Below are 57671 nucleotides of genomic sequence, written 5' to 3'. Positions count from 1 at the left end.
CGTCATCGCCGGTCAGTTGGGCGATTCGCTTGCCCATCCGGACGAGAATCCTCGCGATGGCATTCTCAGCATTCCGTCGGGTTAGTTCGTGCCCGCGTTGGTACTCGGGCAAAGCACGTAGGCGCGCCGTTTCCAAGGGTTCGGCTACCTCGAGGAAGGATAAGGAGCCACGGCTTTGATTCCAGTTTTTGGACGAGAACATCCATTCATAGGAGGGACGCACGAGCCGAGCCCGGACCAGGGCACTTACCCCAGAGCTGAGATACGCATGGCCTAAAGATAGCCGACCGCTGAGGTCTTTGAGTCCTTCCCGTGGGGCTTCGTCCATGCCGGAGGCCAGCCAGCGTTCCTCCCAGGTAGTGCGGGGAAATGTGTGCAGCCAACGGAGAACGTGTCTGACCGCAGCGATCCTCCGTCGGGAGCTCTTGGGCGACAGGCCGTACTTCAGAGTCGATTCCCGCGCCCATTCGATGGCCTCGTCTACTCCGAGGCTTTGAAGGCGCAGAATCTGTTTGTCCTGGCCTTCCGGGGCGGGCGTGCCGCCGTCGAACGCCTGCCTGGGCCAGGCCCTGTTAAGAGTCGTCAGGGCACTGTCCGGCGGAAGACGAAGTTCCCTACCTCTGCGGTAGGTTGCGGCGGCTGCGATACCTGACGGTGACTTGGGGGCAGTTGCCGTCTCCGTCATTCGGCCAGCCCCAGCAGCTCGCGGACTGCGTCGCCGTCATATTCCGGCTCAATGGTCGGGGCCGGCTGCCGCGGCTTGGCGTAATGTTCCAGAACTTTCTGGAGCACGTCTTCCATCCGCGGCTGTGTGTAGACAGTTGTGGTGGTGACGCTGGCATGACGCAGCACTGTTTGGACATCAACCAGCGTGAACGCCGGGTCAGCGATCATCCGTTCTGCCGCGGTGTGCCGGAGATCGTGCAGGGTCCAATTCGAGCCCAGAGCTTCCTGCGCCCGGGAGAACACACGTCGAGCCGCCCCGTAGGTCAAGGGCCGCCGATTCTTCGGGGCGAAGGCCCACCAGACGAGGTCGCCAGGAGCAGCCGGCTGACCTTCCCTCATGTACAGGGCCAGCCAGACGAAAGCATCCGCGCTGGCGGGGACCATGTCGCGGTTCCGGGTTCCTTTACTGGTCACCACAAAGGTGTGCTCACCGAAGTCATAGTCCCCGTGCCGGAGGCCGAGGAGTTCTTCAGCCCGAACCCCGCTGCTGAGCCAGAAGGATAACAACGCACGATCCCGATGATGCTTCAATCCGGCAAAAATGGTCCCGACGGCATCGTCCGGGATTCCCCTCCACGCCGGACGGGTGACCCGCTGCCGGTACGTTCCCCGTCGAGAGAGCCGGAAGGGCTCCATGGGATTATGGTGCGCACTTGGGCGAGGGCCAACACCCCTTTGCCGGGGCACCGGATTCATCAAAGGCCCCAAGTTCACCTCCATGGCGAAGTCGTAAAAACTTGAAAGCACGGTGAGCTGATGGTTGATCGAGTTTGCTGAAAACGCTGTTCCGGGGCTTCGCTGCTGTGTGACCGAATTAGGCGCTGGGTGGCTGTCCAGTCCCCGGCGAAGAGAGTTCGCCGTTGGCGCTGCTTGCATGTGCTCCACCAAGGCTCTGATATCGAGCCGTTCGGCTTTCTCCCAAGGCGTGAATCTTCCGTGAAGGAATCTGAACCAGCGCAGTAGGTCATAGGCGTAGCTGCGCAGCGTCGCTGGTGAACAATCAGAGGCAGCCAGGTCTCTCAGGAACGACGATGCCGCCGAATGCTCGGAATTCGGGAACATCACGCGATACGGAAGACCTTGCTCCGATGCCACGACCCGACCAATCTGCTCCATGCCGTAATCCTCCACCTTGATAATGACCAGCAAACCAACTCAAAGTGCAGTTAACATGCCGGACGATTTGCCTCGTGAATTTGGACGGGGCAACCCTTTGGTCCCGGCAGGGCAAAGAGTTAACGAGAGTGCTCCCCGATCTATCCGCCGCCCTGGAGCTCCAGGTACCGCCCGTTATCTAGCCCTGGAGACGTTATCGACTGCAGGGTCGAATCGTCGAGCCCTGTTCATGTGTCAGTAACTGTCAGTCTGTACCTGCGCCAACCCGATCAGATGCCCCTGGCCTGCTTGAGACTGAACAAGAGATTCGATGTTCTTGATATAGGTCAGGGACCCTTCTCACCGGAGAAGGGTCCCTGATCGCGTATGCATTTTTCAGTGTGTCGATTCGATCAAATCAGCTGTTTGAAGATGTTCCAGCCTGTGCCGATCGGGCCTTTTTCTGTAAGCCCCGAGTCGGGGTCGCCCCAGACCCCAGCGCCGTAACGCTGGAGATCGCCTTTCTGATCAACTGCGATGACATCATTCCTTGCTCCGCGCGTGGCGTCGTAGTTGCCCCGGCCCGGGCTAAATAAGCCAGCTCCGCTGATCTCGCTCATGACATCCCATCCAGGGCCAACCATTGAAGGGGATTTCCAGTGGCCGAGTCCGTCGGCCGGGTACTGGTATAGGACACCGTTGTGGTCACGGGCGAAGATGTCCACACCACCGTCGGCATTCGTGTCTCCGGGGGCGATGATCTTGTCGAAGATCTGCCAGCCTGAGCCGACTTGTGAGGGGGTGAGCCAGCCTCCTTGGCCGTCGCCGGGGTAGAGGTGAAGGTTTCCGCGGGGGTCTCGGGCCAGGACGTCGTTGTTCCCGTCACCATCGAAATCTCCAGCTCCGACGATGGAATCAAAGATGTTCCAGCCCGCGCCGACTTGGGAGGGTGTAAGCCAGCCCCCTTGGCCGTCGCCGGGGTAGAGGTGAAGGTTTCCGCGGGTGTCCCGGGCCAGGACGTCGTTGTTCCCGTCTCCGTCAAAATCACCGGGGGAAAAGACTATGTCGAAGATGTTCCAACCCGTTCCAACCACCCTGGGCTCATCCCATGAGCTGCTGTAATGGCGTGCGTTGCGGTCCATGTCATAGAAATCCCAGCGGGACTCATACGTCCTTGGGTAGAGGACCAGGTCGCCGTCGTCAGTTCGGGCCAGCAACTCGAAGTTTCCGCGGCCGGTCCAGCCCGACGCGCGGGTGGACGCAGCAATGGGGGCGGTCTCGGCGCTGTGGTAGACCTTTGCCCCTTCGCACATGCCGTGAACGTTGAACGAGATGCGGTTACCGCGGTCTTCTGGAAGGAGTTTCAGGAATTCTCCTTGGCGCTCTGCCGGGAGGGGAACTCCGTTGCTCAGCCACTCCATAATGAACTGAGGACTCGTACCTTCCGGAGCGCAGTAGCCTATGCTCGCGCTGGCCTGCCCGATGGTCAGTTCCGAACCTACGTAAGGCATACCATCCATCGTGGGCTCGGAATCCCCCGACTCTGCGGAGGCCGGGGCACCGCCGGCCACTGCCGTACCTAATAACACCGCAGCAAGAATCGCCGATTTCAACCCAATCACACGAAAAGCGTTCATGATCCCCAAGTCCTTCAATACTGGCCATTTTCCCCTGAGCGTAACACCTGGCAAAAGACGTTCACAGGGACCTCGATCCTGCTTGAGGCTTTTCGGGCGTCAATCGATCTGGTCCGGTGCCGTCAGTGTCAGTGTCGCCCCAGTAGGTTCCGCAAGCTCTTGAGCTAATGCTTCGCGGGCAGCCAAGAGGTCATGTTCAAGGGCTGTGATGCTCCTTCGAAGCTCATTGATGGAGGTGATGAGTCCGGCTTTTTCGGTGGTGAGCCGTTCGTTGGCCGAACGCAGCTCTGTGTGGGCTGCGGGGTCAACATGGCCGGAGTCGGGGAACTGCGCGCCGAGCCAGTGGCGTCGTTGGGTGCGTAGTTCATCGATGGTTTTCTGTTGTTCTTTTGCCCGTCCCCGCAGGCGTTGAATTTCCGCGACGAAGGTCAAGCGGTTTGCTGCTGCGCCCGGGTGGCGGCGGCTGCATCCGTGGCCTGGTCGTGGTTCCATGCCTTCCTGGCTTTGTGGGCCGCCTCTTTGACGGCGGCGTGCAGCTCGGGGTGGTGATGGATGAATTCCCGGGATACTGCTGCTTCCCTGGCCACTGAGGAGATGGTGATCGTTGCTCCTCGTCCGGCCAGAGCCAGGAGCGCCTGGCCAACGGCCTCCTTCTTTTGCCCAGACACCGCCTGCCGCTGCTCCCTGAGCGCCTGCCCGCTACTGCCTGGCACCGGAGAGACCTTCCGTGAGGATCCCGCGCAGGTCGATCCTCCGTGGCAGGGATGCACTCGCGCGGATATCGGCCATAGCTGCCAGGGCCCTCTCCGATTCTCCGGCGTTCGCCGGGTTGTAGAGATGCGATGTAGGAGTCGATTGCCCCTATGAGGGATGAGCAATCGTCGATCCGTTTGAGCAGATAGTCCAGTACGTGCTGGCGGGCCTGGATGGCGCGGGCGCGTTCGTATTTGACCTTCAGGTGCTGCCGTTTGGCTTCCATGGCATCACGCTCCAAGGGGTCAACAAGGAAAAACGGGCACGCCTCGCAGGCGTAATCAACGCTGCAGAAGTGGCCGTTGGCTGCCACGTTCTGGGGCTCGGTGCATGTTCCTACGGTGAGGGCGATCTTCCCGAAGCCCTCACGTTCCCGGTCGAAGGGGACGACCGCGCCGTTGATATCTAACCTCCGCGGCGGCAACGAGGCCATCGCTTTCTTGCGGCGCTTTGCTGTGACCTCGTAGTAGGCCATCGTCGTGCCGTGGCTCTTGTGCCCCATAAGTTCCCGCAGGACATCCGGTGGCGTCGTTGAGATCCCGTTCTCGTCAACGGCGTCCGCGAGTCGTTGGGCGAAGGAGTGCCTGAAGGAATACGGGTCAATGGTTGTGAGGTCGAAGTAAACAAGGTTTCCTTCAGCGCCCTCGACCGGGGAAGTGAAAGGTGCTTGGTTGGAGAGGAGCTTCAGGAATTCACGGAGGCGCTGGTTGAGGAAGGTATCAGCCCGGTGGTGGTCCCGCCTGCCGGTGAAGGTCGGGAACAGCCATTGGGAAACCACACCGTGGTCGGCTTTGATCTGCTGCCATTCCCGGATCATGTCGTGGGTTTCCTGGTGAATGGGCAGTCGTGGTCCCTGCTCCCGAGGCGGTTTGGCCTGTGTCCAGTTCAGGTACGGGGATCCGCTGTGATCATAGGAGATGCAGTCCTCTTTCAGGCGCACGGTTTCGCTGGTGCGGCGCCCGCACCGTTCCTGAAGATAGATCAGGACCCGGGCTTCGGCGGTGCTATAGGCATTGCCGCGGTCGATCAGCTGGATATGGTCCATGACCCAGTCGATGACTGGGGCCGGCGTGTAGCGGAAGGGTTCGTTCACGTTTGCCGCGGATCGAGAGGGTTTCCCCACGGCGGCGTGACGGGCCTGCTCGATCGCGAACTGGGCGGGGACGTCCCTCCAGTGCAGGGATAACGAGGCCTCACGACGGGCGAAGGAGATGACCTGGCTGATCATTCGGATGACCTTGGCTTGCGGGTGCTGCTGCGGCCATTTCTCCCTCACCCCTTTAATCACCGCATCCATGTCCATCGCTCCGAGGGCAGCACGCGGGGTGCCGCGGAGACTAAGAATCTGATCAATCAGAGTCCAGGCGTGCTGCGCCGAGTAGAGAGTGGAAACGTTGTGAGGGCCGCCGTGCCTCATCCAGGCGGCCACGGACTGGGCCAGCCAGTCTTGGCTGATACCCCGCAAATCGATCTTCGCTTTATGCCCGAAGCTCCGCTGGGATTCCCTCATAGGCAGGTCAGCCAAATACAGCACTCCGTCATCGCGCGGGTCCAGCCCGGACCAGTCGCGATGTGCTTGGTCAATCCGTCGCTGAAGGTCCTCACGGAAGACCCTCATCTGCGAATGACCTTTCGGTTGCCCCAACAACGTCAGCCCGACAGCGCTCGTGACTCCGCGGCGTCGCAAATCCAAATACACCATCCGCAGCAGCAGCGGATCGAACCGGACGGTCCCGGCGAGGTCCCTACCCTGGACCGCAAATAAGAGCTCCGAGCGAACCGGCTCCGGCAGCAAGGCAAACGGCACCGCGACGCGACTCCCGTAGCTTGTCAGGACGCCATCAATGATGACCTCCGGCTCGTGTTCCCTCGCCACCCAGTCCTCAATAAATGACCCAGCACCCTCCGGCTGCCTACGGGCCCAGTTCAGATAAAGCCGTGTGTGTCTTGAGCACAATCCCTGTACCGACGTAGCGTCGTGCCCGCATCCGGCCAAACAGCGTTTCTCCCTGTTCAGAAGGACGGGCTCAGCGACCAGGAGCCACTCCGCCGGCGTCGATACCTTCAACCCCGACGTCTGTGCACGCCGGAAGGCCAGACGGTGGAAGTCGCACAGCCCGATCGCAAAATGCACCCGGCTGCACCCCTCGACCATGCATCCCGAAGCCAACGGAACCCTAGCCGGCTTGGGCTGGGCCAACCAATCCTCGAAGGCCAATCCCGCACTTGCTTTCCGGGCACTCCTGCACCCAGGACACAGTCCGGGCTCCGCCAACAGGATGGTGCAACCAGCCTTCCGGCAAGCGGTGAGCCTTGTCTCTTTCGTGTTGATGGCCGGCAGGAAAACGAGCGATTCGTCGTCGAACTCAGTTGGTCTCCAGCCCTTGACGGTACGCCCGCGCAGGAAAGAGCTCCAGGTGACCTCTGGGCCGTCCGAGTGTGTCTTGGCCGGGAGTGCTGCGACGCTCATTCCGTAGGCCTCAAGTCGATGGCACGCGGGGCCAGTGAGGCCAAGGCGGCCTTGGCCGCAGGTTCCAGCCCGTGGGTGTAGACCCGAGTGGATTCAATCCTTCGGTGTCCGAGCACATACTGGACGACATCCAGGTCCTGACGGTCACAGTCAATGCCGCGCACGAGCCGGGTGGCGAAAGTGTGCCGGAGCATATGGGGACGCGTGAGGGGGACTCCGATTTTGTCCCCCACCCGTTTTACGAGGTCGTAGGCATTGGAGTACGTCATGGCCCGCCCGAGGTAGTCGTTTTCCTTGTCATACAAATTCACGAAGACATGCTTCGAATGATCGTCCAGCCCCAGAATGGCTGAGCGTTCCAGCACGTAATCGATGTACCGCTCCACCGCCAAAGTGGACACATGGAGCGTGCGCTCAGCGCCCTTAGAGCGCGCCCCGTTCTCGGTGTCATTCCCCATGACGACGTGGAAGTGAGGATCCACAGTCCTGCACCCCAACTCAGGGGATCCACCTCCGAAGTGCATATCGCCGCAGAAGAGCGAGAGCGCTTCTCCAACACGGATGCCTGTGTAATAGAGCAGATCGATCAGAAACCGATCGCGGGCGTGCAGTTCCAGGGTCTCCAGACTCCGCCGGGCACCTGGGTCATCGATCCATTCCAATTCCCGAGTCGCCTGCCCCCGCGCTTGGTGTGGCCTGAGCGCATCCGTCAGGACAAGGCGGTGGGCCCCGTGTTCGCCTCCCCCTGCGGTCCCCGGCGGGAAGTACTTCACTTCAGTCATGTGGGCTACGACATCAGTCCGAAGCAGGTCCATCGAATCGGCCCACCAATAGAACGAACGCAGTGGAATCATCCACAGCTCCACTGTCCGGCCGGCGCGACGACGCCCGACACCGTGCGCACCCCAGATGACTTCCGAGGCAACAACGTTTCGCCACATAGCTAGGTGGGAGCCGCCAATGGAGCGCCAGTCTGAGGTCTTTGCCGTCCAGGTCAGGTATTTCGCGACCCGGCTTCCATAGTTCCTCACGGTGTGAGGCGACCTACCCGTATCCGTGAGGAACCGAAGCCACGATGAGGCGACATGGAGCGCATCTGACTCATCGACGATCACTTACGTGTCGTCGCCATTCACAGACGCCATAGCCAGCGAATACGCCGCTGCAGAAGCCACGCTCACAATCTACTGACAGCACCAGAGATAAATTGTCAGCCACGCCGTTACCGGTTCGGCCGCTGACAGTGACTGACCAAATCCAGAGCACTCGGCAGTATCTCCGCGGGAGTCAGCGCCCACCTCACCAAGCCATTCCGCGCAGCCCAGGGAAGTGGTCCAGCAGCTCTGCCCACCACACCGCGGCGGCGCCCTGGGCACCAGCCCAGGCATAGAAGCAGGCAGAAAGCCCATCGTTTCCTGAGAGCGCCACGAGGGCCAAGTAGCGGGCTAGTTGGATGGGTTGAAATATGAGTATCAGCTACTCGTGCGCCTGATCTACGCAAAGGCTTGAATGGGGTCAGCGGGTTCGCGGCAGACGGACTGATCTCCCCCATTCCGCCGATCAATGCCCAAGTAATCTGCTGGCAAGTCCGGAGGGCGGTACCCAGAAGCCCATCCGGCCTTTCGCCTGTCCTGGCTCAACCTCGCGACATGCCTTAGGGAATGATTCCGATTGCTGGCGGCCGTGAAGTGGAGGCCCATTGTCAGCTGAGTCTGAGGTGAGCAAGAGCCTCCCTACGAACCCATTCCCGGTGCGTGTGTCCAACCTGGCGCCAAGTCACCTCCACAACTTTCGCCGTCCTTGCGCGTAATTCACCTTCAACACATTCGATGGTGTCCCCAGAACGGACCCAAGCCGCCACCGGCAGGCCGGGGAACGCCCGGTGCACCTCCTGGAGCCGGGTTCGAGTTTCTCGTCACTCAACGGGGTCAGAGCCTCCTGTGGAGGCCTGTGCGTGTACTGCTCGCCCATGGAAGTTCCTGCGTTCTCAGAACCTTGTGAATAGCTAATCCACATGTGGGTAACCGCCAAAATACTCTTAGGTTTCTACATCTGACCATTTGAGGACCCCCCGACTTAAGACATATATACAATCCACGCGGGGGAATTTTGAGGTAGGCAGCTACTCCGATAGCCTTCGCTAACACTTGCGTAGTTAGCAGCACGATGGGGGAGGCCCGCTTGGCGGAGAAGTTGACTTTGGATTGGGATGATCTTCGAGATCTGGATTTGGACCCCGAAAACCCAAGGCATGACCGTGGACTCACGCGCCCCGTAGTCATCGAGCAGTTCGTAAAGCGCGAAAATATCAAACGCCTGGCGCGCGATATAACGGACCATGGGTTGAGTCCCTTAGAACGATTCGGCGCCGTCAGGGATGCTCAGAACGAACTGGTGATTGTCGAAGGCAACCGCCGCCTGTGCGCCATGATGCTCTTGCATGACCCAGCTCTCGCTCCCACACCGGAAGATCGAAAATACTTCGAGCGTCTTTCCAAGCGCTTCGATCCGACGATCGTTGAACTCGACATTCAGGTGTTCGAATCCCGTGAGGAAGCTGATATTTGGCTTGAGCGGAAGCACATGGGGGAGAACGCCGGTCTTGGCACTCGCGGTTGGAATCCTGTACAGCAAGCCAGACACTTTGGCGATACTGGCAATACCTTGGCCCTGGCTTTGATCGATTATGCCGTTGACAACAAACTTATCAGTTCCCGTCCTGAAGGCATCTTGACCACCGTCACGCGGTTCATGTCGAACCCCTATGTCAGAAAGCATGGCCTCTTTATCACCACAGGTGCTAGCGAGGCAGAGTTTGCTTTCACAGGTACACGCTCACTTTTTGATCGTCGTCTTCGGACTCTTCTCGTTGACATCATCAACGGCACTCACGGCGCCCACTCGCGCACTACAGCCGACGACCGCGAGGCATATGCCAAGAAGTACCTGGTGCCGATGACGGACGTTGAGGACGACGAGGATGAGGACATTGAGGACGACGCCGGCACGTCAGGAGGGCAGAGCCAGGACGGCGCCGGAGATGAATCGGACAATAGTGACCAGAGCGGGGGCACCGGTCAGTCCGAAGACGAATCAGCAGATCCAACAGATGGAGGTTCGACTAACCGTGCCGCACCTAACCGGAGAACAAAGCTAGTAGATCCGGCGGAGTTCCACCCTAGCCTGCGCGACAACGGGCTCCGCCGAATCCTTGGCGAACTTCATGTAGTAACTAAGAGAACCCCTGCATTGGCTGCCGTTGGAGTCCGTATCTTCATTGAGTCGATCGCGATCGCATATTTGGAAAACCGGCTTTCACGCAAGGTGGTCCCGCGCGACAAACTCCATGTCCAGGTTCAAGAGGTACTAGCTGACATCAGTGCTAAGGCCAAGCTGGACCAGATTGACCTCACGACTAAAGAGAAGAGTTCTCTAAGCATCCTTCACAACCGCGTAACGGATTCGGCGTACCTCTTCAGCGCAGCCTACTTGGGCGCAGTTGCCCATGGCAGCGCTTTTCCCCAATGGGAGCAGCTCACGGCCGCCTGGGACGAAATCGCCCCAATTATGTTCGTGCTTGCCACCAACTGCGAAGTTCCCCTTGAAGGCAACGACGTCTAATCCTGGCCAAAATTTTCTCTGGCTGTTAACCTCGCTAGAGAAAGTAGGAGTCCCACTATGCCTGTTACGCCATCACCGCTTCGATATCCGGGCGGTAAAGCCGCTTTGTATGAGCTGACCGCTCAGCTCCTTCGGGAGAACGGCCTCAATAAGCGCACCTATGCTGAGCCGTTTGCGGGGGGAGCAGGCCTAGCACTCCGGTTACTCTTCGAGGGCTTAGCACGAAGAATCGCGCTAAATGATCTCGACCCAGGAATCTACTCGTTCTGGAACTCGGTACTCAAGGAACCAGACCGTTTCATCGACAAGATGAAATCCACTCCCATCACCATGGACGAGTGGTTATGGCAACGTGAGGTTCACCGCACCCAGAAAACTCCATCCTTCGAACTGGGCTTCGCAACCTTTTTCATGAACCGAACGAATCGCTCAGGAGTGGTAAAGGGTGGTGTTATTGGTGGCCTCAACCAGGCCGGGGCTTACAAGCTTGACTGCAGATTCAACGTTGAAGACTTGGCAAGCAAAATCGTTCGAATCGGTCGCTATCGCAACGATATTGAACTTCATTGCCAGGATGCCGAAGCGTTTCTGTCGGAAATCGATAGTAGAGAACGCGTCGTCTTCTTCATCGATCCTCCGTACTACTTGAAGGGTTCGGGTCTCTATACCAACTTCTACGTCCCTGCTGATCATCAGCGGCTAGCCTCGACCATCAGCCAGCTGCGGAACCCTTGGATACTGACCTACGACAACACTCCTGAAATCACCGATTTGTACCCTAACCACATCCGTCACACGTTTGACCTCAACTACTCAGTAGGTGTCAAGAGAGTCGGTACGGAACTTATGGTGACGAGTTCAGAGTTCGAGCAATTTTCCTCCCCACGGCTCAGACGTGAACCCGCGCCTGAAGCGCTCCCTGACTGTACAGCTGTCTAGACACCATGCGGGCAGCTGCAGGCTTAGTTGCCACTCCCTCCGGGTTAAACACGAAAAGGGCCAATGGGACCCTTTTCGTGTTCATTGGCTCAGGACGCCAGTGGTGTAGCCAGTAGCCCTGCGCCGCCTGCCCAGACCGTTTCTTTCATATAGCTGCCGAAAGTACGGATGGTTGACGTTGCTTTCCTGTTGCTTTGGTTCAAGGTGTGCACCCCGCACACCAAGCCGGCCACCCGCCGTCGTCGTCCATTCAATCCCCGCCGCGCCGGGGCCTGGGCCCTCCTGATCCTGGCGATCGCCGTCTCCGTTCTGCCCTTCCTCTGGGTCCTGCGCACGGCATTCTCTACCAACAATGCCCTGGCCGCCAATGCAACGAGCCTCCTTCCTGCGGAGTTCACCTTCGGCGCCTTCAAACGGGTCTTGGGGCTGCAAAGCGCGGCGGAAGCTGTAGACGAAGGCGGATCCGGTGCGCAGATCAATTTTTGGCTCTACCTGCGCAACTCGGTCATTTTTTCCTCAATCACCACCGCCGGCGCAGTCTTCTTCAGCGCCATGGCCGCGTATGCTTTCGCCCGGCTGCGCTGGAAGGGACGCAACGCCGTCTTCAGCCTGTTCCTGGGCACCATGCTGGTCCCGCCGATCTTCACCGCGCTGCCCAACTTCCTGCTGATCAAAAACCTGGACCTTCTCAACACGATGCTTGGAATGGTTCTGCCCTATCTCTTTATGACCCCGTTCGCCATCTTCTTCCTGCGGCAGTTCTTCCTGAACATGTCCCGCGAGGTCGAGGAAGCGGCAATGCTCGACGGCGCCAAGCACATGCGCATCTTCTTCCAAATCGTCCTGCCCAACGCCGCAGCCCCCATCGCCACGCTCGCCCTACTCACCTTTATTGGCCAGTGGAACGAATACTTCTGGCCACTCTTGGTGGGGTCCCAGGACGACGTCCGTGTGCTCCAGGTAGGCCTCGGAGTCTTCAAGTCCCAGTCCCCGCAGGGCGCACCGGACTGGTCCGGCCTCATGGCAGCAACTCTCATCTCGGCCTTACCCGTGCTGATCCTCTTCGCAGCCTTCGGCAAGAAGATCGTCAACTCCATCGGCTTCTCCGGCATCAAATAGACCCTCTACCCCAACCATCCCATCACTCACGAAAGCAGAACCATGAAGAAAACCCTCGGCGCCGTCGCCGTTGCTGCCGCTGTGGCACTCTCCCTCTCCGCCTGCACCGGCTCATCCTCTTCCGAAGAGTCCGCCAAGGGCGAAATCAGCTACTGGCTCTGGGACGCCAACCAGTTGCCCGCCTACCAGCAGTGCGCTGACGATTTCACCAAGGCCAACCCGGACATCACAGTCAAGATCACCCAGCGCGGCTGGGACGACTACTGGAGCACCCTTACCAACGGCTTCGTTGGCGGAACCGCACCAGACGTGTTCACCAACCACCTGGGCCGCTACGGCGAACTGGCTGAAAACGGGCAGCTGTTGGCCATCGACGATGCCGTCGAGAAGGACACCGTCGACCTGTCGGCCTATAACGAAGGTCTCGCCGATCTCTGGGTGGGGCAGGACGGGAAGCGCTACGGCCTGCCCAAGGACTGGGACACCATTGGCCTGTTCTACAACAAGGCCATGCTCGCCAGCGGCGGCATCACCGAGGATCAGATGAAGAACCTCACCTGGAACCCTGAAGACGGTGGCACGTACGAAAAGGTCATAGCCCACCTGACCGTGGACAAGAACGGTAAACGCGGCGACGAGCCTGGCTTCGACAAGAACAACGTTGCCGTCTACGGCCTGGGCCTGAACGGCGGAGGCGACTCCTCCGGCCAGACCGAATGGAGCTACCTCACCAACACCACCGGCTGGTCCCACACCGACAAGAACCCGTGGGGCAACCACTACAACTACGACGACCCCAAATTCCAAAATTCGATGGACTGGTTCGCCGATCTGGCTGACAAGGGCTACATGCCCAAACTCGAGACAACTGTCGGCGCAGCCATGGCTGACACCTTTGCTGCCGGCAAATCCGCCATCAACGCCCACGGCTCCTGGATGATCGGCCAATACACCGGCTACAAGGGCATCGAAGTGGGCATCGCACCCACCCCGGTCGGACCCGAAGGCAAGCGCGCCTCCATGTTCAACGGGCTGGCCGACTCCATCTGGGCCGGCACCAAAAAGAAGGACGCCTCCATCAAATGGGTCGAGTACCTTGCCTCCGCAGACTGCCAGGACGTGGTGGCCTCCAAGGCGGTGGTCTTCCCCGCACTCAAAGCATCCTCGGACAAGGCCGCCGAAGCGTTCCAGGCCAAGGGCGTGGACGTCACCGCCTTCACCGAGCACGTGAAGAACAAGACCACGTTCCTCTACCCCATCACAGACAACACCGCCAAGGTCAAGGGCATCATGGAACCCGCCATGGACGCCGTCGTCTCCGGCAAGACGCCCGCGAGCTCCCTCACGGCAGCCAACGAACAGGTCAACGCCCTCTTCAAGTAGGAAACAAACCACACCCCTGAACCGCCAATGCCGGTGGCTGCGTATGTGGTCGCAGCCACCACGGCAGGGTGCCGCCGTTCTCTTCCTCGCGACGGTGGCACCCTGCACCCTTCCCCCGCATGTACAAGCGCGCCTCCACGGCCGACACAGCAAGACGACGAAAGAGATATCCCCTATGGACCCCCTGCACCTCCGTTCCGCGGGCACCAGCCTGGTGATCAGCTTCGACAACGGGGAGGCTGAGGTCATCCACTGGGGAGCCGATCTCGGTCCTACCCTGCCAGACCTTGCCATCCTCACCGCCCCGGTCCCCCACTCCGCCATCGACGCCCGAGTCCCCGCCGGCCTCCTCCCCCAGGCCTCCTCCTCCTGGCGCGGCCGCCCCGCACTCCGCGGCCACCGCATCACCGACGACGGATCCGGGCTTGACTTCTCATCCCGCCTCCGCGCCACGTCCCTCACCGCAGAAGGAACCAGCGCCACCATCGTGCAGGCCGACACCGACACTGGAATCAGCGTCGCATCGTCCCTTATATTGCACGAGGGCGGCCTGCTGGAGCTGCGCCACACTGTCACCAACGAAGGCACCTTCCCCATTCCAGGTTGACGAACTGGCCACCGTTCTTCCCGTTGCACCGGAGGCCATCGAACTCCTGGACCTGACAGGCCGCTGGTGCCGGGAAAACCACCCGCAGCGCCGCGCCATCCAGCAAGGCACCTGGGTCCGCACAGGAAGGCACGGTCGCACCGGCCACGACTCCTCGCTCCTGTTCGCCGCCGGCACCCCCGGGTTTGGCAACCGCCACGGCAGAGTCTGGGCCACGCACCTGGCATGGAGCGGCAACCACGAACAGTTTGCCGACACCATCGGCGACGGCCGCACCATGATCGGCGGCTCAGAGCTCCTCGGTCCTGCCGAGGTCATCCTCGCGCCCGGGAGCAGCTACACCACGCCGACGCTTTTCGCCGCATACTCGAACCGCGGCCTGGACGGCATCACCGAGGCCTTCTACAGCTGGTTCCGCTCACGGCCACACCACGTACTCCCCGCCGCGTCCACCGGCCACTCCACGGGAAAGCCCCGCCCCGTGGTGCTCAACACCTGGGAAGCCGTGTACTTCGACCACAACCTGGACACCCTGATCGAGCTGGCCGAGTCCGCTGCCGACCTCGGTGTGGAGCGCTTCGTGCTCGACGACGGCTGGTTCCGCGGCCGCCGCGACGACCACGCCGGCCTGGGCGACTGGTACGTGGACGAGACCCTGTGGCCTAACGGCCTCACCCCGCTCATCGATGCCGTGACGTCCCGCGGCATGGACTTCGGCCTTTGGGTGGAACCGGAAATGGTGAACCTGGACTCCGACATTGCCCGTGCACATCCGGACTGGATCGTGGGGCCTTCAGCTGTCGCGCACAAGGACGGCGGCCGACTGCCCCTCGAATGGCGCAACCAGCACATCATCGACCTGGTTAACCCCGAAGCCTGGCAGTACATCTACGACCGCATCAACACCCTCCTGAGTGAAAACAACATCAGCTACCTCAAGTGGGACCAGAACCGGGACCTCCTGGAACATGGCCACGTCGGCCGCTCCTCCGTCCACGAACAAACCCTCGCCGCCTACCGCCTGTTCGACGAGCTCAAGAAGACACACCCCGGCGTCGAAATAGAAAGCTGCTCATCCGGCGGCGCCCGAGTGGACCTCGGAATCTTAGAACGGACCGACCGCATTTGGGCCTCCGACTGCAACGACGCCCTGGAACGGCAGACCATCCAGCGCTGGACCGGCGCCGTAGTCCCGCCGGAACTTGTCGGCAGCCACATCGGGCCCACCACATCACACACCACCGCCCGCACCCACGATCTGTCCTTCCGCGCGATCACCGCACTGTTCGGCCACTTCGGCATGGAATGGGACGTCCGCGGCGTCCAGGGCAAGGACCACGAGGAACTCCGGCGGATAGTGGGGTTGTACAAAGAACACCGCGACCTCATCCACAGCGGCCGCCGCGTTAACGCCGACGTCGCCGACACTTCCCTCCTGCTGCACGGCGTAGTGGATCCCATTGGCCCCAGGCAAGGCAGGCCGGCAGCCCTGTTCGCCCTGGTCAGCACCGGCACCTCCGCCGCCGAAGCACCCGGACAAATCGGCATTCCCGGACTCGACCCGGACCTCAACTACCGGGTAGAGGCGATCTTCCCGACTCCCGCCGACACGGACTACAGCCACAACTTCACACAAACCCAGCCACCTGCGTGGTTAGGAAGCGGCGCAGAGGCCAGCGGAAAGTTCCTAACCGAGGTAGGACTTCCGATGCCAATCCTCAACCCGGAACACGCCCTCTTGCTGAAGTTAACTGCTCTTTAAAGCCACTACAACACCGGGCTGCCCTTGCCCGGCAATCCGCTCCCGGAGCAGCCGGCAAGGGCAACTGCATGCAAAACAGCGGACCTATGAGAATTCGGGTTACAGTGTGGGAGCCGGTTTTATCGGTTCTCACACTGTTCTTTCCCCGCAGGAAGCAGGACACGACGTTGTGGTCATCGACAACCTGGCCAACTCCAGCGAGGAGCCACTGAGGCGGGTTGCAGTACTCAGCGGCAAGACTGCACAGATAACGTCGACCTGCTGGACGAATACGGCGTTGAGCGAGTCTTCGAAATCACCAAGCTCGACGCCGTCATCCATTGCGCAGGCCTAAGAGCCGTCCGGGGTATCAGTGCGCGAGCCACTGAAGCACTACTGCTACCACAATCTCGTGGGCTCCTGAACAGACTCCTACCGCCTCGCGCACACTCTAACTCAACTAGCCTCCGGCTAGGCCCGCGTTTTTGAGATTGTGACCAGCCTCGGTTCGGCGGGACGGCCGTGCTAGTCGATGGGTTCGACACCGGTCAGGCGCTGTTCTTCCACGTCGAGGCGGGTTTGGAAGCGTCTGGCTATCGCGTCGTCGATGGCACCTTCGAGGCGCAGTTGCTGGAGGACCTGTCGCTTCCGGGCGAGGATGTCCATCCTTAGCAGCGTCTCGTCGGTGTGGTGGGCCTCTTTGCCATGCTGTTGCTCCGTAGCTTTGGTTTGAGCCTTCAGTATCTCGCGGCGGGACTCGTACTCGTGCAGGATTAGTTGACGCGTTTCCGTTCCGATGTTTTTGCCTGCAGCGGTGTCGCCGGCCTCTTGCAGCACGGATAGGGCGGCGTCGTTCAGTGCCCGTTCAGTCAGCTGCAGTTCAGTGTCCGCTGTGTCGTCCGGAAGCTTTGCCCAGTGAACGATTTTCGGTAGAAGGGGTCCCTGCACGAGGAGTGTCAGCACGATCGCCCCGGCGGTGATGAAGATGATGTCGTTGCGGCCAGGCAGGGCCTGCCCGCCGTCCATCATCAGGGGCACGGAAAGCGCGATCGCCAGTGATACGGCTCCGCGGAAGCCAGCGACGGCGCTGACCACGCGTGCCCGGTAGCTCATCCGGCGCTCCCGCTGGGAGGGGCGTCGGTCAAGGGCTCGAATAATCATCACCAGCAGGGATTGGAATGTGAAGCGTACGACTAACAGGGTCAGCCACACGGCCACGGTGGTGAGCAGGAGCCTGCCGATGTCCCCGGCGTCGATGTCGTGGGCGATTGCCTGGACCTGCAGCCCGATTAGGACGAACAGGGATCCGTTGAGCAGATAGGAGCCCAATGGCCACGTCGACTCGGTCTGCCGCCGGGACGCCGCGGTACTGACCCTGGCTGAGGTGAAGGAGACGATCAGGCCGGCGACGACTACAGCGAGGACACCAGAGGCGTGGATCACCTCGGCGGCAAGGAAAGCCGCGAAGGGGGTGATCAACAGGGCGATGTTCATCAAGAGTGCATCGTTGAGTCGGCGCATCACCAGGTAGGCAATGCCAGCGACGGCGGCTCCGGCGACCGCGCCCCCGAGGTAGGACTGAACGACGAGCCCCGTGATAGTCAGGGGCGTGTAGCTGCCGCCGGCACTGATGCCTACCGCGATCCCGTACACGACGAGGGCTGTCCCGTCATTGGTGAGGCTTTCAGCTTTGAGCAGCATGAAGTTTCTATGCGGGAGCATCCGACCAAGAGCTGCGACCGCCGTGGCATCCGGTGGTGCGAGGGCTGCGCCGAGGATGAGGGCCGCGTTCCAGGGTAGCCCGAGCAGGTGGGCGATGCCGGCGACACCGAAAGCGGTAGCGACGACCATGAGGGTGCTCATCAGCACGATTCCACGGAAGTCCCGGCGCACTGACCGAAGCGAGGTGGTGAGGCTTTCCCAAAACAGCATGACGGGCAGGAAGACCAGCAGTACCGTCTCCGGGGGAAGCTCAATGTCCTGCAGCTCGGGAACGAATCCGAGGATCAGTCCGAACACCAGCAGGAGTAGGGGTGCCGCGACGCGCAGCCGTGGTGCCAGAACAGCGCCGGTAAGGACCGCGGCCCCCAGCAGGACTATAATTTCAAGGCCTTCCACGGTGAGCTCCTTCAGGCTTGTTTGCTGGTGTTATTCAAAGTTCGGTGCGGGTGAGGGCGCTTATTGTGAAAGTCTGCCGGTCATGGACTTGGTCGCGACACGGAGAGATATGCGGCTTTCGCGGGTTGCACGAGGTCGCGCCAGTGGATGCCGGCTTTTCAGTTCAGTATCACTCCGGTCTGCTCGGCGTAGGCCGCGAGTAGCTGGTCTTGGGCGTTCTCGTCGTGCAGGAGATCGTTGATGCGGGTTTCGATCTCCTGGTGGAAGAGGTACTGGCCGGTGACGTCACTTCCCGGTTCGACGCCTTCAGCCAGCCAGACTTGAGTCATGTAACCGGCGCGCAGGTCGTCCCTGCTGTACGGCCCGTCCTGGAGGGCCATCCACGTGGGGATCCAGCCGGGATTGACCGCGTTGACCTGGGAATCGGGTCGAAGCCGTGCGACGGCGGTGGCGATCATCGCCATGTGCAACTTGCTGTCCGGGTAGCTGATGCCACCGCCGGAACGGATCTCGTCGAGCTTGAGGCCACCGCTGAGCTGTTGGTTGGAAGAAAGGTAGGACAGCTGCTGCGGTGGGGTGACCAGCGCGGTGAGCAGGTACGGCGACAGTGAGTTGGAGTTCAGGAGTTCGGGGCCGGACAGACGGTACTCGGCGGCGTTATGGATGATCACGTCGAACTTCCCGAGCGCATTGATCTGCTCGGCGAGGGCCCGGGTTTGGTCGAGATTCCGGAGATCGCCGATTACCACGCCCTCCAAGGCGGGCAGGTCGCGGCGCACGTCGGCGGCGCGCTGGGCGTTGCGGGCGTGGGCGACGACCGCGTGGCCGCGTTTCGAAAGGTAGGCGGCGGCGAGCTGGCCGGCACCGGCCGTTGAACCGGTGATGAGCACGCGTTTGGCCTCACCGTCAAATGGCCTGACGTTCCCGTCGATGTAGACGAGCTCATCAGCGACCGCCTGCGTGTTGTACATGTCGATACCGTAAAGGTCGCCCTGCGGACGGGCATGGAGATCGGCCGGCTCGGAGGGCTTGGGGACAGAAGGAGAGTTCAGCGGCGATGGCTCAGTCCTGCTGCAGGATGAGAGCAATCCGACGCCGAGCATGGCACCGGAAAGGATGAGGGACCGTCGGGTGAACTCGTTCGTATGCATGCGGTGTTCCTTAGATGCTGGAGGTCCTGTCCCGTGATCCTCGGCACTGTGCCGGTATCGGTTCATGCCGTTTACAGGACGGAGCGAACGTCTTGATGTCGTGCGCTTTCGGGTTGATTGTGCGGGTCCCGCAGATACCAAGTAGGGAGCATTGAGCGGTGGTCACAGTGTTCCACTCGGTATCCGGGTGGAGGAGGGCCAGGCAAGTCCTGAGGCTCGTCGGCCCTCCCCCAATGGATCAGTCGGACGATCCACGATCTCGGTGTCCGATTCGGTGACCTTGGTCGCCCTGCCGGCTACCGGTCAGCAGACTTGACCGCTATTCGGTGAATACCTTTTTCGCTACGCCCATGGCGGCCATTCCGTAGGGCCAACCGGCGTAGAAGGCGACGTGGGTCAGGGCTTCGATGAGCTCTTCCTGGGTCACGCCGTTCTCTATGGCACGGCCGAGGTGGAACTCGAGCTGCGGGTAGTGACCGCCGGCGGCGAGCAGCGCGACGGTGATGAGGCTTCGGTCCCGGGCCGCAAGTTCGGGGCGGTTCCAAACGTCCTCGAAGAGCACGTCGTCGGTGAGGGCGGCGAGTTTGGGGGCGAAGTCTTCGAACAGGTTACGTCCGCCGCCTACCTGCTTGGGTTGGTCAGTCATGAGGATCCTTCTTTCATTGGGGTGGGTTGGGTGTGGTTTATACGGCTGAAGCGGCACTCTGGTCCGCCACGGTCGTTCATCTGATGACTGGAGCCGTGGTTCGTGGCGCTGCTCCGGATGGTCAGTCCACGTCCGTGGTGGACGCAAGCTGCTTTTGTGCTTCGAGTGCCGTGAGACGGTCCTGCAGAACCTGGTGCGTGGTGCCGTAGGCGTCAGAGCCGAGCAGCAGCCGAAGCGGTGCGGGCACGACGTCGACGCTGTCGATCATCGCGGCGACCATTTTGTCTGCGTCCCCGGGCGCGTCGATGCCGAGTAGTCCCCGGAACGCGTGAGCCGGGTTTCCTTCGTAGGCCGGGAGCTGGTCCGCGATCTGAATGCTGGCTCCGAGGAACTCGGTGCGCGCTGAGCCGGGCTCGACGATCGTGATACCGATACCGAACGGGGCAACTTCCTGGGAGACCGACTCCGCAAAGCCTTCAATGCCCCACTTGGTGGCGTGATACATCGAGGAGCCGGGGAAGGTGACTTGCCCACCGTAACTGGAGATCTGGAGGATCCGTCCCCCGCCCTGGGCGCGGAGGTGCGGCAGCGCAGCACGGATGAGCTGGATCGAGCCGGTGAGGTTGGTGTCGATAATGTCCTGGATTTGCTTGTCGGAGAGCTCTTCGGCGGCGCCGAAGAGTCCGTAACCGGCGTTGCTGACCACGACGTCGATGCGGCCAAGATCTCCGAAGGCTCGATCAACGCTCGAGCGCACGGCCGCGACATCGGTTACGTCGAGCAACTGGACGCGGAAGGCGTCGCCGTACTGCTCTTGCAGGTCGACGACGGTTTCGGGTTTGCGCACGGTGCCGACGACACGGTCCCCGCGTGCGAGGAGCTGCTCGGCGAGCTTCCGCCCGAAGCCGCTCGAAACCCCGGTAATGAGCCAGGTGCGCTTGGCGGTGATGGAATCGTTGGTCATGGTTCTCCTTTTACAAGAAGCGAACGGTTGGGATGTTGAGGGTTCAGCCAGTGGCCCCGCAGATGCCGTCGGCTCTGAGGCAGGGCGTGGTGGAAGCGGGCCGCTTCCACGGTGCGTGTTCTCAGTTTTGGCCGCTGAGCTGGTCAGCTGGTGACGGTAAGGGAACGCCGGTGTGGTCGCCGAGCTGTGCGACGAGCTCGTCCTGGAAGTCCTGATGCAGGGCGGCCGGGTGGGGTTTTTGCTGACGCATGTGGTGCCAGTACCCGCCGGTGACGTCGGCCCCTGGGTCCTTGCTGCCGGCCAGCCATGCCTGGGTGAGGTGGCCTTCGCGGAGATCATCGGACGCCGAGGAACCGCCCATGCGGGTGGGAACCCAGCCTGGGTCTACCGCGTTGGTGCGGACATCGGGCCAGGTGCGGGCGAGGAACATCGTGAGCGCGGTGATGAACAGTTTCGAGTCGGAGTACGATTTGGTGGCCCGGGACCCGGACCAATCCGCGCCGGTCAGGTCTTCCCGCCCGCTGCGGTGCATGCCGCTACTGATGTAGACAAGCCGGTCAGGGCGCTCGATCAACGCGGTGAGCAGGTATGGCGCTACGACGTTGACCGGCAAAATCGGTGCTCCGTCCGCGACGCCGGCGTTGTGGATGATGGCGTCCATCCGGCCGATGCTGTTGATTTGCTCTGCCACGGCACGAACGTCGTCCGTGTGGGCCAGATCGCCGGTGACTACCCGCACCCCACGGCCGGCCAGGTCACTGAGTGCTTGGGCCCGTTGGGGGTTTCGTGCGTGGAGGACGAGCTCGTGCCCATTCGCCAGGAGGTCCAGTGCGGCATTGCGGCCGAGTCCTTCGGAGGATCCAGTGATGAAAATGCGGGACATTTTGTCATCTCTTTCTGGTGTTAGTGGTGTCAGTTCTGGTCGGTGAGAGCACCGCGTCGGGTGAACACCCACACCAGGAGCGCGACGATGACGATGGCCACGGCGGTGACGGTGATGGTGGTCCACCCGCCAGCGGCCCAGAGCGGCCCGGCAAGGGCGGAACCGATCGCTCCGCCAAGGAAGTTGCTGACCACGAATGCTGTGTTCAAGCGGCTGCGGCTCTGGCCGGGCAGGGACAGCAGCCGTGTCTGGCCCAGCACGAGGGTCGCCTGTGCGGCCAGATCCAAAACGATCACGACGACGATCATGGCGATCACGGAGGATTGACCCAGCCAGGCACCGACGAGGGACACTGCAAGCAGACCGAGCGTGACGCCGGAGGCTGGTACTGACCAGCCACGGTCGTGGAACATGCCCGCGCGCCGCGCGGCCACGGCACCGACGAGCCCCGCGAGGCCGAACAGGCCTATCTGGCCGACGGTGAAGGAGAAAGGCGGCGCCGACAACAGGTAGGTCAGCGAGGTCCAGAACAGGGAGAACACGGAGAACACCGCGGCGCTGATCAGGATCGTGGGTGCGGCGGCGCGGTGGTGGGCAACGGTGGTGAACACGGACCCGAGCAAACGGAAGTAGTTCGTGGCCGGGCGCTGTTCCAGCCGGGGGATCATAAAGGACAGCACCACAGCGAGGGCGACGCTGAGGATCGCGGCAAGAACGTAGATGGCCCGCCAGCCAACGAATTCCGCGACGGCTCCGCTGATGGTACGGGACAAAAGGATACCGATGAGGGCTCCGGAGGCGATCGTGCCCAGCACGCGGCCGCGCTGCTCAGGAGCGGCCAGTTCGCTGGCCAGCGGGGTGAGCAACTGCGCTGAAACGGTGGTCAAGCCTACTCCGCCAAGCGCGGCGAGCAACAGCGAGAACGTGGGGGCCACAGCGGCGCCAAGGAGCGCAAGCGCTGACAATCCGAGGATGAGGGGGATCATCCTCCTGCGGTTCAGAACATCACCAAGAGGAACGATCAAAAAGATCCCCAACGCGTAACCGATCTGGGTGGCGGTTACCAAGGACGCGGCGACGGTGGAAGAGACCTGGAGCTGGCCTGCGATCTCTCCGATAAGGGGTTGGGCCCAGTACAGGTTCCCGACAGCGAGGCCGCCGGCAACGGCGAAGGTGATGGTCCGGCTGCGGGTCATGCCATTAGTGGTGCCGGCGCCCGTCGCTACCCTTTCGTTGAGCCTGGTAGCCATGATGCCCTTCTTCCTGACGCCGTATCCGGGCGTCTAATCGATGAAACAGGACCAGTCGGGCCGCCGAACAGATGCGGCCCGACTGGTGTGCAGTGATACTCAGGCTTCGTCAATAACGATGCCGGAAGCCTCGAGGTCGAGGCTGTCAATATCGAGGGTGTCCCCGGTGTCCAGGGAATCGATCCGTGCCAGCTCGTCGCTGGTCAATTCAAAGTCGAAAACGTCAAAATTCTGGGCGATGCGTTCGGCGTTGATGGACTTCGGGATGGCCGAGCGGCCCTGCTGGATGTGCCAGCGGAGCATGACCTGGGCGTTCGTTTTGCCGTAAACCTCGCCGATGGCGCGGATCGTGGTGTCGTTCAAAGGGTTGGTGGGTGCCCCGTTGTAGCTGCGGATGCCACCGATCGGGGACCACGCCTGGGTGAGGATCCCGTGTTTGGTGTTTTTGGCCTGAATTTCGGCATGGACGTTGTACGGGTGCAGCTCGATCTGGTTGACCGCCGGCACGATATCCGTTTCAGCGAGCAGCGCATCGAGGCGGGCCGGGACCAGGTTGCTCACGCCGATGGCGCGGACCGCACCGTCAGCCAAAAGCTTTTCCAGCGCCTTATAGGCCTTGATCGTCCGGTCGAACTTCGCGGTCAACGGCTGGTGCAAGAGCAGCAAATCCAGCTGCTCGACACCGAGCTTCTTGGTGCTCTTCTCAAACGCGTGGAGCGTCTCTTCATACCCATAGTCGGTGATCCACACCTTGGTTTCGATGAACACCTCATCCCGAGGTACTCCAGAGCGGCGCAGGCCCTCCCCCACCTCCCGCTCATTCAAATAAGCTGCGGCAGTGTCGATGTGCCGGTACCCGAGTTCCAGCGCCGTCTGCACAGCCGTGACCGTCTCCTCGGGGGCAGCCTGAAATACTCCAAGACCGATCGCGGGCATGGTGACACCATTATTGAAAGTAACTGTCGAGGACATCTCTTCTCTTTCCATCTTCGGTTCAACGTGAAAATCGCGCACACCATTGCGTGTCCAGTGGGGGCAACCATCGGAAGGCGGGCGGCTCGCCGCACTGAAAGGGTTACGCCGTGGCACCCGGGACGGGCTTGTGGTGGGCGCTCATGTCGCCGACGCCGTCAGCGTCAACAACACGCTCTTGGAATCGCCAGGCTCCGTCTTCAAAGACGAACGAGTCGAGGTAACGCCCCTGGAATATGAGCTGCAGGGGGAAGTCTTTCGTTACCTGGATCGAATCCACATACGAGACGCTCTTAGCGGTTTCGCCGTCCTCCGCAACGTCGATAAGCAAATTGCTCACCACATGCCTGGTGCCGAGCCTGTCACCGTAGACTCGGATGACCTGCAGGGCCGCCAGATGCTCCTCAGCGCCCTGACAAACCACCTCGGGTGAGAGTTGCCAGCGGGCCTTCTCGAACAGCGCGGCAGCGCCGGCCAAGTCGGCGCCATCCAAACGATGGCAGTAGGTGTAGATCAAGCGTGTAATCGCAGACTCGGCATCGCGACGCTGCTCAGATGTCAGCATGTTTTCCTTCACTTCTAGTCGGCAGTGCGGCCGCATGTTCCCGCCAGGCGGCGGAGCGCTGGTACCGCAAAATGTTCGGATTCAAAGCCCCCAGAAGGCTCGGAAGAGACTGGGCTGAATATCGGAGTTCAGGGCGAGCTGGGCTGCCCGACAGCCTAAACCCGGATATTCAAAGCGGATAGCTCGCATCCATATAAAGAAATTATCACAGAAGCGGATACGCCGCAACCGCTTTGATAAGCTGGGAGACATGACAGAAGTAAAGTTGCGCAAGGATGCCGCTCGGAATCGCGCACGATTATTGGAAGCGGGGCGGGAGGTCTTCGCCCAGCGCGGCCTTGACGCGACCCTGAACGATGTCGCCCATCACGCCGGCGTCGGGGTGGGAACCGCCTACCGCCGATTTGCCAACAAGGAAGACCTCATCGACGCGATTCGCTGTCTGCAGGACAGCGAACTTGAGGCAATCCTGAATGAGTCTCTTGCCATGGACGATCCGTGGGACGCCTTGGTGCACTATTTGGAGAAGTCGCTCGCTCTGCATGTGAGGGACCGCGGGATGGCTGAACTACTTACCGGACGTCGTGTGCGGCCGGAAATGCACGACCACAGCCGCAACCGGCTCGCACCCCTCGTCAATCGCGTGGCAGAACGTGCATGTGACGCCGGAGTACTGCGCCCCGACGCTACCGGGACCGACTTGATCTTTCTTCAGATAGCCTGCATCGGCATCAGTAACGTCGTGCAGGACGGACCCGAAATCGAAGAACGAAGCGATGCCCCCGACCTGTACCGCCGCTACCTCTGGGTGATGCTCGACGGCCTGATCCCTCAACGCGACGACACCGCACTACTCCCCGTGCGGGCACTCACCACAACACAACTCCACGCACTCCTCAGCGCCCCCATCACCGCGGACACCTCACACGCGATGGGAAGCAACGCCAACGGGGGGCCGTAAGCTCTTCCCCACGGGCCGACACCATGCCGTCACCCACGAAAATTCATCGAAACCATCACCCACGTCCCGCTCTACGCCGACTGGTCCAAGGGCATGTGATTCATGGCGTCGCCAAGAATGCCTTTACACACAACAGGTAGGAAAAACATGAACATCGAACCCCTAGTGCCGACCACCAAGAACCCGCCGGCCCAGTTTGCCGGGGACGTGTGGCTTGACCCGATCGCTCTACCCCACGAGGATGACCAGACCATGGTCGTCGCCACGGTCCGTTTCGCCCCCGGAGCACGAACTGCCTGGCACTCCCACCAGCACGGCCAGTACCTTCGCGTGACCCAAGGCGTCGGCCGTTTCGGTACCCGGGACGGAAAGATCATCGAAGTCCACCCTGGCCAGACGCTTTACACTCCACCCGGCGAAGAGCACTGGCACGCCGCCGCCCCCGGCTGCTTTATGGAACACGTCGCCATGCTCCAAAACGGACAGGACCCGTCCAAAACCACCACCTGGGGCGAGCACATCACCGACGACGAGTACAAGGGCCGCTAACTGCAGCTCGTGACTCACAAGCCAATAATGAGCTGGGTCTTCTCGTTGCACAGAACAGGCCAACTCTTCAAGGGGCCGCATCACAACCCTTGGGATACGAGACGTCTCACCGACTATGTCCTGCCGGATCCTGATTACGGTGAAATCTTGCGACCTTCTCTGCATCCGGCGATTCTCATAACTATGTCTCGAAACCGTCTGCTTGAATCGGGGTACTAATCGTTAGTTATGAGACACATTGGAGGCCTGCATGTCTAAACTTATTGGCTATGCACGAGTTTCAACACGGCAGCAGTCCACCGACCGGCAGCGGGCGGATCTACTGGCCGCCGGCGTTCGACGCGATGACCTCTACATCGACGACGGAGTCTCCGGAGCACGTGCTTCACGACCACAGTTCGATAAAGCACTCGACGCACTCATCGAGGGTGACACCCTCGTCATCACGACTTTGGACCGCCTCGGGCGATCCACCCAAAACATGCTCGCCTTCGCCGATGAACTCCGCAGCAGGGGCGCCGGCCTCCGCGTCCTGAACCTGGGCGGAGGCGACGTCGACACCGCAACACCGATGGGCTCTATGTTGTTCACGATCATGGCCGCCCTTGCGCAGATGGAACACGAGATCAAACGCGAACGTGTTACGGATTCCATAATCAAACGAAGAGAAGCTGGCAAGGACCTTGGCGGCCGGCCCCGCCGGGTCACTGATAGCCAGATCAGAAGCGCTGTCCGCCTGGTCAAAGGTGGCGAGCCCGCGGCGCAGGTAGCCCGCGATCTCGGTATGTCCCGAGCGACGTTCTACAGGCGGTCACGAGCGCTTGCCGACTAGCAGGGCGACATTTAGCGCCGAAAAAAGACCGCCATTTACCGCCAACAGTCACAGATAAATGGCGGTGGTTTCACAGCGCAATTTGGCGCACGGGGCTGCGCGCAAGAGGATCCTTTACCGGACGGTCCACGTCCCCGACTCGCCAGGTATGCATCCGACCTGAGCCGGGCGCATATGCTGGCGATATGCGCTCTAAATTCTCAGGCGGGGCCACCCCGGCGGCCCTCGATTTGATCGCTGCCCGCGCGTTGTGGCTCAGCCGGCAAAATGCAGCACCAACAGCGATCTCGGCTGCGACTCAAGCCCTCGTCGAAGGAATTGACACCGAACCAATCCGTGAGCTCGCCGGCAGTCCCGTGAACGCAAACGTTTTCGAACTCGGCGCACTGATTGACGCGTCTCTGAAAAGTCTGGACCTCCCGACATCCGAAATGACTAAGGACGACGCACTCCTGATTTCAGCACGCTACTTTGCCCAGCAAGTGATTCACGGTGAACTTCCGATTCGGGAGTTTACGGCCTGGGCTCACTCTGTTATCGGCCACGAGGGACCATCGCTCATGCAGGACATCGTGATGCTCGATGATCTTTACGACGGATTCGAGGGCGGCTGGGGCACCGAGCCGGACTTCATGCTGACACTCGAGCAATTTCTCGAGGCAGCGCATGATGCAGGGCAACAGTGGGCGCTGCCTCGAAGCATCTAGGAATCCGTCGACTACTCGTAACCATTGTGCGTCCCAGTCTTGAAGCATTGTTCCTTCGAGGATCCCTCACCGGACGCGGATTCTCGTTTTCCCAGTTCTAGCTGACATGCCACAGGCTCCCCTCTTTGGTTTTCCGAATGTAGTGGCTGGCTGTTTCATCAAGCTGCGCATGGGTTGTGTGTTGTTTCTGGTACTTCAATGGAGGGTGTGGGTCACGGTCGGCGTTGATGCCTGACCTGGCCGTTTCCTCCCCAGTTCAGGGACTAACGGACCCACACCTTAACGACAGATAGTGTTATCTCAGCTGGGAACCGCCCGGCTGTAAAAAGTAAACCCAATGGGGGGAACAGAAGTGAAGAAGTTTGCGCTGCAGAGCGTTGGAATGTCGGCGCTGGTAGTAATGGCACTGTCGGGATGCGGTGGGTCAACGGGTTCCACTGATACAGCTTCGTCTGAGGCTACGGCGTCGCCTACGCCCACCGTCGCCAAGCAGTACACCAACGACGAGCTCGTTGAACTGGTCAAGCAGATCAAGCCCAAGTCCGGCAAGGAATTGACCATTGCCTCCAGCGAGGAACTCGCCCAAGAGAATCCCATGAAAGCACTCCTAAGCATGTTCACGGTTGAACCTGCTGAGTGCAAGGACCTTGCTACGCTGGGCGGCAGTGAGACCCTCGCCGGTTCAACCACGGCGGCCGGCGCAGATCTGGACTCTGAATCTGGGGTCATGACAATGGTGACCCTGACTTCCGGGCTCGATAAGCAGAAGCTCCAGGACAGCATCGACAAGAGCGGCGCCCAGGCCGAGAAGTGCGCGAAGATGACGCTCTCCATGTCTGGCCAATCGATGAACGTCTCCACTGCAAAGTTCGACGGCATCAGCACGGTCCCCGGAACTGTGGCCTACAAGACCGACATGTCCACAGCCAGCGGCTCCGCACAAACCACCTATATGGCCTACGCCATCAAGGACGGGGTGCTGATTTCCGCTACGGCATCCGGCAAGGGCGCTGAAGCCAACGGCGTTGCCACCGCCAGCGAACTCATGGAACAGGCCGCAGCACTGATCAAATAGCAGTCCCGCAAGCTCCGGGCCGTGACCCCCACGGGGTCGCGGCCCTTGCTGTCTGCATGCCGAAACGGCCCACGATTGGAACTGCAGACCGGCCAGCCCAGAAACTGCCCCGACTTTCATGAGTCTTGAACGGAATCAGCGGTTCCCGAGCGGAGCAGCGTAGGGGGCGGCATGTGAAAATTGCATGCCTCAGAACGTTGGGAGCACGGCTTACGGGCAGGTCTGTCAGGGTGGGGCAAGGGGCGCTTGCTGCCCTGAGGCGAGGGTCCCTGCACCCCGAGGAACTCACCCTGCCGATAGCTGCTGGGAATCGAGGAGGCACTTCGTCTCGCTTCTAGCTGTATTCTTGAGCGGCTCACGCGCGTCGGCAGATCACTTGAAAGTCTTTGGGAAACAAATGAAAAAGAACACTCTGTGTGGCTTCGTCATGTCCGCATTCCTGCTTGCAGGCCTTACCGCATGTGGTGACGGAGGCACTTCAACTGATTCGACTTCCTCGCCAGGGCCTGAGTCAGTAACGGCCGCAGGGGACCCACCCAAGACGTACACATGAGCAGACCTCGAGAAGATTCTTAGAGACGTTCGGGACTCTAATGACGCGCCCCTTTTGCCGATGCCAGACGATCTGCTGGAAGACACCCTCAAACTGGCGAAAGAAGCCGTAACCAACAGCACCGTAGAGCCGGCCGCCTGCGCGGGGTTCGCAGTTGAGGGTAGCGAGATGTTGGAGACCGGAGCGACCGTCAACATGGGCATGTCGGCAGGTTCGAACGAACAGGCAAGTGTGTCACTGACTGTGGTCTCCGGTCTGCCCGAGGACAAGGTAGAGGCGATATTGACTGGCAAGTCCACCAATGTAGATTCTTGTGAATCCATGCAGGTGACGGTCCGGGGGCACAGTATCGAGGCAAGCACCACGAGCATGACGACTTCCGCCATGACTGAAGGGGCGGTGGCCTATAAGACATCAGCCATTGTCCCGGGGGAGGGTTCGCAGGAACAGCTGATGCTTACTGCTGCGAAACGTGGCGTCATCCTTATTGGCCGGTCATATGGAACCGCTGTTCCGTACGCTGATCTTGCCAAGCTCGAGTCCATGCTGGACCAAGCCGCAGCCCTCATCAAATAGCGACCAACGCGGTATATACGGAGAACCACCATGAAGAAGTCGATGTTTGTATTCCTTTTTGCGGCTGGAATTGTAGTTGCTGCGGTGCCCGCAGCTTGGGTAGTCTTCCTGGCTCTCGGGATGGAAAGTCCGAGTCCGGTGGTGCTGGCTGTAACGGCCCTGATAGGAGCTGGCGGAGGTGCCTTCCTGGGTGCCCGGTTCTGGGACGATCGACAGGTGCTGCGGCAACGCGCGGACCAAGTAAGAAACCAAGAAAAGGAATAGGCCTCCGGGCAATCGGCTAACGCGTGCAGGCGCGACACCACGCGATCAAAATCGTGCCCCGAACGAGCAGCACCACAGAGCAAACGTCAAAGACTATGTGTGTGGCCAGCTTCAAGTCAGTACTCGCGACATCTTGGTCTAGTGCTGGTGCATGGTCAGATTGCCCGAACTTGTTTTCCTATCCAAGCTGACGGCTGGCTTGGCACACACTCGTGATCATCCGCGAAGAAGTGCGTCAACATTGCCCAGTGACAAAATATTCTGGTATGTTCCGTGCCCGAGAGCTCCGGGGGCGCGGTGTCGATTCGCCCCGTATCGCAGATGTCCGGTGAGGGATCGGTCACCGGACGCTGCTGAGCGCCGTAGAGCTCATGGGGCCTGGGCGATCACCGAAACTTGCCCAAGCCACAATTAAGGCAACCACAATGACCACCAGCACAAGAGCCGCGATAAGCGTCCCGCGAGGTTTCATACCCGCAGACTAACCGGCGTCGCAGCATACTGGGCGTGGTTTGTCGTTTACAGCTTCCCGCAGGGCCCAGCTTCTCGTCCCGTAAGCATCGATCCTTTAGCGGACGGCGCTCCAACTCCACCCCACCTGCGATGGCCCGGTCGGATACTTGGTCTCTTGCCCTTGAGCTAAGCCCAGCCCAACGCCTGCCTGCGCCTCCTACCGGGGTGGGGACCTATTTCGAAGCTCATGGAGCGAAACAAAATCCCGGCCTATTTGCGAAAAAAAATCACCAGAAGGTAACTTAAAACTAAGGAACCTGATCGATATTTTGGGATCCAGGAGGCGCCGACAACAACGGGACAGCAACCATGAACGACCCACGGCACACAGCACGCAACCTCATAAAACAACGCGCCATAACCCTTGATCGGCTCTGGATCAGGTACTGGGCCCACGGCGGGAACGCGCCGGCCCTCGAATTCGATGCCTACCTGCACGAAGCACTGGTCCTGCACCCATTCGACCTGAAGATCCTCACCTGGGCTCTGGAAGACCTAGGAGCCACCAGCCGCTAAGGGCGCGACGACAAATCCGCCAACTTTAGGCCTTAACGGTCTGGGGCGGGCAAGGAGTGCATCAGAATGCGCTCAACTTGCCCGCCCCGCGTTACAGGTGCTGCGCTGGCCGTCTCAAGCTGTCAACGACCAGTGTTGCTGGTACTGCTGTATCCGTCTCCTAGTGCTTGACGGCCCGGTACTGCTGGTACTGCTCTGGTCGTCTCAAGCTGTCCGACGACCAGTGTTGCTGGTATTGCTGTATCCGTCTCCTACTGCTTGACGGCCCGGTACTACTGGTGTTGCTCTGGCCGTCTCAAGCTGTCGACGACCAGGTGGTGCTGGTGATGCGCTGGCCGTCTCAAGCTGTCCGACGACCAGGTCCTACTGGTACTGCGCTGATCGTCTCAAGCTGTCGACGACCAGGTTTTACTGCAACGGTTCTTCCCCCTCAAACAGCCAACTACACCACTTCAGGCGGGGGAACTTCCGTTCGCTTTTTCTTACGAGAAAAAAATATAGACACTCTCTGGAATCTCGTCAAGTTGGCTGTGTGCGCACTGGGTAAGGCCCCGTTGTGCGGCTGATTCGGGACCGACACTGCAACCACCAAGGACCGCAGGCGGATGGTAGCCACTACGAAGCGGACTTGCACAGGGCCGGTGGGGGATCCTCTTCCGGACGGTAGCGCCGAAGCAGCTATGAAGGCGCCAGCGCGAGTGGAAGAGTTCCGTCAGGCCACAAAAGCAGGTGGCTGGTTTGTATGTATAAGGTCGACGTCTTGGGTTTCTGGTCTCCAAAGGAGTGCATGCCTTTGTCCATCGGCGATTATGCTCAACTCCACGCTGTCTCCCTTGCGTACGGGTCCAACAGGGCTAGCGAATCGATAGAAAATACCAAAGGTGCTTGGTTCTCCTGACACGCCGTTGGCCTTTAGCCAGAGGATAACGCCAGCGCGGCCACCGGACTTACTTACAACCGTGGCTCTAATTTTCCGCCATTGAACACCAGAGTCGACGAGCTTGCGGGCTGCGCCAAAATCTGTGAGTTCCGTCCACAGCGCGAAAGCGATCGCGAACGGCGCCACCACAAGAAACACGGCAAAGAGTATGGGGTTTGGATGGCCCGCATCATCGATCCCTTCGAGCCAGATATCGTGAGGATCAGATGAGGCGACGTTGATCCTGGCGTGTGATCCAACCGGTGGCAGGGTGTTGCAGTAAGCGTTAGTTTTGGCGACGCCGTGCAGCTCTTGCCCATCTACGGTGTAGCTCATGTCGAGTTGGCAGGAGGCAGTGCGGCTACGCGGACTTTCCGTTTGTGCCGTAACGGTTCCCTCGATGGTGGTGTAGGTGGCCGTCGCATGATTGATGCCGGCAACTACGCTCCAACCTAGCAATGCGGTGACGGTTCCGATGACCAGTATGGCTGCGGAGCGCTTTATCAAAAGCTTTCTGCGAAGTCGACTGCCTTCCCAGACTGGCTGTTCGCGGTCGGGCAGGGGGGATGCTTGAAGGCGTGTCTGCTCAGTTATCTGTACCCAGTGGCTCCCTGAACCTTGGGATTCCGAGTTGATCAAGGTGTCCGGTTCTTCCCGTCGATGCACAGCTTTTCCTCCAATGGAGTGCGTCCTGGATGCATCAGTGCGCGCACAGCACAGGCCCCTTGAATGAAATCACCCTACCGGGAGCGCGTGCGAGCCTGGGCTATTACACGCTCTAACATGGCTGCCCGTAAGCCGGTCCTCCACCGGCCGCGGAATCGCGGAATTTTGCATCTGTCGAAATTCCCGGAGTTCCGGGACTTCCAGATTCCCGTATGACCCGCCCGCAAAACTGCCCGGTGAAGGTGCCCTAAACGCTACACTCGTTGGCATGCTCATCGGATATGCCCGCGTCTCGACCACCGCCCAGGATCTGACCGCGCAGCGGGACGCTCTCGCGGCCGCCGGCGTGGACCCGGATGCGATCTACGTCGATCACGGATTCACCGGCACGCAGCGTGAACGTCCCGGGCTGGGGAAAGCCCTCGCGGCATGCCGGAAGGGCGACACCCTCGTTGTAACCAAGCTCGACCGCCTCGCCCGCTCACTGCCCGACGCCAGGGACATCGCTGATGAACTCACCCGCAAAGGTGTCGCCTTGAACCTCGGCGGCAGCATCTACGATCCCCACGATCCGGTAGGAAAGCTGCTGTTCAACGTGCTTGGAATGGTCGCCGAGTTCGAAGCCGACCTCATCCGCGCCAGAACACGGGAAGGCATGGCGGTGGCCAAGTCCAAAGGCCGGCTTCGCGGAAAGCAACCGAAATTGTCCAAGGCCCAGGAAACTCACCTCGTGAACCTGTACCGGGGTGGGGTACACACCACCACCGAAATCGCGGAACTCTTCGGCGTCGCCCGTTCCACCGTCTACCGAGCCCTTCAACGTGCAGCGCCAACCGCCTGACCTCCAGCCAGCGAGACCGCGCATCGTGAACCTGGTCCTTCGGTGTTAGCACTTTCGTGCAGGCGACTACCGAGCAAAATGACTTTTTGTGCAGGGGACTTTGGACACCAGAGTGTCCATACCCGACTGCACTACCCCCGTAATCGCAGGGATGTCAGTGCAGTCAGCGGTCGTCTGCACTGCGATTGTGGCCGAAGGCGGATCGGCTGACGGGACGACTTCGAGACCGGCTTGCTGGAAGCTGTGAGCGCCATATTCGGTCCTAAAAGCAGCGATTCCATTAGCCTGCGAGTATGAGCTCTCGTGGAATCTTCATTGCTGCTCTTCTGCTGGTGGTCATCGTGGTTGTCGTGATTATGGCTTGGGCAAGCTTCGGTGACCGGCCAAGCCCGGTGAGCTCCACGGAAGGAGCTCCTTCATAGGTGCCCGATAGCCGATCCCTTGGCGGCCACTTAGGCGTGGACAGTCAGCAAATGCCCCGAAGGCGAACATCGACCGTGAGTAAGCGCCTCACGCTATCTCGTGGAGTATAGGCTCCATGTCATGATGACCAACCAGCGCCTCAAGCCACTGCTCGAACAGTACGACTGGGCGACGGAACGACTTCTCACTCGCCTCTCGGGGCCCACCAGCAACTCGGGTGATGACAGCGACGTCGACGTACCGGTACTGACGGACGCCGAGTACCTCTGGGAACCGGTCGACGCGTGCTGGTCGATACGAAGGCGCGCCGATGGGCCCGGACCGGGCGCCACCAAGCTCATCGGCGCGGGTGAGTGGGGGCGAGACGGCGCCCCCGAAAGTCCGTGGCCTCCGCCCCTCACGACGATCGCCTGGCGGCTTGACCACATCTCCGAGACGCTGTTGGGCCGATCCAACCACCTCGGAGGCGACCGAACGTTCGATCGAGCGACGTACGAATCACGACCAGATGCAGCCGGCGCTATCGAGAGGTTCCGTCAGGCCGCATCCGACTGGCGCCGGGTACTACTCAGTGTTGATGAGTCCGACTATGACCGGACCGGGTTAAGCAGCTACCCGTACGGCAGCGATGCCGAGGAGACGTTTCCGTCGATCGTGTGGTGGGAGAACCAAGAGATACTGCACCACGGAGCCGAGATCGCGCTGCTCCGCGACCTCTACGTTCACCACACTCGGTAGCGACGAGCGCGCACCGCTCAGCTGGCGGGATCGGTGGGGTCAGCTCCTCGTCCAACCACATACTGCCGCACATGAGCCCATTCTTCCCAGAAAAGCACCAAGAATAGGAGGTCCGCTAACGGCAGCGATTGGCTAAAGTTTTGCTGCTACTTATCGGCCCAGCGTTCGTGTGCGGCTTGGCGGCTGATCCCCGCGGCGCGGCCGATATCGGTCCAGGAAGCGCCTGCCGCTTTCGCGGCCGCGACGGTCCTATCCAACCGATGACCGGCCTGACGGCGCTCCTTGGCGGCCTCCACACCAAGGATCGCTTCGGACGGTGCGATGTGGGCGTGCCATTCCTCGTGGATGGCGCCCTCCACCCGGCCAGAGACGAAGGCTCCGTCCCCCGGGGGCAGGTATTCCCTTGCGGACGTCGAAATCAGCTTCGGAAGCCGCGCTGACCCGCTGCCATAATTCTCCCTGCCATCCGCATTCGCACGCGCCGCGCCAATTCATGATCAGATCGTCAGGAACGATCTCCTGATCTGGAGCGTCGTCCCCTGCTGGTTCGTATTCGCCTGTGATCCCGTGGACCAGCATTTTCTCGCGGGTCGAAGAGGCCGAGAGCCGCCCGTCGGGCGCGATGCCAGCAACCCAGCCCTCATGTTTGTAATCGTTGGAGATCCAGCCCATAGCCCAACCTTCCTGTCAGGGTGTCCTGACAGGAAGTCTCTCAGGAACCTCTGACAATAAACAGGGCAACCCCTAGGGGCTGTTCAGGGCCGGGTTCCTGATCGGGTTTAGTGTTTGGTGTCCTTGGCCGGTGACTCGTTCTTGGATCCTGAGTGGCTGTCGCTGAACTTGCCGTCCTTGTTCTGGATCCGGACTTCGCCATGGCCCCGGCCGGTGTTCTCGACGATTTCCTTGGCCCTCTTCTCAGCGGCCTTTTTCGTGGGCTCGTGAGCTGAGACCCGTTTGGCGTCTTCTTTCTTGACGTCCCAGCCACCGCGGTCGCTGTTGGGGACTACATACCGGTCGTTGTCGTTGCCTTTGGCCATTTCGATCCACTCCTGGAAACGAGGTGAACTGATGTTGCGCCCAGCCTAACGGCCGGTGCATATACCGCCCCACTATAAGTGCGGGCTTGTCGGCAATCGTGACGCGAAAACTGATAGTTTCGTGCCCTAGGTCCCTTACTCCGCCGGTTGGATCAGTTCGGGGCCGTTGTTGCGGACGCTGTTTACGCGGGTGCTGACAATCCGGGGTGTCAGGGTCGGTTCCGGCAGGGAGTTGAGCAGGTGTTGGACGTCGGCTTTGTCGGTCAGGTCCGGGTCGAGCCATTCCGCGAAGCTGTCTTTAGGGATGATGACCGGGGAGCGATCGTGAACGTGGCCCAAAGCGTCCTGGGTCGTTGTGGTGAGGACTGTGCAGGTCAGCATCCAGCGTTCCGGATCATCTTCGGGCAGCTCCGGGTCGGGCCAGAACTCGTACAGCCCGGCGAATCCCAGCAACGGCTCCTTCTCGGAAAACAGATAGTTGGGGACCTTCTTGCCATCCTCGGTTTTCTGCCACTCGTAGTATCCATCCGCGGGCTTATCCGGTAGGTCCGATTGCCCGACCGGTGTTTGCCCAGCTCAGAGCGTTAACTACGCGTCTTCAACGAAGCTGTCGGCCCGAGGCACCACAGAGGCAACGACGTCCCAACTAGTTAAGCCCGCTAATGCCCTGTTGCATCATGGCGTTCAGAGCGTCAACGCCACCTTGAACGGTTCCAGTCGCTGCCAACTCCGTCAGCTTCAGGAGCAGGGCTTTCACCTTTCCCGTGCTGGGAGCTTCTGAGTGGATCTCGTCCTCAACCTCCCGGACGATGGTCTGTGCCTCCATGGTCACTTCCTCGGAGGCACCAATAACCATCGGGTTCAACATAGCGCGGACGGAACCTAGAACCTTCTCAATCTGGTCGATCTGGCCCTGAGTCAAGGTGTTCGATTGTCTGACGTTAGAACTTGCCACGGCCACGTTAACACCCTGGGAGTCGCTGATATTGATTTCGTTCACTGTCATCCCTGCTGAAGTAAGCGCTTTGTTGACCGACTGCTCAGTCTCTATGACCCGAATGCCTTTAGTTGTGATTGCTGGCCTGGCCAACTCTCCACCGAAAGTCTCGATACCCTCGATATAGTCTTCTGTCAGCAGCCAAGTTGCAGCACGCCCCAGTTCTTCCTCGGAATACTGATCTCCCAAGTACTGATTGCTCGGGCTGGTGAGAAAATCGCTGATTCCTGAGGCCTCAACGCCTTGGAGGTAAAGGTCATAGAGCCAGTTGAGAACGGCGTCTCGTATCTCCTGGGCTCGCCGACGGCGGTTGCCCTTTAGCTGGCTGAAATCTTCGGCCGCATCAACGCCAGCCTGGACGATGACGACGGTCTGAATCCCAACCAAAGAACGTTCAAACCAGATCCAGCCGCGCTCTTGGAGAGCTTCCAGGTCGTTAGAGATGACCTGTTTATCGAACCCCCATCGCTCCGGCTCTTTGTAAAGAAGCTCGACCCCTACCTGCCGATTAGAGTCCACCGGTTTCAATTCGGTTAACGCGGACATGAGGATCAAATGGCGCAAACCCGTGCTTGTCTGAGCGATTTCTTCAACAGCCGGCATCTATGTTCCCTTCGATTACGTCCAGTCGTGACACTGTAGCTGGCAGCGCCGACTAAACTCGTCGATCTCGAATGGAGGCGCTCGAAAAGTGTCGTTAGGAGACACTGCGGGGAAGTACGGCGGTGTCTCCGTTATGCCAAACCTGCTCAGTACAGGTCCCCGAAACGGAGCTCACCCTGTTCTACGTGCTGAGAACTGGGGTGCCTCGCTGGCTGGAATGCTGCTAGCAAGGCGACCCACCTCCGGGGCGGATCCGTCAGTTCTGTCCGTCATCGTCCAGCCAGCATCTGGTCAGCCCGTGCTGCCGTCTCGTGGGCCAGTTGTGCGCTGAGTCCGGCGTGGCGGGCCGGGTCAAGGAGCCGACCCAGGTCCTCTTCCGCGAGCACCTCAGTGATCCGTGTGTCCTTCCGCAGCACCTCTAGGAAGTCCCTGCCCGTGGTCACAGCTTCCGTGGCCGCATGGTGGACGATGTCGTGTGCTTCCTGCCGTCCCACGAACCCAGCGAGGCTCATCATCATGGCTTCGGCTGAGATGAGGCCGTGCGTCAGGGTCAGGTTGTCCTTCATTTTCTCGGGGAACACGTGTATCCCTTCCAGGAGACTCCCCAAGAGATTGAGTGTTTCTGTGCCGTGTACTGCAGCCGTCATGATGGCGTGGTCCATGAGAGCAGAGCGGGCACCGTCAACTTCATGGGACTGGATCATGGCTTCCAGAGCCATGGGAGCGGCCGCTTGCACGATGGCCGCGTTGGTTACGACCCCGCCGCCCAGCTTTGGGTTCCGTTTCTGCGGCATGGTGGAGCTTCCGATGTCGCCGGGCGGGATTTCTTCGCTGAGCTCGCCGAACTCGATGGCCATCAGGCGGGACACTTCCCCGGCGATCTGGCTTGAGGACGCGGCCATCAGAGCCAGGACGGACACAAACTCAGCGAAGTGGTCCACGATTCCCCGCCCGGGAACGGCCATGGGGAACAGGCCCAATTCCAGGGCTACGAACTCCTGAACCTTTGGCCCCCGCTCCCCGAAGGTGGCGAATGTTCCGGCTGCCCCTCCTGTCATGGAAACGCCCAGACGGGGACGCAGCTCGTCGAGACGGGTCAGGTGCCGGAGCATGGGGTCCAACCAGCAGGCTGCCTTGTACCCGAACGTGATCGGAACAGCCTGCTGCCAGTGTGTCCGGCCAGCCATGAGGGTGTCCGCATGGGTACGGGCCAAGTCCGCCAGCGCCTGGATGACGCGGACAGTCTGTGCCTCCACAACATCCAGGGCCTTGATGATTCCTACGGTGTCACCGGTCTGCTGAATGTTCTGCGTTGTGGCGCCCCAGTGAACCCAGCCGCCGGCCTCAGGCCCGGTGACACGGGACAGTTCCCTGATGAGCGGGACCATAACGTGGCCTGTCACGCCTTCTTGGGCATCGAGTTCGGCTTCGTCCAAGAGCTCTAGGCGGGCGCACTGCACGATGGTCCGGGCGGCGTGCTCCGGGACGATGCCGAGCCGGGCTTCGGCTGTGGCCAGTGCCGCTTCAACGTCCAGCCACCGCTGGCGTTTGCTTTGTTTGGTGAACAGGTCCCGGACTTGCTCGGTGGCGGTCATGCTGGGCGCCGCGTTGAGCGGGAGCGTGTTGGTCATTTGTCGGATCCTGCCGTCAGGCCTTCGCTGAGGAGTCGTTCGCTGCCGAAGAAGAGGATGATGATCGGCAGGGTGAGAATCACGGAGCCTGCCATGAGCACCGTGGTGGGGACTTCGAGGCTGCCTGAGAGTTGCGCAAGACCAAGCGATACCGTCCATTTGTCTCGGTCTTCTACCAGGAACAGCAGTGCGAAGAGGAATTCGTTCCAAGCGATCATGAAGACGAACAGGGCGTTGGACATGATGGCCGGTCCGGCCAGGGGCAGGCTGATGCGGAGCATGGTTCCGATCCGTCCCAGGCCGTCCAGGGCTGCGGCTTCCTCGAGGCTTTCGGGGATGGTTTGGAAGTAGTTGCGGAGCATGAAGATGGAGACGGCTATGGTCTGCGAGACGTAAACGACCAGCAGCACACCGACGGCGCCGCGAAGCCCCAGCCTCGTGAAGAAGACAAACAGCGGGACGGCAAGCAGGATGCTGGGGAACAGGTACACGGCAAGGAACAATGCGCTGATTTGCCGGCGCCCGAAGAATTGCAAACGGCTTACGGCGTAGGCGCCGGGAATGGCGATCAACAGGGTGAGCGCAACGGTTCCCAGAGCGACCAGTCCGCTGGTGATGATAAAGCCGGTGAAGCCTTGGCCGCCGTCGGCTACGGAGGCGAGGACGCTGGTGTAGGCGTCGAAGCTGATTTCGGCGAGGTTGGGCCAAATGCGGGCTGGGTCGGAAATGAGCGACCCGATGTCCCGCACGGAGAGGGTGATCATGTAATAGAACGGGAACACCGTCACCACCAGCAGCCCGACGATCACGAGCCAGCGGAGGATCCGGAAGAGTTTGGTTTCCGCGACGTCCCGTGAGAAGTGCCGTTTCCGCGGCGGTCGGGCGGCCGGGCTGCTCGGACGTATGGGGGTTTCCTTCATGACGGTCATCAGGCCACTTCCTCGTCCTTGACGGCGAACTTCATGTAGATCAGGACCATCACGGTCAGGATGGCTGCCAGGACCAACGCCTGGGCTGAGGCAGAGCCGATGTCTCCGCGTCCGATCAGGTAGTTGAAGACGCCCACGCTGACCACTTCGGTGCCGGCCCCGCCACCGGTGAGGAGGTAGACGTCGTCGAAGTTGTTGAACGTCCAGATGAAGCGGAGCACGCTGAGCACGGCGATGGTGGGGAGCAGTTGCGGCAAGATGATGTGCCGGAACATTTGGGTTGGTACGGCCCCGTCCATGCGGGCCGCTTCCTCGATGGACTTCGGTACTGCCAGCAGCCGGGCCGTTACGAAGAGGAACACGAAGGGAAAGGTACGCCAGATTTCGAAAGCGATCACGGTGAACAATGCGGTCGGTACCGGGATCGTCAACCCGAGGATTTCGACGTCGCTTGTGCGGGTGGTGAGGAAAGAGACGGGTTGGTCCCAGCCCAGTGCACCGGTCCCCCATGCGTTGACGACGCCGAACTGTGGGTTGAGCATGGTCTTCCAGACGAAGGCTGCGGCGACGACGGGTGAGACGTAGGGAAGCAGCATGGCGGCTCGGACGAGGGTGCGTCCGCGGAAGGCGTTGCGGAGGGCAAGTGCTGCCATGAGGCCAACGACGATTGCTCCGCCGGTGCCGAGCACCGAGTAGGTGAGGGTTGTGCCGAGTGAGGACCAGAGTGCTTCGGAGGTCAGGACATTGATGAAATTGTCGAGTGTGTAGTTGCCGAACAGGTTGGCTCTGCGGATTTGGATGAGGCGCACGTCCTGAAAGGCGAGCATGACGGTCCAGAGGATCGGCAGAACGACCAGGACGAGGACGATGATGACGCTGGGTGAGACAAGGGCGATACCGGCGCGGGCTTGGCGGCGGCTGACGCTTCCCTTGCGCCGGAGTGTTGTTGTGGTGCTCATGATGGTCCGTTACTTGAGAGTGGACTGGATGGTGCGTGCGGTCTCGGCTGCGCTCTTGGCAGCTTCCGGGCCTGTGGTGCTGCCGGTGACCATGGAGTTGATGGCCTTGGCCACGGGCTGCTCGGCCAGCAGTGCACCAGCCAGTGCACCCTGGCCCTGGGGAACTGCCCAAAGGGTCATCTTCTCGGGCGAGGAGCTCAGCTGGTCAATCACGGATTGCGGGTAGTAGTCGGACAGCGGGGCTTTGGTGGTGGTGCCGGACGGGAGTGCCTTCCAGGCGTCCACGTAGGCTGTCGGCTTGTCCTTGGTTCCTTGGCGGGCCGGGACCTTGCCTTCGGGGGCGAAGGCGAGCCAGCGCTCGTAGCCGTCGCTCATCATGTACTTCACGAAGTCCGATGCTGCGGGTGCTGCTTCAACGGGGATGGCCCAGTTGACCTGGGAACCGAACTGCGCCGGTGTCTCACCGCTGGGGCCTTTGAGGGCGGTCACGACGCCGGTGTTCTTGGCAAGGTAGCCAGGGTCTCCTGCGCATTCGGCGCAGGAGGGCAGCATGTCCTTCCGGAGGCCCGCCAGCTCGTCGAGGATGAACGAGGAGAACATGGTCATGGCTGCCCGGCCGGAGAGGTAGTTGGACCGGGCCGTGTTGGTGTCTTGCTCGCCCGGTACCGAGTATTTGGTCATGAGTTCGCGGTAGAAACTGAAGGACTCGACGCACTCAGGGCTTTCGAGGCCGATCTTCTTGTCCTGGTCGACCAGCTGGCAGCCGTTGCCCAATGCCAGGTGTTCGAAGGTTTCCTGGTTGGTGGTGAAGCCGGAGAACCCGACCCGGCCCTCGCCGGTGAGCGTTTGGGCTGCCTTCATGATGTCGTCGTACGTTTCGGGAGCCTTCAGGCCCGCCTTGTCGAAGAGGTCTTTGCGGTAGACGAGCACCGAAGCCCACGAGTCGGAAGGAACAGCGAGTTGCTTGCCCTCGATGCTTGCCAGTTCCAATGAACGGGGGGCGAAAGTTTCCTTGCCGAGATCGTTCACGACCTTGGTTGCGGCTTCGCTATCCAGCAAGTCGTTCGCCTGCAAGGCCCCGACGCCGGGCAACCCCAGTCCACCCACAACATCGGGCAACTCCCCCGACGCCGCAGAGGAGACCAGAAGCTGGTTGTACTGCGCCTCGTCAATGGCCACAATGTCCACCTCGACACCGGACTGCTTAGTGAAATCCGCCGCGATCTGCTTCTGGATCTCCACCCGGTCCGGCTGACGCTCCAACGTCCATACCGTCAACTTTTCGTTGTCGCCAGGTTGTTCGTTCCCGGGCGTACAGGCCGAAAGCGCCAGCGCTCCAGCTACAGCCACGGCTGCTGCAATATGCCGCTTCTTTGCGTTCATCAGAAATCTCCTCGTGGTGGGAATTTGATCAATCGATCTAGCACCTATGGGAGCATGTGTGATGAATCACTGTCAAGCAAGCATTGGAATTCTTACCGCTGGGTGCAGCAGATGTACTGGAAATATGCTAGATCGATATATCCTTGTTCTAGCAGCTGACATGGAACAATGACCGGAAGAACTGACTTTCGCAATGAGGAGGTAGGCGTGGCTGGACCCGTAACACTGCAGGACGTCGCGGACCACGCAGGTGTCTCCCGGGCCACGGCATCACTGGTCCTGCGGGAAACCGGGCGTGTTTCGACGCAAACCCGCCAACGAGTCACCGAGGCAATGTCTACCCTCGGTTACGTCTATAACCGAGGCGCTGCGTCGCTTCGGACGCAGACGGCGAACACTATCGGCGTCGTGGTGACCCACATAGCCAGCCCTTTCTTCGGCGAAGCCATTCACGGACTCGAAACCGGGCTGACTGACTCCGGATACCTGCCCCTACTGGTCAATACCGACGATGACCCCGGACGCCAACAGGATGCGATACAGAAACTTCGTGAGCATCAAGTTGCCGGCCTGGCGCTGGTTCCAGCAACAGGGACAAAACCTTCACTCATTGACCAACTCCGGGCTTGGAACATGGAGCACGTTCTGGTTAGCCGGTACATCAAAGACGTCGATGCCCCGTATGTCGGTGCAGACGACGTTGTCGGTGGCCGTTTGGCCGCGACGCACCTGATCGAGACCCATGAAAGCAGCTCCATCGCATACCTCGGCGGCCTCCCGGCGATCATGTCACGAACGGACAGGACCAACGGCGTGAAGCAAGCGATGGCCCGGCACGGCCTGGATCCTACATCGCTTGTCGACGTCCCCGGGGCGGTCACCGGCGCCGGCGGCCTTGAGCTCGGCCAACACCTCATCGCTTCGGGCCTGCCCTTACCGGATGGCATCATCTGCCATAGCGACAGCGTCGCGTTCGGCCTCTACCGTGCTTTGCGGATCCATGGCCTCGGCACAGAAACCCGTGTCATCGGTTACGACAACATCGGCGGCGCCGCCCTCTGGGAACCCCCACTCACCAGCGTCGCCACCCAAGGCGAAGCCCTAGGCCGGCGCGCAGCACGAATGCTGCTCGAACGCATCAAAGAACCCGGCGCGCCAACATCCATCGACAAAACCATCCCCGAACTAGCCATCCGCCAGTCCTGCGGCTGCCCCTAACTCCCTGAGCACCCGTGCGCAGGCATGTAGAAAGTGGGACACCCGAGACGAGCGGCTCCGTTTACCGGCTTGACCGCGGTCGTTCATTCGTGCCAACGTCCGTGTGCCGGAAAGGACTTTCACTCCTCCTTCTTGGATTACGCAGAGTCGGCATGCGGGCGGAGATTCTGACGCCGGAGTTGGAGGATTTGACCGTGGGCGGCTGCGAGGGCAGCTTCGAGTTCGGCGATCCTTTTACGGTTGGTCGAACGTTCGTGGGCGAGTTTGGCGGTGAGTGTGCTGACGATGCTGCTGATGTCGGGATACTGCGGTTCGCGCCGTGAAGCGGACTGCGTTCGTGCGGCGGTGGGCAGAGTTTTGTCACGGAGTTCCATGATGCGTTCACGCAGGTCGATGGTGCGGTAAAGGAAGTCTTTGGACACGCCTGCTTCTGCTGCCACGGTGTGGAAGGTGATCGGGCGGCCGGTTTTGAGGAGCCTTCGCAGTCCCTTCTCGGCGCGGACCAGGGCGGCATCGCGTTTTGCCTGGGCGGCCCGCCGGAGATTGTCGGTGTTGCCCTTGGCCATCTACCCGGTCACCTGACGTGGTGCCCGGTGAATGTCGGACTCTGTGCGTGCCGGAGTGCCAGCTCCGGCCACGGGGGCTATGCCGCGTGCAGGGTCTTTGATGGCCTCAACGATACTTCCCAAGGCACGCTGTTCTCTGCGACGGAGGGTCAGCCACACATGGTTTTCACTCATTGGCTCACCAGTTCGTTGTTGGTGGACCTCCTGGCGTTTCTCGACCAGGGTATCCAGTGCAACCAGCTCTCCCTCATGGACGCTGAGGAAGCGTTCGTCCGTGACGAACAGGTCGCACGTCAGGCACGCGTTGCCCTTGCCGCAGGTCTGGGCCGGCGGGAGCGTGCACCACCCGTTGGGCAAGACCCGGTCCGTGCGGGCGTCAAGAGCCATGAGCTCGTAAAGGTCCTCCGAGGACATAACCGGCTGACTGCCCTCCGCTGTGAGCTTCCGGTACTTGATGAATTCCGCTTTGGCCGTTGCGTCCAGGGTCTGGGCGTAGTGCATCGTCATCTCGGGGGTGGTGTGGCCGAGGTATCGCTGAACGACGTGAAGCGGGACCCCTGCATTAAGCAGGTTCGTGGCCTTGGTGTGCCTGAAGTTATGGGTTCTGGCGAGTCTGAGTGGTTGATCATTTTCGTCGCGGATGTCGGCAAGATCAACCAGCTTGCGCAGCTGCGTGCGGAAAACATGGCTGCTGTAGGGGCGTTGACCGTGCAGGTTGTTATGGCTCCGGATGAACAGATACTGCGGAGGCTCTGTTATCTGGCTGCGGTGAAGGTGGTCTTTGAGCCAGCGCTGTTGCTCTGCAATGATCTCAATTGCCTCGGAATCGATGAAGATCGTTTCGGGTGCTCCGTCGATCTTGGTCTGCTGGTAACGCAGCTTGGCGATCCTCTCCGAGCCCGGGTCCTCCGCCCCAGGAACCGGTATCAACGGATTCACGTCGATCATGCAGATTTCGCTCGCACGGCGACCTGTCGCGATGAGCAAAAGGAGGATCCGCATCGCTTGGGGATCTCCCAGACCTCCGTCCGACCTTGAAAGCCCCAGCAATGGTGCGTGCAGGGCGATTTGAGACATCGTGTGCTCGGAATAGAGCCGGGTTTCGTCCAGCGGCTCTTTCTTCGACTTCCGCGGGAGGTCACCTGGTCGTATGAGGCGAAGGTAGTCCGGGGACAACGTGGTCCAGCGGGCGTCGATTCCGGCCTGTGCAGCGTCATCGGCATGATCGACCATGAACTCATACAGTCCCCGGACGGCTGCGACGATCGAGGAAATGCCGGACTGCTCGCGCCAGCTGCCGCTTCGGGTTTTGAAGGCACTCTCCGAAAGGAAGTCGAGCATCAGGGCTCGCCGTTCCCGGGCATCCCTGGCCAGCAGCGGGGTGTCGACACCTCGACGGGTGAGGAACCTGCCGAAAACTTTGATCCCGTTGTGTCTCTGCAGCACCGTTCCCCACGCGATGTCACCCCGTTCCAGCTCGGTCTTGACGAAGAACATCCCGCCCTGCCGCAGCCAGTCTGGTGCAACTTCGTGCCAATGGATGGCGTCTGTCTTGGGCGGGACGTTTCGCCCCCACGGGATGCGGGAGTCCAATTCCAATGACCAGACTTCCCGTTTCCACCAAGGGCCGTCGTCGTAGGCAAACCACAACAACTTCGAGGCCCGGTCCAGCGGGCCGGTAATGGTTCGCAACGTTGAGGGGTTGGGCAGCGCCCGGGTTCTTTTCGCCCAGGAACTGCTGAGCTCTTTCCGCCATTGGGACAGCGTGCGGTCCATCAGGCTTTCCCCATCCTGTCCATCTGCCTTCAGCCGGCGGGAGGTCTCTGCCAGTTCCCTGACGAGCAGTCCCAGCGGCGAGCAGGGAACACGGCCGCCACCTTGAACTATGCGCCAGATGACGTACTGCATTTCCCGTTGCATCACCGGAGGGAGCCCGTCCAGATGAATATTGCCGATCTTGGAGTGGTAGTAAGCGAAGAAGGGCAGATACTGCGCCGGGATCGTGGTCCGGGTGTAGTGCAGTAACCGCATATCCAGTGGAACCTGGTTGCCCAACGCCTGGTTGGCCTCGGCCGTGAAAGGATTTCTGCCGTTGAGGCTCAGCGCCTCCAGAGTTCGCGCGTCAGCCGATTTCATCCTGGACCCTCCATCGATTCGTTAGTCTCTGCCAGTCGGCAAGGGATCGAAGTTCCTCGTCATCGGTGACCCAGGCATACAGATCCAATGTTGTCTGAACGTCAGCGTGCCCGAGCCGCCGGCTCACCACATGGAGCGGGGCACCAGCCAAGAGCATTGCCGTGGCATGGGTATGGCGGAACCAATGAGGCGTCCAGTCCGGCGGCACCGCAGAGCCCAGGGCCCGGCGAATACGACCGACGCGTTTATAGACGGTTTCCGCCCTCAGGGGCTTGAACTCGTGCCCCCGCCTGAGGTTGACGAACACATACGCCTCATCCATCGATGACGCAACCAGATCCATTCCCGCTTCACACAACAGCCAGACGTATTCGGCGTAGAGCCTGTCCAGACCATCAGAGATATGGATCTTGCGGTACCGGGAGCCCTTGACCCGCAACCCGTATGGGTGGTCATCGCGCGGCGCGACCTCGAGGTAGGGGTTCTCCCCACGCCCGGCATGCCAGTCCCGATGCTGCAAAGACAGTGCTTCGCCCAACCGAAGCCCGGTCTCCTCCAACAAGGTGAAAAGCAAAAGGTCCCGGACAGACCCGTCCCACTCCCTCGTCTTGGGATCGAACCGACCACAGCGATCCTTGATCGCATCGATCTGCCGAACCGTCAAGACAGGAGCGCTGGACCGTCGCTTCGGGACGCTGACCGATGCACTGCGGCGCAGGCCACGACTTGTATGACCCAGAAACGGCAGATACGGACTCCGGGACGGACGATCGGAGTAAACGATCGCCCCGAAGTCGTACCCGCGCCACTGATGGAAAGCATAGAAGGAACGCACGCCCTGAACCCTCAGGGCAGCAGTCGAAGGAGCAATCCTGGACGACGTGGCGGTCCCGCTAAAGAGAGCCACCTCTGGCGGAAGGCCCGTACGAATCCATGCCAGAAAGGCCGACAAGTCCTCAAGTTTTACGTGGTCCCAAGCACGCCCCCGAAGTCCCAGAAACTCCCACCACAAGCAAAGAGAGCGGGCGTAAGACTTAACGGTGTTGGGAGAATGGCCGGTCTGCCTCAGATGCTCGAAGTAGAGCTCTATTTCCGGAACCGGAAGGAAGTCGTCTCCGAGAACAGTCCATGTGGTTTCTGCGCCATCGCTTTGAACCCGCTGGACTCGCACCATAGATCAGCTCCCCCATCCCACTCCCCCATCAGCTTCAGGTGCGGAAGCCAACTCAAGTCGGACTAAAGGTGAACGACGAACGGAAAGCTGCGGACCGGCCGATGAAGACGAGTACCGGATAGCTCCGTCCTCAACAGAGCAACCGTGCCATCAGTCTCTGTCGAAGACGTTAAAGACCGACTGAAAGCTGTACCGGATAAGCGGGAACGATAGCTCTGCATTTGACTGCGGCTGACCGGAAGGAGGGCTTCTCCAGGATTGATTCACTGCGAGCATTTATAAGCCTTGTTAACTGCACTAAGTGACCGCGTACCGTCGAAACCCTCGGCGTACTTTCGTTCGAACCGTCCTGTGTAGGCTTGGTGCTTCGGCCTCACGCAGGTGGTGACCGTCGAGTTAGGCTCTCTGCGAAAGGAACGAGAAGTTTTGACTACTACGGATGAGGTCCAGGAATTCCTGGACGGACGAGGTTTGCCCTCGGCGGTAGCTGCAGTAACGCCTTCAGGGGCGCAGGCTCTCACTTGGGGGCCTGAGCTGACCGGTACCCAGTTGTGGCAGGTTCAAGTAGAGCTGACGGGGACGCTGCCGGGCTGGCACGTTATCGCCTACGGGGTAGAGCCCTCCGATCCAGAGGAGCTCGCCGAGGAGTGGGATGAGCAAGGTCCCGAGTCCGAAGAACTCCCAGACCTCCTTGACGCTGACGCCGAGAAGCAAGCACTGCACGAATACACGGTCGACGCTGACGCAAGCGAGGGCCTCGACAGCGCACCCCAGCAAGTGGTCCTGCCCGCGGACGCACCAGTGGTCAGCATTGGCGTAGGCAACCTAATTGCCGTCGAAGTCGAGAGCCCAGGCGACGTTGTTCACTCCGTCGAATGGGAGGGAGCTGACAACCTCGGCACCCGAACGGAACTGGCCGTGCTCCTGCGCCGGTGGAACCGCCTTGCAGGTGCAGTGCCTTTGCACCTCTCGGACACGAACAACGCCACCATGGTCCTGGCCGTCCCGGACTTGCCCTGCATCGAAGCCGAGCTGCAGCAGGCCTGCGACGAAGTCACCATCCTCGCCACCGGCCCGAACAGCAGCCCCATCGTTGAACTGTGGTGGGACTAGACACGTAGCGCGCCTGCCCGCGTGGGTTTCTCACATCGGTGGACGGCCCAGACCCAGCTGCATAAGGTGACAAGCGTTTAGCGTGTAGACCTGTTCGCGGCTCTGGCGGCTCTCTCGGACTGAAGGTCTGTCAGCGGCGAGTTTTGGGTATGGTCCGGTTCTCCCTGCCCGCGCGGGCTTCTGCCAGCGTGAGTTGAGGGACTGCAATATTTACGTGGGTTTCGACTTGGATGCCGCTGCCATAGGGTGCGTAGAAGGCTTCCTCAAACGGGGCAAGACCTAGTTCTCGGCAGTACTCGACGAGCATTTCGTGCGTGAAGCGGTCTGTTTTACGAGGCATTTCGTAGGTGGCTGTGTGCTCGAAATCAAATGGGTCGCCAATGGACTGGAAGTCCCACTTGTCATTGTTGATGAGGCTAACGGAGCGAAAGACGTCTCCTGGTCCGGCAATGCGTAAATTCCTGTTGCCGTAGCGTCCTTGATGCTGTTCGTAGCTTTTCTTATCGAGAGTATGCGGGACTTCGGCGATCATTGCGGTCCTGATACCGTGCTTTCGGGCGAACTGAACGTCCAGAGCGGAGCTGAGTTCCTGGCCTCGGGCTGAATTATCGACAACAGCTGTCCATTCCGGATTGGCTGTCTCCAGGAACAACGTCCGGTGCCCGAAGCCAAGAGGCAACAGTGATGACAGGAGTTCCTCCAGAGATCCTGTCAACCGGGTCATGGCCACGGATGTCCTGATCTCTGAAGGTCGCGTTTCCTCCCACTCCTGCCATATCCGTACGGCGTCCTCCATGGACGCTTTGATGAAGGAGACTGTGCTTGTTACTGGCGCCCAGGTGTTCCTGAGGAGTAACTCTTCGGCCAGATTGTCACCCTTTGTGTTGCTAACAGGCACGAGTGGTCATCCTAACTTTGTCTGTGCGGGAATCCTTAGACACCCGGCTGGTACTACAGCTCGCGTTCGGTTCTCGGCACATCGCGGTTTTCCTTCCCTGCACGGGCCTCTGCCAGGGAGTAACCGCGCTCTGGTCCAGATTCGGGGCGAGGACCCACCATGATTCCACGGCCGTTTGGGACGTAAAAGTCTTCGTTATAAGGGTCAAGGCCAAGATGCCGGCAGTAGTTAACGAGCATCTCATGGGTGAACCGGTCCGTCGTCCTGGGCGAGGCATAGGCCCCGGTGTCCTCGAAATCCAGAATTTCGCCGCCCCTGGCGAATTCCCATCTGTCGCTGTTGTTCAGGAAGACACCGGTTTTGGCGTGTCCCGGTCCGAGTACGATGAAGCTTCGGCCACCGTAGCGGCCACGCCATTGAGGGTAGTTTTTTCGGTCAAGGGTGTGCGGGATCTCGACCACGATCACAGATTTGATTCGGCGGTTTTGCGCGTACTCGACCGTTAGCATGGAGCTCAAGTCTGGCCCCGTGTAGGCATTGTTGTTCACCGCAAGTGTCCAGCTGGGATCTAGGGTTTCCAGGAAGAGGGTCTTGGCTCCGGCTGCCAAGGGCAACATGGTGTTGAAGTGTTCCTCGAGCGAGCCGGTATGTTCATACAGCCCGACGTTCCACTTGGGGTAGCTGGCGGCGTAACAGTCATGCCAGACCTGGGCAGCTTCCTCCAACGGAGCATTGATGAACGACAGCGTGTTCGTCACCGGCGCCCACCGGCTACCCAACAACAACTCGGCCGCCAGCTTGTCAGCCTTGGTCATACGAACGGGCATTGGTCGGTTCCTCTTTAGAGTTGCGATAAAAGTACTAGGACAGACTCATCCACTGAGGATTGCCTTCTGTAAGGGTATTGAGTTGCCCCGGCAACTGCACGTCTACCTTCCACTGGAGCGCTATGGGCTGAGTCGTCACACCGGCTGCATAACCTTGCCATTCCTTCGTGTGCATCAAGCGCGTAGTGGACATTTGGGGTTAATGCTCCGGCCATGTCTCGGCGGGAGACTTGCCTTGTGGTCCTTCACGGCAATTCTCCAGAGCAGGAAAATCCTGAACCGGCCCGCGTTGGTAAGGTCGTGGTGTCGGGCCGCCAGGTCCCTCCCTACGTACTTCTGGATGCTGCCGACGCCGAGGTGGCGCCCGTGACGGAATACTTGACCGACTTGGCGCTAAGCGACATGAGCGCCCTGACATGCAGAAGCTATGCCTTCGATCTTCTTCGCTGGTTCAGGCTTCTTTGGGCAGAAGGCACCGACTGGGAACGCGTCACCGGCACACAGGTCGGATCCTTGGTCGCCTGGATGAAAAGATCTGAGAACCCCCAAAGGAACCATATCGCCACTGCCAAAGGCACTCAGGCAGTGAACATCCGCACTTTCAAGCCGTCACTTGGCCCAGGCTATGCACCACGAACCATCAACCATGTTCTAAGCGTCGTTAAAGGTTTCTACGACTTTCATGCCCAACATAGCGCAGGCCCTGTCGCCAACCCTGTGCCGTCAAACGATAACCTGCGACGAAGCCGCTGGACCGGGTCGGGGTCCTTTGCTCTGCCGCGTCGGGGCCGTTTCCGCCAGCGAGTGCCCCATCAACAACCTCGGGCAATTCCTGATCATTTATGGGACGAGCTGTTCGCCTCAATGGGTTGTCCTCGCGATAGGGCGTTGCTTTGCATCTACGTTTCAAGCGGCACACGAGCCAACGAGCTCTTATCTGTGACAGTTGGGGACGTCGATTGGGCGAGCCAACTGATTCACGTCGTCTCCAAAGGAACGCGAGCCAGGGACGTCGTACCCGTTTCAGCGGAAGGGCTCCGATATCTGGGTGACTATCTGCAACAGTCCCCTGCCCCAGCGACCTCACCCTTATGGCGGACAAGACGAGGGCCTGAGCGCGCCCTGACTTACAACGCCGCCAGACGTGTGATCCAGCGGGCCAACGACAAGCTGGGGACCAATTGGACACTCCATGACCTGCGGCATACAGCAGCAACCCGGATGGCAAATGATCCTAACCTGACCTTGTCAGAGGTAAGGACTGTCCTTCGTCATGCTCACATCTCCACAACCGGCTTGTATACGGGGGCGAAGGTGGAGCACCTGGTCGAGCGGCTCCAGGAGCATTACTCCCGTCCAGCTCAAACCCGCCAATACGCCGCAACCTACGACCCTGACGACATCGCAACGGTGTTCGGTGGCTGATCGCACAGGAACTTCACTCATCCTGGATACCAAGGTCTTGGCCGCCGTCCAGGACCAAGCAAAACCGGAATTAGATCTTCCGGCCAGGTGGTTCGGGGACCTCTCGTCAGCGGCCGCTGACACCATTGCCGATACGGCCTTAAGGATTTGGCCACACGTCAGCGAAGACGTTCAAAAGCAACGTCATTCCTCCGTACGCCTGATCCTCACCCACTTGGCAGATCACCCAGGGCAGACCTGGCAACAACGCTGGGAGGCCAGCGGCCTCAACAGAAAAGACCAACGTGTAGGAGACCTTGAAGGGCTCCCCGGAGAAAGCCGCGGCGGGCGGAGGGAACGACTCACCAGGGGCTTCAGGATGATCCTGTGCATGAGACTGATTCGTCCAACACTGCCGGCATTGACTTCCAACAGAGTAATCCGCCTAGCCGACACTCTCCGGCAGGCCGAAAGAGACCCAAGACTCGACGAGTTCTTCAAACGCGTGGCAGCCTCACACCATTCCGCAGTCTCGAAACGCCATGCGCTCCACGACGTCGCAGCAACCCTCCTCACACAAGGATTGTCTTTCGCCCAGCTGACACCAGAGGCGCTGCTGCGCTACGGGCTGGAGAACATGGAACTCATCAAGAACAGACGGTCCTCCACTGACAACCGGTTGGTGGGAAAGACCGCCTGGTCCGTACTTTGCGCTATGGGTCAATTCCCTCCGCTGACTCCTCCGACACCGCGGGCATGCCTGGGGCAGAGACAGCTCACATCGGAGGAACTCGTGGACAGGCACGACATCAGGAACCAGCCAATACGCCTACTCCTCATTAACTACCTGGAGCGTAAGCGCCAGGGCCTGGACTACAGCACCATCTGGGCACTCTCCCTCAGATTGAGCGGTCTTTTCTGGCAGGAAATCGAAAAACTGTCTCCAGAGCAGACCGATTTGCGCATCCCAGTGGAAATTTACCAACGGTGGAAAGCCGGCCTACAGGTCCGGGGCGATGGCGGTCCCCGAAAGGCACCGGAACATGTCCTCGCTAGCGTTCGATCCTTCTACCTCGATCTGCGCGACTGGGCCATGGAGGAGCCCGAACGTTGGGGCATCTGGGTCGTCCCCTGCCCCATCGCAGCCACAGAACTGCGCGGCATGAGCCGAAGGGCCAAGGAAGCAACCCAACGAATGGCAGGACGAACACGAGAAAGACAACCCCTGCTGCCCGCCCTCGTCCAACACGTCGAAAGCAGGCTCACTGAAGTTCAATCGCTGTTGTCCGCAGCCTCCAATTCAGAAAACGGACAGTCGATCCGCCACGGCGGCCGCCAATGGCAACGGACCAACACCCAGCACGACCGCCAAGCTGTCACCGCAGGTGTAACGCATGTTCGGGTCCGGGATACGTCGACGGGCGAAATCAGAAACCTCGGCATCGAAGAGGACTTGGCATTCTGGACGTGGGCCTCCGTCGAAGTCCTGCGACATGCCGGCGTCCGAATCGAGGAGATGCTCGAGCTGACGGAGCTAAGTATCCGCCAATACCAGCGGCCCAGCGGCGAAGTCATTGGCTTACTGGTCATAGCTCCATCCAAGACCGACAGGGAACGGGTCGTTCCGATGTCAGCGGAACTTTTCCATGTCCTGGCCAGCATCCTCCGTCGCCACCGTCGCAACGCTCAGAGAACCCGAATAATCCGACGATACGACCCACACGAACGCATCTGGTCAGAACCTCTGCCCTTCCTGTTCCAGCGGACCCTGTCCGGCGGCGGGGTCCTCGGTGCCGTCGGCGTCAATCAAATGCTCCAGCGCACCTGCCGAGACCTAGGTAAAACCAACCCCGCATTCAAGGACGTCGCCTTTACCCCACACGACTTCCGCCGAATCTTCGCTACGGATCTGATCAACGCTGGTCTGCCTATCCACATCGGCGCCCGTTTACTCGGGCACGTCAATCTTCAAACCACCCAAGGCTATGTAGCTGTCTTCGAAGAAGACACGGTTCGCCACTATCAAGACTTCCTCGCCCGCCGCCGGCAACAGCGTCCGACCGAGGAGTACCACGACGTTTCAAGAAACGAATGGGCTGAATTCGAGGAACACTTCGACAAACGCAGAGTGGAGCTCGGATCCTGCGCCCGTCCCTACGCGGCCCCATGCAAACACGAACATGCATGCATCCGGTGCCCGATGCTGCAGGTCGATCCCAGGATGTACCCCTGACTCTTGGAACTCCGGGAAGATCTTCAGCAACGACGGGAACAGGCACTCGCCCAAGGCTGGCGGGGCGAGATCGAAGGCATCGACCTGACACTCCGCCTTCTGGAGGAAAAGATTCGCCAGACCACCAAAACACGCGCCAATGCTGCCATGAACCTTGGGATGCCATCCGTGCCGACAACCGGCAGGTAGGTCACTCAGACTCAGAATCCGCCGCGGGAAGCAGCTTTACGACCGTCCGAGTTCAATGGTTCATTGGCCGCGAATCATTTGGTTCCGAGAAGTCTGGCAAAAGGGGAAGATTATCATCATGGACTTCAAGCCTTCTCTAGCCATAAGGGAAACGGTGCATCGCCCGGCGCTGGGTCAACTGCAGTCGCCCCGCCCTGTTGCCTCTAAACCGCTACTGAAAGGAAGCCACCGTGTCCTATGACTTCCGGGTGTACTCATCCGCGACTATCGATGCCGGCACTCTTGCGGGCGTCGTGGAGTCAAGCTCAGGTCTGAGGATAGGTTCCGGCGCGGCGTTGGAATCGTTGCCCATGTTCATTCCTGTCGAGCTCCACAGTAAGTACGCCTTCACCATTGACGGCCCCCAAACCGAAGATGCGAACGATGTTCCGCCCGAAGTAACGGCCGTTGCGTTGGGCATCGGCTACAGCTACGAAATCTCGATTGAGGGAAATGACCCCGGCACTACCCCGCTGGCCTGGCGGTTCGTGAAAAAGCTGGCCAAAGCAACAGCTGGCGTCGCAGTGGACTTACAAACAGACGAACTATGGCCTACAGCTTCCTCCCGCAAGTTCGCGAAGCCAGCCAAGGACGCAACGATCGATTTGGTCTCTATCAGGTGGTACTACCTCCTTGACCAGGCACCTAGTGACCTAATCCAGCAGTTTGTGCAATCCTCACGAAAATATCTGCCTGAAGCTCTGCCCAAGACCTACACTGCCGGGACCCGCCGACCGGAACCTTTCAACGGGGACGACGAAGCATTCGCAGAGGCCTATGCCGCCGAACCTCTCTGGGGGGTCCATGCTCTGGCCACCCCACCCGTCCTCAACTTCAGCTTCGAAGGCCCAGACGAATATAAGGAAAGCGATGTTCGGATGGTGATGATGGACGTGGATTTGGCGGCGCTGCATGATCCACGATGGCGGGAAGCCCTCCGGCGTTTCTTCATCGAATTCGCAGATGCCTCTAACAGCTTCTTTGCCAGCGCCGAAGTGGCTCGCGGCTTCTTCTGGAGCGGCCGGAAGGTCCGGGGTCACCCCAGCACAACTGAGGCAGCGTTCACCTGCCGCTGGGCGGGAACATGGCGCGGTCTCCGCGAATGGCCCCAATGGTGGACCTGGTTCTCGGGACCATACAAGGACCTCGTCCAAGACTCTCTAATCGGCGAAACCCAAAAACGTGGAGACGGCATCTTTCATGCCCTCTCCACGGAACCCAGGAACCGCGATGAACTCTACGCAACAATGCCGGTACCCGGCACCACCTGGATCCCGGCCGAACTGACATTCGGCAACCAATCCGGCCAAGCTCACGTATTCCCCGAAGGGCTCGTCAAAACCCACACGCCTCCGAGCGCCTGAGTCTCCCGAGGCACCCTTCGACAAGCCCTTTTGGGACCCGCTAAGACAGACGCGCCGGCCAGGGTTAACCCTCACCATCCTCCGGATGTCAGCAACCCGAGGACTGGTTTCCGGCGGTGTGTCCGTAAGCCCTTCCTTCACCGAGTTCTCGAATGATTCCGTTGTACTAACCCCGCTGGGTTGAGGACGAGTTCGATTAGTCTTGAGCGTCCCCGTTCTTGCTCATGCGCTTCATGAAATCGGTGAATAATTCAGGGTCCGAGTAGGGCATGACTGCCCAGTGCAAATGTTCGGCCGAGTCGATCAGACTGAGATCTGCGCAGTCCTGCTGCCGCGTATGATCCTCGATCAAATGCATCTGGATTACTTTCGCTGCGTGCTGAATGGCGTCAGCCACGCCATCAGCCGGAACATTTAGAGGTGACGCGACAACGTCGCCTGCTCGATCGACGTAGAAGCCTGCTTGCTTGTCCAGATTGCGTTGTTTGGCTGTTGCCTCAAAGGTGGCCAAATCCGGAAGTTGGAAGTACTCCGCTCGACGGCTCGGGTCCCAAAAGCCACCGAGACCTGATGCGAACTGCTCGGCCACTTGCAACTTTTCCGAATGAGGTCGGCGTGCGGTGCGAAGCCCTTCAGGCACCCGGAACTCTCGCGCTGGCCTGGGCGCCTGGCCATAGAGCCCGAGCGGCGCAGTCCACTCCCACTCCGAGGCCTCGTAGAGCCAACGCGCCTTCGCCAGCTCCGCGATCGCGAGGACGAGAAGCGACTGGGCCCTGCCCGGGCTTTGGTGGCCAGCAAGAAGTGCGGCGTCCTCAACCAACGCAACCGCATTCTCCATGAGCGACTTCCACCACCGGCGAGCAAATTCCGCACCGATTTCCTCAATTTCAGCTTCAGCCATGTACTGATTATCGCGTGAGGTGCTTACGTGCGACTCATGCCCTGATCATTCAACTGGAACCGCGCGATGTTCGACGACACCACTGTTTGTCGAGGCGCTGAAGGCGCCCTAACGCTTCCCGGTCCCACTTCCGTAGTAGTGGGATACACAAATCGGAACAGACAAAGTTCAGTTAGTGCAGAGAAGCTTGGATCCGATCTTGGTGTCCTTCGCCCAGGACGGCACCAGACCCCACTTGGCTACCAGCAGGCGCCGGTCAATGGTGCCTTCGTCCAGGCGTTCGGCCACGATCGGCACGTTCTGGGTCGGGGCGACGTTCCAACTCGGGCCCGGCGGGCTGCCTTCAACTTCCTTGGCCTCAAAGTGGCTCAGAAGGTCGCTTGTTGCTTTGGACATCACGTATCTGCCGCACATGAGCCCATTCTGCCTACAAAACCGTCAAAACGGAGGCGTGCGCGGCTTGGAATCATCGTGTATCGGCATCCAACCGTCAGTGGTCGGTCTGGATAGCAGCCGTCCAGTGGGGGATGGGGTTGCGTTTCCAGAAAGGGGCCTTGTTCAGGCTCATCCCCTCAAGAACCTCGTTGATTTGTCGCGGTGCAGCTGCGGCAACGATCTTGTGAGCATCCGTGAGAGTCCCACCCATCTGTTCGAGGACGGCCTTGGTCATGAAGGAAAAGGCCAGAAGGTCGATGTCAGCCTCCGGTGGCAGGCTGCCGGACATTGTGATGAAGTGAAGGCGAAAGGCATCAGGGGCGGTGAAGATGATGACTATCTCGCTGCCTTTCCGCAATGACTTCCTTGCCAGCTTTGCCACCCACGGACCGGCGTCCGGGTACTGTTCGAGGATTGCACGAAGCTCCCCGACCCACGCCGGGGCTCCTGGGTTCCGTCCTGAGTTATCGCGTCCGGCGTTGGTGTCCATACTCAATCATTACCTGTCGCTGATTCTCCCCTTGCCCTGGCTCTCGATGATGAGCCTGGGGCCAGTGCAGTCAAGCCCGCTACCCGCACGCGTGTAAATCGGTTCCGTAGTCGCTGCAACCCGCCTGCGGCTTGCGTGACCTACAAGGTAGGTCCCGAACCAACCGCAAACCGGGATCCAATTCAGAGCGTCCAAGTGCGACTTGACGAGATTTCAGAGAGTGGCTATATTTTTTTCTCGTAAGAAAAAGAGAACGGAAGTTCCCCCGCTCAAAGTAGCTGTAGTTGCCTGTTTTAGGGGGAAGCACCGTTGCAGTAACATCTGGTCGTCGACAGCTTGAGACGAGCAGAGCAGTACCAGCAGTACTTGGTC

General features: G+C 60.3%; 51 protein-coding genes and 5 pseudogenes (1 of these 56 running past the window's edge). 22 read left to right on the top strand and 34 right to left on the bottom strand.

Annotated features, from left to right (window positions below; translation table 11 throughout):
* From J7I86_RS11685 to J7I86_RS11660, 8 genes and pseudogenes are all read right to left on the bottom strand, one after another.
* Positions 1-685: the 5' end (the start) of a tyrosine-type recombinase/integrase gene (locus J7I86_RS11685; RefSeq protein ID WP_214820007.1), read on the bottom strand. Its footprint begins 1787 nt before the window's first position; the window shows 685 of its 2472 coding nt (coding positions 1-685); the start codon lies at positions 683-685; its stop codon lies off the left edge, out of view.
* Positions 682-1362 (bottom strand): site-specific integrase, encoded by a 681-nt coding sequence (locus J7I86_RS22830; RefSeq protein ID WP_286179696.1) that lies wholly within the window; start codon positions 1360-1362, stop codon positions 682-684. The genes J7I86_RS11685 and J7I86_RS22830 overlap by 4 nt, the downstream gene beginning before the upstream one ends.
* A 210-nt stretch (positions 1363-1572) precedes the next feature.
* Positions 1573-1788, bottom strand: a pseudogene (locus J7I86_RS23285) (site-specific integrase); the annotation flags it as partial.
* A 446-nt stretch (positions 1789-2234) separates the two neighbouring features.
* Positions 2235-3458 (bottom strand): VCBS repeat-containing protein, encoded by a 1224-nt coding sequence (locus J7I86_RS11675; RefSeq protein ID WP_214820003.1) that lies wholly within the window; start codon positions 3456-3458, stop codon positions 2235-2237.
* 99 nt (positions 3459-3557) lie between these two features.
* Positions 3558-3890 carry a hypothetical protein gene (locus J7I86_RS11670; RefSeq protein WP_214820001.1) on the bottom strand — a complete coding sequence of 111 codons (333 nt, stop codon included), beginning with the start codon at positions 3888-3890 and terminating at the stop codon, positions 3558-3560.
* Entirely contained in the window at positions 3887-4126 is a 240-nt protein-coding gene (locus tag J7I86_RS23280; protein ID WP_396019871.1) for a DUF6262 family protein, read from the bottom strand. Before J7I86_RS23280 ends, J7I86_RS11670 begins: the two co-directional genes overlap by 4 nt.
* A 545-nt stretch (positions 4127-4671) precedes the next feature.
* A pseudogene (locus tag J7I86_RS23275) lies at positions 4672-5256 on the bottom strand (tyrosine-type recombinase/integrase); the annotation flags it as partial.
* Positions 5257-6677: 1421 nt separating this feature from the next.
* Positions 6678-7796: a tyrosine-type recombinase/integrase gene (locus tag J7I86_RS11660; RefSeq protein ID WP_214819998.1), complete on the bottom strand. Its 1119-nt coding sequence runs from the start codon at positions 7794-7796 to the stop codon at positions 6678-6680.
* A 1066-nt stretch (positions 7797-8862) separates the two neighbouring features.
* On the opposite strand from J7I86_RS11660, the gene J7I86_RS11655 reads away from it, so the two are divergent.
* The 6 genes and pseudogenes from J7I86_RS11655 to J7I86_RS22815 all read left to right on the top strand — a co-directional run.
* Positions 8863-10302 (top strand): hypothetical protein, encoded by a 1440-nt coding sequence (locus J7I86_RS11655; protein ID WP_214819996.1) that lies wholly within the window; start codon positions 8863-8865, stop codon positions 10300-10302.
* A gap of 57 nt (positions 10303-10359) precedes the next feature.
* The gene (locus tag J7I86_RS11650) at positions 10360-11241 is read left to right on the top strand and encodes a DNA adenine methylase (protein WP_214819994.1); all 882 of its coding nucleotides are present in this window, start codon (positions 10360-10362) and stop codon (positions 11239-11241) included.
* Positions 11242-11409: 168 nt separating this feature from the next.
* Positions 11410-12360, top strand: a complete 951-nt coding sequence (locus J7I86_RS11645; protein WP_214819992.1) for a carbohydrate ABC transporter permease — start codon at positions 11410-11412, stop codon at positions 12358-12360.
* 42 nt (positions 12361-12402) lie between these two features.
* Positions 12403-13743, top strand: coding sequence for a sugar ABC transporter substrate-binding protein (locus J7I86_RS11640; RefSeq protein ID WP_214819990.1), 1341 nt, complete (start codon positions 12403-12405; stop codon positions 13741-13743).
* Between the two features lie 175 nt (positions 13744-13918).
* Positions 13919-16112, top strand: a pseudogene (locus J7I86_RS11635) (alpha-galactosidase).
* Positions 16113-16218: 106 nt separating this feature from the next.
* Positions 16219-16512 (top strand): annotated as a pseudogene (locus tag J7I86_RS22815) (NAD-dependent epimerase/dehydratase family protein); the annotation flags it as partial.
* A gap of 104 nt (positions 16513-16616) precedes the next feature.
* On the opposite strand, the gene J7I86_RS11630 reads toward J7I86_RS22815, so the two are convergent.
* The 8 genes from J7I86_RS11630 to J7I86_RS11595 form a co-directional block, all read right to left on the bottom strand.
* Positions 16617-18209, bottom strand: a complete 1593-nt coding sequence (locus J7I86_RS11630) for a Na+/H+ antiporter (protein ID WP_214819988.1) — start codon at positions 18207-18209, stop codon at positions 16617-16619.
* A gap of 158 nt (positions 18210-18367) precedes the next feature.
* Positions 18368-19360: an SDR family NAD(P)-dependent oxidoreductase gene (locus J7I86_RS11625; RefSeq protein ID WP_214819986.1), complete on the bottom strand. Its 993-nt coding sequence runs from the start codon at positions 19358-19360 to the stop codon at positions 18368-18370.
* Positions 19361-19679: 319 nt separating this feature from the next.
* The gene (locus J7I86_RS11620) at positions 19680-20006 is read right to left on the bottom strand and encodes a carboxymuconolactone decarboxylase family protein (protein ID WP_214819984.1); all 327 of its coding nucleotides are present in this window, start codon (positions 20004-20006) and stop codon (positions 19680-19682) included.
* 121 nt (positions 20007-20127) lie between these two features.
* Positions 20128-20970, bottom strand: coding sequence for an SDR family oxidoreductase (locus J7I86_RS11615; protein ID WP_214819982.1), 843 nt, complete (start codon positions 20968-20970; stop codon positions 20128-20130).
* 121 nt (positions 20971-21091) lie between these two features.
* Positions 21092-21853 (bottom strand): SDR family NAD(P)-dependent oxidoreductase, encoded by a 762-nt coding sequence (locus J7I86_RS11610; RefSeq protein ID WP_214819980.1) that lies wholly within the window; start codon positions 21851-21853, stop codon positions 21092-21094.
* A gap of 29 nt (positions 21854-21882) precedes the next feature.
* Entirely contained in the window at positions 21883-23103 is a 1221-nt protein-coding gene (locus tag J7I86_RS11605; protein WP_214819977.1) for an MFS transporter, read from the bottom strand.
* A 99-nt stretch (positions 23104-23202) separates the two neighbouring features.
* Complete coding sequence (locus J7I86_RS11600) at positions 23203-24075, bottom strand: aldo/keto reductase (RefSeq protein ID WP_214819975.1); 873 nt, start codon at positions 24073-24075, stop codon at positions 23203-23205.
* Between the two features lie 103 nt (positions 24076-24178).
* Positions 24179-24640, bottom strand: coding sequence for a nuclear transport factor 2 family protein (locus tag J7I86_RS11595; RefSeq protein WP_214819973.1), 462 nt, complete (start codon positions 24638-24640; stop codon positions 24179-24181).
* A gap of 250 nt (positions 24641-24890) precedes the next feature.
* Between J7I86_RS11595 and J7I86_RS11590 the strand changes: the two genes are divergently transcribed.
* From J7I86_RS11590 to J7I86_RS11565, 6 genes are all read left to right on the top strand, one after another.
* Entirely contained in the window at positions 24891-25601 is a 711-nt protein-coding gene (locus J7I86_RS11590; RefSeq protein WP_214819971.1) for a TetR/AcrR family transcriptional regulator, read from the top strand.
* Between the two features lie 147 nt (positions 25602-25748).
* Positions 25749-26150, top strand: coding sequence for a cupin domain-containing protein (locus J7I86_RS11585; RefSeq protein WP_214819969.1), 402 nt, complete (start codon positions 25749-25751; stop codon positions 26148-26150).
* Between the two features lie 250 nt (positions 26151-26400).
* Positions 26401-26982 carry a recombinase family protein gene (locus J7I86_RS11580; protein ID WP_214819967.1) on the top strand — a complete coding sequence of 194 codons (582 nt, stop codon included), beginning with the start codon at positions 26401-26403 and terminating at the stop codon, positions 26980-26982.
* A gap of 185 nt (positions 26983-27167) precedes the next feature.
* The gene (locus J7I86_RS11575) at positions 27168-27689 is read left to right on the top strand and encodes a hypothetical protein (protein ID WP_214819965.1); all 522 of its coding nucleotides are present in this window, start codon (positions 27168-27170) and stop codon (positions 27687-27689) included.
* A 337-nt stretch (positions 27690-28026) separates the two neighbouring features.
* Complete coding sequence (locus tag J7I86_RS11570) at positions 28027-28764, top strand: hypothetical protein (protein ID WP_286179695.1); 738 nt, start codon at positions 28027-28029, stop codon at positions 28762-28764.
* Positions 28765-29377: 613 nt separating this feature from the next.
* Complete coding sequence (locus tag J7I86_RS11565; RefSeq protein WP_214819963.1) at positions 29378-29893, top strand: hypothetical protein; 516 nt, start codon at positions 29378-29380, stop codon at positions 29891-29893.
* 604 nt (positions 29894-30497) lie between these two features.
* On the opposite strand, the gene J7I86_RS22810 is transcribed toward J7I86_RS11565, so the two are convergent.
* Positions 30498-30629 carry a hypothetical protein gene (locus J7I86_RS22810; protein ID WP_286179694.1) on the bottom strand — a complete coding sequence of 44 codons (132 nt, stop codon included), beginning with the start codon at positions 30627-30629 and terminating at the stop codon, positions 30498-30500.
* A gap of 350 nt (positions 30630-30979) precedes the next feature.
* On the opposite strand from J7I86_RS22810, the gene J7I86_RS11560 reads away from it, so the two are divergent.
* Entirely contained in the window at positions 30980-31186 is a 207-nt protein-coding gene (locus J7I86_RS11560; protein ID WP_214819962.1) for a hypothetical protein, read from the top strand.
* A gap of 712 nt (positions 31187-31898) precedes the next feature.
* On the opposite strand, the gene J7I86_RS11555 is transcribed toward J7I86_RS11560, so the two are convergent.
* Positions 31899-32744 (bottom strand): hypothetical protein, encoded by an 846-nt coding sequence (locus J7I86_RS11555; protein ID WP_214819960.1) that lies wholly within the window; start codon positions 32742-32744, stop codon positions 31899-31901.
* Positions 32745-33039: 295 nt separating this feature from the next.
* Between J7I86_RS11555 and J7I86_RS11550 the strand changes: the two genes are divergently transcribed.
* The 3 genes from J7I86_RS11550 to J7I86_RS11545 all read left to right on the top strand — a co-directional run bounded on the left by J7I86_RS11550 (position 33040) and on the right by J7I86_RS11545 (position 34773).
* Entirely contained in the window at positions 33040-33612 is a 573-nt protein-coding gene (locus J7I86_RS11550; RefSeq protein ID WP_214819958.1) for a recombinase family protein, read from the top strand.
* A gap of 293 nt (positions 33613-33905) precedes the next feature.
* Positions 33906-34034, top strand: coding sequence for a hypothetical protein (locus J7I86_RS22805; protein WP_286179693.1), 129 nt, complete (start codon positions 33906-33908; stop codon positions 34032-34034).
* Between the two features lie 121 nt (positions 34035-34155).
* Entirely contained in the window at positions 34156-34773 is a 618-nt protein-coding gene (locus J7I86_RS11545; protein WP_286179692.1) for a DinB family protein, read from the top strand.
* Between the two features lie 146 nt (positions 34774-34919).
* Here the strand turns inward: J7I86_RS11545 and J7I86_RS11540 are convergent, their stop codons facing one another.
* The 8 genes and pseudogenes from J7I86_RS11540 to J7I86_RS11505 all read right to left on the bottom strand — a co-directional run bounded on the left by J7I86_RS11540 (position 34920) and on the right by J7I86_RS11505 (position 42312).
* Positions 34920-35132 carry a hypothetical protein gene (locus tag J7I86_RS11540; RefSeq protein WP_214819955.1) on the bottom strand — a complete coding sequence of 71 codons (213 nt, stop codon included), beginning with the start codon at positions 35130-35132 and terminating at the stop codon, positions 34920-34922.
* A gap of 420 nt (positions 35133-35552) precedes the next feature.
* Entirely contained in the window at positions 35553-35810 is a 258-nt protein-coding gene (locus J7I86_RS11535) for a DUF2188 domain-containing protein (RefSeq protein ID WP_214819953.1), read from the bottom strand.
* Between the two features lie 135 nt (positions 35811-35945).
* Positions 35946-36332 (bottom strand): annotated as a pseudogene (locus J7I86_RS11530) (SOS response-associated peptidase); the annotation flags it as partial.
* Positions 36333-36456: 124 nt separating this feature from the next.
* Positions 36457-37410, bottom strand: a complete 954-nt coding sequence (locus J7I86_RS11525; RefSeq protein ID WP_214819952.1) for a hypothetical protein — start codon at positions 37408-37410, stop codon at positions 36457-36459.
* Between the two features lie 269 nt (positions 37411-37679).
* Positions 37680-39041, bottom strand: a complete 1362-nt coding sequence (locus tag J7I86_RS11520) for an adenylosuccinate lyase family protein (RefSeq protein WP_214819950.1) — start codon at positions 39039-39041, stop codon at positions 37680-37682.
* On the bottom strand, positions 39038-39970 hold the full coding sequence (locus J7I86_RS11515) for a carbohydrate ABC transporter permease (RefSeq protein WP_214819948.1): 933 nt from the start codon (positions 39968-39970) through the stop codon (positions 39038-39040). Before J7I86_RS11515 ends, J7I86_RS11520 begins: the two co-directional genes overlap by 4 nt.
* Positions 39970-40929, bottom strand: a complete 960-nt coding sequence (locus J7I86_RS11510; RefSeq protein ID WP_214819946.1) for a carbohydrate ABC transporter permease — start codon at positions 40927-40929, stop codon at positions 39970-39972. The genes J7I86_RS11515 and J7I86_RS11510 overlap by 1 nt, the downstream gene beginning before the upstream one ends.
* Positions 40930-40938: 9 nt before the next feature.
* Positions 40939-42312, bottom strand: a complete 1374-nt coding sequence (locus J7I86_RS11505) for an ABC transporter substrate-binding protein (RefSeq protein ID WP_214819944.1) — start codon at positions 42310-42312, stop codon at positions 40939-40941.
* 207 nt (positions 42313-42519) lie between these two features.
* Here J7I86_RS11505 and J7I86_RS11500 point away from each other — a divergent pair, with 207 nt between their 5' ends.
* Positions 42520-43530, top strand: coding sequence for a LacI family DNA-binding transcriptional regulator (locus J7I86_RS11500; protein WP_214819942.1), 1011 nt, complete (start codon positions 42520-42522; stop codon positions 43528-43530).
* 137 nt (positions 43531-43667) lie between these two features.
* Here J7I86_RS11500 and J7I86_RS11495 read toward each other — a convergent pair whose 3' ends face one another.
* Genes J7I86_RS11495 through J7I86_RS11485 form a run of 3 tightly spaced genes read right to left on the bottom strand, consistent with a single transcriptional unit; the run spans position 43668 to position 47406 of the window.
* Positions 43668-44096, bottom strand: a complete 429-nt coding sequence (locus J7I86_RS11495) for a DUF6262 family protein (RefSeq protein WP_214819940.1) — start codon at positions 44094-44096, stop codon at positions 43668-43670.
* Entirely contained in the window at positions 44097-46232 is a 2136-nt protein-coding gene (locus J7I86_RS11490; RefSeq protein ID WP_214819938.1) for a site-specific integrase, read from the bottom strand.
* A complete protein-coding gene (locus J7I86_RS11485; RefSeq protein ID WP_214819936.1) occupies positions 46219-47406 on the bottom strand; it encodes a tyrosine-type recombinase/integrase in 1188 nt (395 codons plus the stop codon). The genes J7I86_RS11490 and J7I86_RS11485 overlap by 14 nt, the downstream gene beginning before the upstream one ends.
* A gap of 426 nt (positions 47407-47832) precedes the next feature.
* Here J7I86_RS11485 and J7I86_RS11480 point away from each other — a divergent pair, with 426 nt between their 5' ends.
* Entirely contained in the window at positions 47833-48519 is a 687-nt protein-coding gene (locus tag J7I86_RS11480; protein WP_214819934.1) for a hypothetical protein, read from the top strand.
* A gap of 130 nt (positions 48520-48649) precedes the next feature.
* Here the strand turns inward: J7I86_RS11480 and J7I86_RS11475 are convergent, their stop codons facing one another.
* Both J7I86_RS11475 and J7I86_RS11470 read right to left on the bottom strand, forming a co-directional pair.
* Positions 48650-49417, bottom strand: a complete 768-nt coding sequence (locus J7I86_RS11475) for a hypothetical protein (RefSeq protein ID WP_214819932.1) — start codon at positions 49415-49417, stop codon at positions 48650-48652.
* Between the two features lie 53 nt (positions 49418-49470).
* Entirely contained in the window at positions 49471-50244 is a 774-nt protein-coding gene (locus J7I86_RS11470) for a hypothetical protein (protein ID WP_214819930.1), read from the bottom strand.
* Between the two features lie 213 nt (positions 50245-50457).
* On the opposite strand from J7I86_RS11470, the gene J7I86_RS23095 reads away from it, so the two are divergent.
* From J7I86_RS23095 to J7I86_RS11450, 4 genes are all read left to right on the top strand, one after another.
* On the top strand, positions 50458-51669 hold the full coding sequence (locus tag J7I86_RS23095) for a tyrosine-type recombinase/integrase (protein ID WP_309476710.1): 1212 nt from the start codon (positions 50458-50460) through the stop codon (positions 51667-51669).
* Positions 51662-53881, top strand: a complete 2220-nt coding sequence (locus J7I86_RS23090; protein WP_214819925.1) for a site-specific integrase — start codon at positions 51662-51664, stop codon at positions 53879-53881. Before J7I86_RS23095 ends, J7I86_RS23090 begins: the two co-directional genes overlap by 8 nt.
* Before the next feature lie 3 nt (positions 53882-53884).
* A complete protein-coding gene (locus J7I86_RS11455; RefSeq protein ID WP_214819923.1) occupies positions 53885-54070 on the top strand; it encodes a hypothetical protein in 186 nt (61 codons plus the stop codon).
* Positions 54071-54300: 230 nt separating this feature from the next.
* Complete coding sequence (locus tag J7I86_RS11450; RefSeq protein ID WP_214819921.1) at positions 54301-55473, top strand: hypothetical protein; 1173 nt, start codon at positions 54301-54303, stop codon at positions 55471-55473.
* A 196-nt stretch (positions 55474-55669) separates the two neighbouring features.
* Here J7I86_RS11450 and J7I86_RS11445 read toward each other — a convergent pair whose 3' ends face one another.
* The 3 genes from J7I86_RS11445 to J7I86_RS11435 form a co-directional block, all read right to left on the bottom strand.
* Positions 55670-56374, bottom strand: a complete 705-nt coding sequence (locus J7I86_RS11445; protein ID WP_214819919.1) for an AbiV family abortive infection protein — start codon at positions 56372-56374, stop codon at positions 55670-55672.
* A gap of 168 nt (positions 56375-56542) precedes the next feature.
* Positions 56543-56788 (bottom strand): SOS response-associated peptidase family protein, encoded by a 246-nt coding sequence (locus J7I86_RS11440; protein ID WP_286179690.1) that lies wholly within the window; start codon positions 56786-56788, stop codon positions 56543-56545.
* Between the two features lie 76 nt (positions 56789-56864).
* Positions 56865-57299 carry a hypothetical protein gene (locus J7I86_RS11435; RefSeq protein WP_214819917.1) on the bottom strand — a complete coding sequence of 145 codons (435 nt, stop codon included), beginning with the start codon at positions 57297-57299 and terminating at the stop codon, positions 56865-56867.
* Positions 57300-57671 lie beyond the last annotated feature (372 nt).

Origin of the sequence: Arthrobacter sp. ISL-95 (assembly GCF_018613695.1) — a bacterium.
Classification (GTDB): domain Bacteria; phylum Actinomycetota; class Actinomycetes; order Actinomycetales; family Micrococcaceae; genus Arthrobacter.
This window is presented reverse-complemented; position numbering and strand designations above follow the sequence as displayed.

Bases quoted from the DNA above. Each gene is read 5' to 3' on its own strand.
- J7I86_RS22830 (WP_286179696.1), bottom strand. From the start codon at position 1,362: ATGGAGCCCTTCCGGCTCTCTCGACGGGGAACGTACCGGCAGCGGGTC.
- J7I86_RS11675 (WP_214820003.1), bottom strand. From the start codon at position 3,458: ATGAACGCTTTTCGTGTGATTGGGTTGAAATCGGCGATTCTTGCTGCG.
- J7I86_RS11650 (WP_214819994.1), top strand. From the start codon at position 10,360: ATGCCTGTTACGCCATCACCGCTTCGATATCCGGGCGGTAAAGCCGCT.
- J7I86_RS11645 (WP_214819992.1), top strand. From the start codon at position 11,410: ATGGTTGACGTTGCTTTCCTGTTGCTTTGGTTCAAGGTGTGCACCCCG.
- J7I86_RS11640 (WP_214819990.1), top strand. From the start codon at position 12,403: ATGAAGAAAACCCTCGGCGCCGTCGCCGTTGCTGCCGCTGTGGCACTC.
- J7I86_RS11625 (WP_214819986.1), bottom strand. From the start codon at position 19,360: ATGCATACGAACGAGTTCACCCGACGGTCCCTCATCCTTTCCGGTGCC.
- J7I86_RS11620 (WP_214819984.1), bottom strand. From the start codon at position 20,006: ATGACTGACCAACCCAAGCAGGTAGGCGGCGGACGTAACCTGTTCGAA.
- J7I86_RS11615 (WP_214819982.1), bottom strand. From the start codon at position 20,970: ATGACCAACGATTCCATCACCGCCAAGCGCACCTGGCTCATTACCGGG.
- J7I86_RS11610 (WP_214819980.1), bottom strand. From the start codon at position 21,853: ATGTCCCGCATTTTCATCACTGGATCCTCCGAAGGACTCGGCCGCAAT.
- J7I86_RS11605 (WP_214819977.1), bottom strand. From the start codon at position 23,103: ATGGCTACCAGGCTCAACGAAAGGGTAGCGACGGGCGCCGGCACCACT.
- J7I86_RS11600 (WP_214819975.1), bottom strand. From the start codon at position 24,075: ATGTCCTCGACAGTTACTTTCAATAATGGTGTCACCATGCCCGCGATC.
- J7I86_RS11595 (WP_214819973.1), bottom strand. From the start codon at position 24,640: ATGCTGACATCTGAGCAGCGTCGCGATGCCGAGTCTGCGATTACACGC.
- J7I86_RS11590 (WP_214819971.1), top strand. From the start codon at position 24,891: ATGACAGAAGTAAAGTTGCGCAAGGATGCCGCTCGGAATCGCGCACGA.
- J7I86_RS11585 (WP_214819969.1), top strand. From the start codon at position 25,749: ATGAACATCGAACCCCTAGTGCCGACCACCAAGAACCCGCCGGCCCAG.
- J7I86_RS11580 (WP_214819967.1), top strand. From the start codon at position 26,401: ATGTCTAAACTTATTGGCTATGCACGAGTTTCAACACGGCAGCAGTCC.
- J7I86_RS11575 (WP_214819965.1), top strand. From the start codon at position 27,168: ATGCGCTCTAAATTCTCAGGCGGGGCCACCCCGGCGGCCCTCGATTTG.
- J7I86_RS11570 (WP_286179695.1), top strand. From the start codon at position 28,027: ATGGGGGGAACAGAAGTGAAGAAGTTTGCGCTGCAGAGCGTTGGAATG.
- J7I86_RS11565 (WP_214819963.1), top strand. From the start codon at position 29,378: ATGCCAGACGATCTGCTGGAAGACACCCTCAAACTGGCGAAAGAAGCC.
- J7I86_RS22810 (WP_286179694.1), bottom strand. From the start codon at position 30,629: ATGAAACCTCGCGGGACGCTTATCGCGGCTCTTGTGCTGGTGGTCATT.
- J7I86_RS11560 (WP_214819962.1), top strand. From the start codon at position 30,980: ATGAACGACCCACGGCACACAGCACGCAACCTCATAAAACAACGCGCC.
- J7I86_RS11550 (WP_214819958.1), top strand. From the start codon at position 33,040: ATGCTCATCGGATATGCCCGCGTCTCGACCACCGCCCAGGATCTGACC.
- J7I86_RS22805 (WP_286179693.1), top strand. From the start codon at position 33,906: ATGAGCTCTCGTGGAATCTTCATTGCTGCTCTTCTGCTGGTGGTCATC.
- J7I86_RS11545 (WP_286179692.1), top strand. From the start codon at position 34,156: ATGATGACCAACCAGCGCCTCAAGCCACTGCTCGAACAGTACGACTGG.
- J7I86_RS11535 (WP_214819953.1), bottom strand. From the start codon at position 35,810: ATGGCCAAAGGCAACGACAACGACCGGTATGTAGTCCCCAACAGCGAC.
- J7I86_RS11525 (WP_214819952.1), bottom strand. From the start codon at position 37,410: ATGCCGGCTGTTGAAGAAATCGCTCAGACAAGCACGGGTTTGCGCCAT.
- J7I86_RS11520 (WP_214819950.1), bottom strand. From the start codon at position 39,041: ATGACCAACACGCTCCCGCTCAACGCGGCGCCCAGCATGACCGCCACC.
- J7I86_RS11515 (WP_214819948.1), bottom strand. From the start codon at position 39,970: ATGACCGTCATGAAGGAAACCCCCATACGTCCGAGCAGCCCGGCCGCC.
- J7I86_RS11510 (WP_214819946.1), bottom strand. From the start codon at position 40,929: ATGAGCACCACAACAACACTCCGGCGCAAGGGAAGCGTCAGCCGCCGC.
- J7I86_RS11505 (WP_214819944.1), bottom strand. From the start codon at position 42,312: ATGAACGCAAAGAAGCGGCATATTGCAGCAGCCGTGGCTGTAGCTGGA.
- J7I86_RS11495 (WP_214819940.1), bottom strand. From the start codon at position 44,096: ATGGCCAAGGGCAACACCGACAATCTCCGGCGGGCCGCCCAGGCAAAA.
- J7I86_RS11490 (WP_214819938.1), bottom strand. From the start codon at position 46,232: ATGAAATCGGCTGACGCGCGAACTCTGGAGGCGCTGAGCCTCAACGGC.
- J7I86_RS11485 (WP_214819936.1), bottom strand. From the start codon at position 47,406: ATGGTGCGAGTCCAGCGGGTTCAAAGCGATGGCGCAGAAACCACATGG.
- J7I86_RS11470 (WP_214819930.1), bottom strand. From the start codon at position 50,244: ATGCCCGTTCGTATGACCAAGGCTGACAAGCTGGCGGCCGAGTTGTTG.
- J7I86_RS23095 (WP_309476710.1), top strand. From the start codon at position 50,458: ATGTCTCGGCGGGAGACTTGCCTTGTGGTCCTTCACGGCAATTCTCCA.
- J7I86_RS11445 (WP_214819919.1), bottom strand. From the start codon at position 56,374: ATGGCTGAAGCTGAAATTGAGGAAATCGGTGCGGAATTTGCTCGCCGG.
- J7I86_RS11440 (WP_286179690.1), bottom strand. From the start codon at position 56,788: ATGTGCGGCAGATACGTGATGTCCAAAGCAACAAGCGACCTTCTGAGC.
- J7I86_RS11435 (WP_214819917.1), bottom strand. From the start codon at position 57,299: ATGGACACCAACGCCGGACGCGATAACTCAGGACGGAACCCAGGAGCC.